Raw genomic sequence first — 57,671 nt, 5'->3', positions numbered from 1 at the left:
TTTACTAGGATTAATTTTTTACAAATACTTGTCCGATAAATTATTAGAAAAGGTAGTTGAAATAGCGGGTGAATCGTTAGAAGAATACAACACACAAGACAAACAAACTCAATTGTATATGGAATCATTGGCAGATGAAGAGATAAAAAATGACTTGATTGAAACGTTAGTCGATACATTGGGCTATGATATTGAACCAAAGTATTTATTCAGTGTATTAGCCAACCAAGCGAAACAAAATACGTTTCAGCTGAATGACTTGAATAAGGCGTTTATCGATTTGTCTACGAAATATGACCAATTCAACGGGTTGTTTGATGATGTAGATTTGACATCAAAAAAATTGGGATCAGATGATCAACAGCGAAACATTACGATTACAGAAGTACTGAAGAAACTAAATGATGTCAATGTAATCGGTCATGATGGAGACGTGATTGGGGATGCCTATGAGTACTTAATTGGTCAATTTGCCTCAGAGGCTGGTAAGAAAGCTGGGGAATTTTACACCCCTCATCAAGTATCTGACATGATGGCTCGAATTGCCGCGATTGGTCAAGAAGACAAAAAATTGTTTAGCGTATTTGACCCTACCATGGGATCAGGTTCCTTGATGTTGAATATTCGAAACTACCTAAATTATCCAGACGGTGTAAAATATCATGGGCAAGAACTAAACACAACTACTTTTAATCTAGCGAAGATGAACCTAATCTTGCATGGCGTTACTAAAGAAGATATGCGGTTACGTAATGGGGATACATTGAACAAAGATTGGCCGACAGATGAGCCTTATACTTTTGATGCCGTCCTTATGAATCCACCATACTCTGCAAAATGGTCTGCAGATTCTACATTCTTAGATGATTCTCGTTTCAATCGTTACGGAAAGTTAGCGCCGAAATCAAAAGCAGACTTTGCTTTTCTTTTACATGGGTTCTATCATTTGAAAGACTCAGGAACAATGGCCATCGTTTTACCGCATGGTGTACTTTTCCGTGGAGCTGCAGAAGGTGTGATTCGGAAGAAATTATTAGAGGATGGCAGTATTGATGCCGTGATTGGCATGCCAGCAAACTTATTCTTTGGCACATCGATTCCAACAACAGTCATCATCTTGAAGAAAAACCGCAGCACTCGTGATGTGTTATTTATTGATGCAAGTAAAGAGTTTATAAAAGGAAAGAACCAAAATAAACTTTCCAAAGAAAACATTGATAAGATTGTCGAAACGTATAAGAAGCGAGACGACGTTGAGAAATATGCCCACGTTGCAACATTCGATGAAATCAAAGAGAATGATTTCAATTTGAATATTCCTCGATACGTAGATACCTTTGAAGAAGAAGAACCTGTGGATATGGCTGCAATTGGCTCAAAAATCAAAGACATTCGAAAAGAAAAAGCAGAACTAGAGTCTAGCCTTTATGACATGATTTCTTCACTACAATATGATGAAGAAAATGCTGAATGGATCAAGGGTGCGTTAGAGGTGTTTAATCGTGGAAAATAAATATACACCCGCAATTCGATTTTCAGGGTTTAATGAAGATTGGGAAGAACGTAGGTTAGGGGATGTCTTAAAAGAACACAACGAATTAATCAAAGGGGATATATATCCAATTGCTACGTCATCTAGAAAAGGATTGTTTTTACAAAAGGAATATTTTGAGGGGGGAAGAAGTGGAATAGATGAAACACTAACTTTCCATCTTGTTCCAGAAAGCTATATTACTTACCGCCACATGTCTGATGATTCAACTTTCCATTTTAATAAAAACACTATGGGAACTCCTGTTCTTGTAAGTAAAGAGTACCCTGTATTTACAACTAATGAAAAAGCAAATGATGAGTTTATTTTAAGGAATCTAAACTATTCAGCTGGCTTTTCTAATTTTTCTCATATGCAAAAAAAAGGTGGTACCAGAGTTCGTTTGTATTATAACGTTCTACAAACTTATAAGCTATTTCTTCCGACAATCGAAGAACAAACGAAAATTGGAGATTTCTTCAAACAACTAGACGACACGATTGCTCTTCATCAGCAAGAACTAACCACCCTCAAACAAACAAAACAGGGATTCTTGCAAAAAATGTTTCCAAAAGAAGGGGAGTCTGTACCAGAAATTCGTTTTGAAGGTTTTACTGGTGAGTGGGAAGAAAAAAAGATTGGAGACATATTTAGAGTAACTAGGGGGCAGGTTTTATCTTCAGGGGAGGTTTCTAAATGTAAAACTGATGATTATCAATATCCAGTATATTCATCTCAAACTAAGGACAATGGACTATTAGGATATTATAATAAATATCTTTTTGACACTGCAATTACTTGGACTACAGATGGTGCTAATGCAGGTACAGTTAATTTTAGAAAAGGGAAATTTTATAGCACAAATGTTAATGGTGTTTTACTCTCGAATGAGGGATATGCAAACAAAACGGTAGCAGAAATATTGAATAGAATTGCTTGGAAGTATGTATCGAAAGTAGGAAATCCAAAACTGATGAATAATGTAATGGCAGATATTCAGATCTGGGTTCCATCTATTCAAGAACAAAATAAAATAGGGGAATTTCTTAATCGAATAGACGATACAATTGATCTTCATCAACGTGAACTAGATGCCTTAAAAGAAACAAAAAAAGCATTCCTACAAAAGATGTTTGTCTAAGCCGAATAGAGGAGAGAGAATCATGACAAAGATACCGCACAAAGATGAAGCTCAAGTAGAACGTCGCCTGATTGAAGTGTTAGGTGAAGGGCATAATCAGTGGAATTATCGTCCTGATTTAAAATCGGAAGAAGACCTATGGAAGAACTTGCGTCAAAAGATTACGCAAAATAACTTAGCAGAAATTGGGGAACATCCAATTACTGATAAGGAATTTGACACAATAAAGACAGAGTTATTATCGAAAACACAGACCCCCTTTGATGCCGCTAAATGGCTCAAAGGGGAAAATGGAATTGCTCGGATTACGATTGAACGTGAAGATGTCTCTTTAGGTTCGATGTCTTTAGTGCTGTATTCTAACCAAGACATAGGTGGCGGAATCTCTACATACGAAGTTGTTCATCAGATTGCGAAACAAAAGGCAAACCTTGACGGTCGTGATCGCCGATTTGACGTAACACTCTTAATTAATGGATTGCCAATTGTTCAAATTGAATTGAAAAAGGTCAGTGCCAAAGACGGCGTATTTCAAGCCTTTAATCAAATCAAGAAATACTCAGAAGAAGGGATGTTTAGAAATAATATCTTTTCTACTCTTCAATTATTTGTTATCTCTAACGAACAAACGACTCGCTATTTTGCCAATGCGATGCCAAAAGACATGCACAAGAAATTTGTCTTTAGCTGGCGAACAAAGGATAATCGAAAAGTAGAAAATCTCTATGAATTTGTAAAACAAGTCTTAAATATTCCAGATGCCCATCGATTGATTGCCGATTATACAATTGTAAGTGAGGATCAAGACAACAAAGCTGTAATAGTATTAAAGCCGTATCAAATTCATGCGATCCAAGCCTTGTTTACATCTGCCATGAAACATCAATCCGGCTATGTTTGGCATGCGACTGGTTCAGGAAAAACGTTGACAAGTTTTGTTTCTACGAAGTTATTAGCTCGCAAAGCAGGTGTAGATCGTACCATTATGCTGATTGATCGAAAAGACTTAGATAATCAAACGACGACCGAATTCACCAAGTTTGCTTCCGAGTTTAATACCGGTATTTCTTCTGGTGATGCAATATCGAATAGCTTGATTGTCGGAACTGGAAGTGCGAAGGAGTTAAGTGATACTCTACTGTCTGATGCCAATTCCAATACAGTGATTATTACCACTCGTCAAAAATTAGAAGCTGCCTTGCGCTATGCCCAAAGGCAAGAGGAGCAAAAAGGTACTCAGCGCTTTAAGAAACTACTAGGGCAACATATTGTCTTTGTCGTGGATGAGTGCCATCGTGCGTTAAGTGCAGAAGGGATGCAAGTCATTAAGGAGTTCTTTCCAAATTCAACTTGGTTTGGATTTACAGGCACACCAATATTTAACGAAAATAAAAAACAGGCTAAAGGTCAATTAGCTCGTACCACTCGTGATCAATATGGAGAAGTTTTGCACACCTATACCATTAAAAATGCATTAGATGATGGTGCTGTTTTAGGGTTTCAAGTAGAGCACGAAGATACAATTGACCCAACATCATTAAATAATTATATTTTTAATCAACTGCGTCAAAATGAAAAATACGCCAATTTGACTGCAGATGAAATTAATCGCATCATTGATCAAATGGAGGGAATAGAAAAGGAAGCATATCTTGAACCATCTTCGTTTGAAAGTGATGATCATATTCAAAAAGTTATTCATAAGATTTTCAGGCCGGATAATGCCTATACTAAATTTGATTTCCAAAATGGCCGCCCGCAAAAGTCTGCCATTTTAACAACCAGTTCCATTGATATGGCGAAACGCTACTATTCCGCAATTAAGGAAATGACGAAAGATCCAGAATGGTTGACGAAAGAATTTGCTGGACATCCAATTCGAACCGGACGTACGATTGAAGATCCGGATTTTCCACGAATAGCGATCACCTATTCGATTCAAGAAAACGAAGACAATTCGAAACAAATTCAAGATGAAATGAAAGAGATTATTAAGGAATATAACGATTATTATCACACTGCTTGGTCGATAGAAGATATTGAACGATATAATGGTGATATTAACAATCGTTTAGCTCGTAAGAAAGCAGAGTTCAAAGAATTTGGTAAACAAATTGACCTTGTCATTGTTGTCGATCGGTTATTGACTGGTTTCGATGCACCAACGATTCAAACGTTATTTGTCGATCGAAATTTAAGTTATGCCAATTTGATTCAAGCATTCTCTAGAACCAATCGTACTTATCCAGGAAAGAAAAAAGGATTAATTGTGACATACCGGAAACCTTCAACAATGGAGCAAAATGTAAAGAATGCGACGAAGTTATATTCACAAGCACAAGAGGAATCTAGTCTTGTTTATCCGACTTATGATGAATCGAAGAAACGCTTTAAAAAGGCTCACAAAGCGCTAACTACGTTAGTTCCAAATCCAACCGATATTGATGAGAACACATCTCTTGAAATCCGAATCGAGTTCGTGAAAGCATTTCAAGAGCTAAACAATTCATACGAAGCTTTAGTTACATATAATGACTACAACGATGATATGGAGAAATCAACTGCACTTCAAGAACAGGTGAAAACCTTGGAAGAATATATTGGTATATATAACACGGTTAAGGGTTCACTCGAAGATGAAGGGAACCAAGATGGACCGGGACCAGATTTCTCAGACATTGAATTCTATGGAGAAAATGCAGTTAAGATCTATGATATAGACTCAACTTATATTGACCGACTATTAGAAACATACTCGGCCAATAATCAGAACATCCGCGACGAGATCGAAAATGCCCTTCAAAAACTGAAGAAATCAGAAATTGTTAAAGACGTGTACCGCAAGATGTTAAATGCTATTGATACCAATGAAATAGATGCAGAGGAAGATATTCTTGCAGTGAAACGAAGCTTCTTCACTAGAGCACGTGACAAAGCGATTCATGAATTTGCGAATACTTGGTTTGTGGAAGAAGATGAGCTACATTTGTCCGCGATACAATATGTAATAGGAACAGATTCGATTCCGAATATTGGTCGAATCATCAACAGTAAACAATTTGAGAAGTATAAAGCCGTACATCCAGATGCAAAACCATTGAAATATGGACCAGAAATGAAGCGGCAGTGGATAAAGACATTAGATGAAGTCATTGTACCTTTGGATGATGAGTTGAGATAAAACCATTTGGATTAAAATTACTTTTTCAGGACTTAAACGATTAATGAAATAAGTAATATTTAGATTTGAATTAAAAGCTTTGGTCAAACACTACCAAGGCTTTTTGTTGTTTAACCAGTTTACTCTAACATAGAGCAACTACACTAATTGACAAAAGGACATTACAAAAATTTACACATATGATACGATCATGTTAAAGATAAACAACAATCTTAAATGAAATGAGGGGGCTTGATATGAGCAAGGTCGCTTCTGAGGTTGTAGCGGGTGTCTTGAACGAATTCCATTTGGCGATTAAAAAGCACGATATTGAACAGGCAAAAATGCTTTTTGAAAAGGCTAAGTCGATGTTTACAGAAATGGAAGAAAACCAAAATGTCCTGGTCTACTTCTCGCTTCTTGAAGAACGGTATCGGATGATGCTTTATGATGCAAGGGGAGAACGTTTGCCGCGCCAATCTTATTTTAATGCCTCGCAAATCAAGAGTATCGAACAGACGGATGATATGATTGATTACTATTTCTACTTTTTTGAGGCGATGCATGAAGCATACAACAAGAATGTTGAACGGGCGATCAGCCTTTATAAGGTTGCCGAGAAAAAATTAGCGAAGATTCCCGATGATATTGAAGCGGCTGAGTTTTACTTTAAAGTGTCCTGGCTGTACATGTCTCTCCGGCAAAATGCGGTTTCTCTCAATTATGCAAAAGATGCGATGAATATTTACAAGATGTATGACGGGTATAAAAAGAAGCTGGCGATTTCTCAGGTTGTCATGGGGACAAATTATATGCAGATGCAGCGCTTTAAAGACGCAGAGAAATACTTCGCGGAATCGATTGAAATTTCAAAAGAGATTGGCGATCCATTTTTAGAGGCGATGCTTCACCACAATATCAGCATTCTCTATTCTTATTCAGACCGATCCCAGGATTGTATCCTGGCAGTACAGCACGCGTTGAGCAATCCAGAGTGGCGTGAATCGAGTTATTATATCAACTCTCTTTACATGCTGGTCAGGGAGTTTTTCAAAATCGGCGAAACAGAAGCGGCTCTGTACTATTATCAAAAGGGACAAGAGGAACTAGAGAAAAACGGGAATAAGCATTATGAAAAGAAAATAAATATTATTTATGAACTGTATTGTCGTGAAAACGTAGAGAGCATCAAAGATGGCCTCCATTCCTTGGACGAGATGAACGATTTGGACGGCGTTTACGACCTTTCTTTGCTCATATCAAGCTATTTTGAAGACAAAGGAGATTACAAGAAAGCACTAGAATTTGCTAAAATAGCCATGAAAGCCGAAAACAAAATGAGATCATTAGGGAGTGAGGGATTGTAATGAAAAAAATCATTCTTTGCTTGTCGTTAACAGTTGTGATCTTTGGCGGTGCTGCTTTATCCCAGAGCCATAATACGGCGTCAGGAAGTGTTCAAGTAGCGGAATTGCCTGTCGGGGGTTAATAAAGTCCTTTTTAGGGCTTCTTTTTTTGCAATCATGAAATGGGGTGTAATTTAAGAAGAAACCGAAAGAACACGAAACATAACATCCTTTCACATTTGCAAGAAGCCCTCCAACGCATGAAGGCGTATGAAATCTTTTAACGAATTGGAGGGATGAAAAATGAATGATCACAAATTTTTTTCGTTATTAAAACATGCAGATGAACCTTTTGTCGGCTGGGATTTTTCATTTATTACTGACACAGGAAGAATGACAAGCGGGCTGTTCTCATGGTCATATGGAAGCATGGCTCTTTCTCTTATTCAAGATGCCACATCAATGTTGGATATGGGAACAGGCGGCGGGGAGTTTTTATCCAAATTGGGCCCTTTTCCACCGTCAGCATATGCTACAGAAAGTTATTTGCCTAATGTGCCTGTCGCAAAGGAACGATTGACGCCTTTAGGGGTTCAGGTTGTTCAAGTTGATAATAATGAGGCTCTTCCTTTCATTGAAGACGATATTTACCGCGAGCTGTGGATCGACCAGGCTCCGCCCCCTCCGATCAAGTCGATGGATCAAAACGGGCATGTTTTGTACATCGGAAGCTTTTCCAAAACGCTGAGCCCGGGACTCAGGATCGGCTGGATCGTCGGGCCTGAGCCTGTCGTCGAACGTTTATCCGATATTAAAATGCAGACAGACTACGGTTCAAGCTCGCTGTCTCAAAGAGTGGCCGCCGAATGGCTGACAACCGGACATTATCAGAAGCACCTCGAAAACGTCAGGGAACAGCTTAAAAAGAGAAGGGATTTTGTCTTGGAGGTTTTGGAAGAACACTTGAAAGGATTGGCGTCATGGAACATGCCAAAGGGCGGTTTTTTTATTTGGCTGAACATACTGCCGCCCCTGTCGATGAAATCTCTTTATGCAAAAGCATTGGCAGAAGGCATTCTTCTGAATTCCGGGAGCATCTATGCGCAGGAAAACGGGAATTTTATCAGGCTATCCTATGCTTTTGCCTCCCCCGGCGATCTTAAAAAGGGAATCTATCAATTAAGCCTGATCATCAAGACGTTAGCGACAGAAAGCGGAAAAAAATAAAAAATGCTCCGGAAATTTGATACAATTTCCCTAAATACATAAAGACAGGAGAAAATCGATGCAGCATCAACTGAAGGCTTACACCTCAATGGCGCTTGCGATGGCGATCGTCGGCAGCTCTGTCGTCGTCGGCAAGCTGATGGTCGAAACGATTCCGGTGTTTCTTTCGTCAGGAATTCGCTTTTTGATCGCGGCGGCCGTTTTAATCGCCTTGCTTATTGTTTTTGAAAAAGGGTTTCCGGCGCTTACGAAAAAAGACGTGTTTGTGCTAGTGATGCAGTCGTTTACCGGCGTTTTTCTGTTCAGCGTCTGCATGCTTTACGGCGTCAAGCTGACGACGGGGATGGAGAGCGGGATGATTACGAGCACGACGCCGATGGCTGCCGGGATTTTGGCTTTTTTTCTATTGAAAGAACGAATCGAAAAGCGGATGGCGATTGGAATCGTGCTCGCTGTCATGGGCGTGATGACGATCAATCTGTTTGGAGCTGACGCGGCAGGAAGCCCGCACGCTTTGATCGGGAATCTATTAATCGCAGCTGCTGTGGTTGGCGAGGCGATGTTTACGCTTTTGGCAAAACTGTTGTCCCCGCATATTTCGGCTTTGGCGATTGCAACGTTTGTGTCGCTGTTCGGGTTTTTGTTTTTTCTTCCTTTTGCCGTCATCGAAGCGCTGTCTTTCAATTTCACAGCACCGGGTCTTCTTGATTGGTCATACGTGCTTTATTATGCGCTGATCGTCACGGTGCTTGCCTTTTACTTGTGGTACAGCGGTGTGGCGAAGGTTTCCGCCGGCATTTCCGGGATTTTCACGTCGGTATTGCCCGTTTCCGCCGTCGTCTTATCCGGCATCGTTCTGAAGGAGCAATTTACCATGATCCACCTGATCGGAATCACGCTTGTGATCGCCGGGATATTTGTCACCGTGGTTGTGAAAGGGGACGGCCAAAATCTCGCATCCTAGCAGATTTCCAAAAAAATGTCGCAAATTTAATGCATCAATTTGATGAAATCGCCAAGCCCTGCGGTATAATAGATTTTGTGAATGAAATGGAAAGAGAGTGGTTACATTATGGGCCGTAAATGGAACAATATAAAAGAAAAGAAAGCGTCTAAGGATGCGAATACGAGCCGGATATACGCCAAATTCGGACGTGAAATATATGTGGCGGCAAAGCAGGGCGAACCGGATCCCGAATTAAACCAGGCGCTGAAGTTCGTGCTTGAGCGCGCCAAAACATACAATGTCCCGAAAGCGATTATTGAGCGGGCGATCGAAAAGGCGAAGGGCGGTTCTGAAGAGAACTATGACGAGCTTCGCTACGAAGGCTTCGGACCGAACGGCGCGATGGTCATCGTGGATGCGCTGACGAACAATGTCAACCGGACGGCGGCTGATGTCCGTTCTACATTCGGAAAAAACGGCGGAAACATGGGTGTGAGCGGCTCTGTCGCATACATGTTTGACCCGACGGCTGTCATCGGCTTTGAAGGCAAAACGGCGGATGAAACGCTTGAATTGTTGATGGAAGCCGACATCGATGTCCGCGACATCATCGAAGAAGACGACGCCGTGATCGTCTACGCCGAGCCTGATCAATTCCACGCCGTGCAGGAAGCGCTGCAAAACGCCGGAATCTCCGAGTTCACGGTCGCAGAGCTGACAATGCTCGCGCAAAACGAAGTAACGCTTCCCGAGGATGCTCAGGCTCAGTTCGAAAAGCTGATCGATGCGCTTGAAGATTTGGAGGACGTTCAGCAGGTTTATCATAATGTTGATTTAGGCGAGTAATCCTCATCACCACCCGTGATTGAAATCATGGGTGGTTTTTTGCAAAAAAGCCCCATTGTACATAACTGCTGAATGGGGAATATACTATTCTACGTCTTTTAATAATGCTTCAATTTTATCAAGACGCTGCTTGATCTCCTTTATTTCCTCGCTTTCAAGTTTGAATTTCTCTTCAGCCAGTTTACCGTTCCTTAAATACCTTTTGACAACCTTGGTTAAGGCAACGATACCCACGATGACAAGCGCAGCCATTACAGCATAATATATAGGTATTAAAATTGTGATGATATCAACGGCTCCCATCTTTATTCTCCTTACATTCTGTAGATTTTTGTTTTGCTAATTTCTCAATCAAATCATTATCAATCGTAAAGGAAAATTCCTTTAGATAATAATACTTTAGAGCTTTACCATCTGATGAAACTTTCATTTCACTAAATATGACTCCTGCCTCCTCAAGTTTGGTTAAATGTAAATAAAGTAATGTCCTATTGATTCCTAACTTGCGTGCAAGCTCGCTAACATAGCAACCTCCTTTTAATAAGATGGTTAAAATCTGTAAACGAAATGGATTTCCAAGGGCCTTTGCAATTAAGATTAATTGGTTTGGTTCATTTATTTTATTCATATGTAACAATAATTTAACACATGTGCATCTAAAAAAAAAGGTGTTTTTTCAAAAAAATGATTTGTTTGTTAAATTGTGTGAATTGCGAGAGAGTACAATGTTTAAGATGCTTTTCAATTAAAAAATTTTATAAAGCGAAATATTCAAGAAGGTAAGATTGATTCATATCAAGATTAAAAAATGGTATTAAAGTTTATTTTTTCCTTTATAGACATTGTTTCTAATGATTATATATGATAATATTAACATTAGTTGAATAGACTTCCAGTTAAATACACCCAATAAATTTACTTTATTTGGAGAGTGATTGGAATGAAGAGATCTTTAGCCTTATTATTTTCCTTTTTGTTAGTATTCCCTACTGCCTTAGGGACTGCTAGTGCAAAGGAAAAAACACAAGATTTAAGTTTTGAAGAAAAAATTTTTGAAATTGATGAAAGCGATTTATCAACTCAAGTTAAAAAACAAGAGTTTATCCAAGCTTTAGAGGATGCAACTCATGCGGAGAAGACTGAATATCTTGAAAAAGTAGGGAAACGAGTACAAAATACTTTAAATGAAGTTGATGTTGAATTAGGTGAAAATCAAGAAATAGATTTAGGCATGGGAACGACTATTGAATTAGAATCTTCTGATGTTGTTGAGGCACCTGAAGATGAATTCGTAAAGACTTCTGGATACGATTTTTCAAAGGGAAACATACTCCAAAAAAAATACGGTGCTAGAAGATTTACATGCAGGGTTAGTGTGAAATCACTTGGTATCACATTAGGATCTCTCGTGCTGCGAAATCACTATACGGTAGGGAGTTTTGGGTTGAAAATGAGGTATGCATCCGATAATGGTACATCTGGAACAGATCCTTTAATGATTATCACTAGTTCTTCTACATCGGTTCCTGATGGTAAAGCTGTAAAAGTAGGGCATGATATGAATGCAAGAGGTTCGTATAAATGGAAACTGGGGATTTCAGGTATATATAAATCTTTCACATCAGAAATATACAGTACAATCAAGTTAAGTAAGCTAAATAAGAAAAAGAAATTTGCTGTCGTTTATCAAAATTACAAATTTACTGAGTGATAGCCCTGTAAAAAAATATAATTTGTTCGTTAGATTAAATTTCGACAGCTTAAACGCTGTCATTTTTCGTTTGAAGTAAAAAGAGTCATTTCCTATTTTTTCCTTGCCTGCTACATCTCAGCCTTTGTTGTTTTTCGAAGATGTTAGTTAGTTATATTTTATTCATTAAGATTGCTTACGGCACTCTGTATTTATTTTTAGAGTGCCCCGACAATTTTAAGCCATTAGATTATACCCCTGTTTAAATGAATGATCGCACTTGGATTTGAACCTTAGGAGGTGTGAATCAGCTATGTGTAGCTTCGAGAAATAACTTGTCTTTGTACAAAAAGCTAGGACAGGGGGGGATTCTGCAAAAAGCAGACCGCACAAAAAATCGGTCTGCTTTAATCTTTATACAAACTGCAACAACTGCATCAAAATCGGCACAACAAACATAAACAAAATCGTACTTGTCGCAACGGTGTTTGTCGCAAAATCAACGTCTCCGCCTGCTTCTGCGGCGAGCATCGGGGTGACGGTCGGCGTCGCTGTAGCCGATTGGACGATTAATGTTTGCTTCAGCAGTGAAGAAAGCGGGATCGGCAGGAGCAGCAAAAACAGCACGAGCGGCGAAATGACGAAGCGTCCAAGCAACACGCCGATTGTATCTTTGTCAAAGCGGATGCTTTTCAGCCCGGATTTGTTAAGGACGATCCCGATAAAAATCAATGACAGCGGCGTGACCAGGTTGCCGACGTATGTCAGCGCAGAATTCGCGAACTCAGGCACCGGAATTTGGAACCATAGAAACACAATTGAAATCAGAAAGCCCAGGAGCGGAGGCGGCAAAAGCTTCGAAATCAGCTTTTTGAACGTTATTTTTTGCGTGCTGTGCGCTTCGTCTTTGCTGTCTTTGGCGATTAAAAAGGCGCCCAGCGACCAGAGCGAAATCGTATTAATAATATAGTAGACAAGGAAATAAGGAAGGCTTTTTTCGCCGAACAACGCGATGTTCAGCGGCAAACCGATGAAAATCGCATTCGCGTTGACAAAAGAAGCTCTGAACGTTCCGATTCTGCCTTTTCTCGTCCGCAATGCTTTTGATAGTAAAAAGGCAATGATATAGGAAATGATGACCCCGCACAGAGGCCAGATTAAGCTGGAGGATAAATCGATCAGTTTTTCTTTCGTGAAAAACTTTAAGACGGATACAAAGATAGAGCAGGGCAGCGCTATTTTTGTAATCAGGTTTGAAATGCTTTTGTTGAATCCTTCCACAAACCAGCCCTTCTCATTCAAAATATACCCTAATGCAATTAATAACAAAATGATAATGACGCTTGAAATCGATGTCCAAATGTTCATGTGCATTCCTTCTTTTCTTTATTTATGGAAATGAAATATTCCCTGCGTAAAATAATAGTTCAGCCGGGAGAACACTCACAAATACGGTTTATTTATAGGCCGATAAGAAAGATTTATCAGAACGCCGTATAGCCTGACGGGGCGGGCCGTATTAGTTTTATTTATAATCGTATAAAAATTATATAGGGGTTTTTGGCCGGGCGCCGGGTCTACAATAGCAGCGTACCGAAAATGGAATAAGGAGTTGATGGTTGTGGCTGAGGAAAGCGGTCCTGAAAGAAAAGCCCGGCAGCCGGCGTTTAAGCCGATTCCGTTTCTCATTTCTATCATTGTTGGAACGGTGCTTTGGTTTTTACACTATCCGCAAGGCATTTCTCTTCAGGGCGGCCATGTGCTGGCATTGTTCCTCGCAACAATTCTTGGCTGCATATTGAATGCGGCTCCGCTCGGACTTTATGCATTTATTGATTTGATCATTTTAACAGTAACGCATACGGTGAGCGGTGAAGTTGCTTTTTCAGGCTACAGTGACAGCACGATTTGGTTAATAGTGGCGGCATATTGTGCGGCCGTCGGATTTACGAAAACAGGACTCGGATTAAGGATTGCCTATCTGTTCGTCAAACTGTTCGGCAAACGGACATTGACGTTAGGATATGCCCTTGTGTTATGCGAATTGGTGATATCGCCCGCCATTCCTAGTAATACGGCGCGGGGGGCGGGAATCATTTTTCCGATTATCCAGCAGCTGGCGAAATCGTACGGTTCTGATCCGAAGCTCGGCACATCGCGAAAGATTGGCTCTTTCCTTGTGATTTTAGGATTCCACGCTAATCTGCTGACATCGGCTATATTTCTGACGGCGATTTCGACGAGCCCGATCGCGGTGTCATTGGCGGACAAACTCGGTGTCCACATTTCGTGGGGGCAATGGGCGTTGGCCGGGTTGTTGCCGGCGGTTGTCTCATTAGTCGTGATCCCGCTGTTCATCTATCTGGTCTATAAACCGGAAATTACGAAAATGCCCGAAGCACCGGCGATGGCGCAAAAGGAACTGGAGAAAATGGGTCCGGTCAAACGCTCGGAAATCTACATGCTGATTTCTTTTCTCGTCATGATTTTATTGTGGATTTTCGGAAATGCGCTCGGCGTCTCCACAACGATTGCGGCCTTTATCGGGGTCACGATGCTCGTCTTCTTTGGCGTTATTAAATGGTCTGATATTCCGGAACAGAAGAGCGCCTGGAAACTGCTCGTCTGGCTCGGACCGCTGTTGATGATGGGAGCTCAGCTCAATCGCTTCGGCGTTATCAAATGGTTCAGCAACGCTGTAGGCGCGGAGGTCCATGGTTTGTCATGGGGCGTCGCTTTCGTTGTGTTAGGTTTGATCTACTATTACAGTCATTATTTCTTTACGAGCCTGATCATTCACGTCAATGCGTTCTATACGCCGTTTTTGGCGATTTTGATCGGCATGGGCGCTCCGCCTGTCGCATCCGCATTGTATTTGGCTTTCCTGACGGCGCTGTGCGCGCAGCCGACCAATTACGGAACGCTGGCAGGACCGCTTTATTTCAGTTCTGAGTATGTTTCCTCAAAAGCGTGGTTCAGCCTCGGCTTCGCCGTATCCGCTTTGACGTTTGCGATTTGGACAGGCCTTGGCATGCTTTGGTGGCACATGATCGGAATCATGTAAATATAAAAAAGAGAGAAGGAAATAGTATGTCAAATATTGGTATTTTAACGAACCCATTATTGAATAAAGGAACCGGATTTAAACAAGAAGAACGGGATGCATTAGGGCTGAACGGTTTGATTCCGCCCGTCGTTCAAACGATTGACGAACAGGAGCGGCAAGTTTACAGCCAATATCAAAAAAAGGGAACTCGTCTTGAGCAAAGAATCTTTTTAATGGATATTTACAAAACAAACCGGACGCTTTTTTACTATACGATGGAAAAGCACCTTGTCGAATTTATGCCGGTCGTCTATGATCCTGTCGTAGCTGAGGCGATTGAGGAATACAGCGATCGTTTTGTTTCCCCGGATGCCGTCTATTTGTCAATCCATGATCAGGACAATATGAAAGCGGCGCTTGAAAGCTTTGCCGGCGGACGGGATATTCGGTTAATCGTTGTGACAGACAGCGAAGGGATTTTAGGGATGGGCGACTGCGGCATCAACGGAGTTGAAATCGCAACCGGGAAATTAGCCGTCTACACGGCGGCTGCGGGCATTAATCCGAACCAGGTTCTCCCCGTAGTCCTTGATGTCGGGACGAATAACAAAGAGCTGTTGGACAATCCTCATTACCTGGGAAATAAACACGAACGGGTGAGAGGCGAGGCTTATGACCAATTTATCGACAAATTTGTGAAAGAAGTCACAAATTCATTCCCGAAAGCATTGCTTCACTGGGAAGATTTCGGCCGTGCGAACGCAGCCAAGATTCTCGAAACATATCAATCAGACATCTGCACGATCAACGACGATATTCAGGGAACGGGGATCGTCATTTTAGCGGCTCTCTTAGGTTCGATGAAAGTGTCAAACATCCCGTTAAATAAACAAAAGGTGCTGATTTTCGGGGCAGGGACGGCTGGTGTCGGAATCGCCAATCAAATTCTGGAAGAGATGCTGCGGACGGAGGACATCACTGTAGAAGAAGCGAAAAAACGGTTTTATTTAGTCGATAAACAAGGATTATTGACGGATGACATGCCGGATCTCACGAACGGCCAACAAAAATTCGCACGTCCTCATGGCGAAATGAACGGCAAGCAGTATAAAGATTTACAAGACATTATCGCCTTCGTGAAACCGACTGTTTTGGTCGGGACATCAACTACGCCGGGGGCATTTACTGAAGGTGCGATCAAAGAAATGGCGAAACACGTCGAGCGTCCGGCGATCTTCCCGATCTCAAATCCGACGAAGCTGATCGAGGCACAAGCAGCCGACGTTATCAAATGGACGGACGGCAAAGCCCTGGTATGTACTGGAATTCCGTCTGATGATGTCGAATACAATGGCGTCACCTATCAGATCGGGCAAGGCAACAATGCGCTGATGTATCCTGGACTTGGCCTCGGAATCATCGCCGCCGAAGCGAAAATCGTCACGCAAAACATGCTGTCAGCCGCGGCGCGGGCCGTCGGCGATTTGGTCAATCCGCAAGTTGAAGGAGCGGCCATTTTGCCTCCGGTCGCCGAGATGAGAAAAGTCTCAAAAATCGTCGCTGAAGCCGTTGTGAATCAGGCGGTTGAAGACGGAGTCAATCAAAAAGAAATCACACATGCCGAAGAAGAAGTCAGCCGTTTAATATGGGAGCCGGGATATTAACAAAACTGTCACTTGTAAGCATTCCGGAAGAGAGGCTATCATTTACAAATGATAGCCTTTTAACAAAGGAGACACCTGTGATATGAACTTAAAAGATTTAGAGTATTTTCAGACGCTTTGCTATACGAGAAGTTTTACAAAGACCGCAGAAGCCCTCTATGTGTCACAGCCATCCGTGACCTTTGCGATTCACCGCCTCGAAGATGAGCTCGGCGTGAAGCTGTTCGAGATCAATAAGTCGCACCGCTCCGTCGAATTGACGATTGCCGGCCAATATTTGCAGAAAAAAGCCGGGCATATTTTAACAGAAGTCGAAAACACCGTCAGGGAAATCAGAGAGTTTAACCACCCGACGATACGCCTCGGGCTGCCGCCGATCATCGGAGGCTACTACGCCGCTGATATCATGAAGCAGATCGATGATAAAGGGCTTTTGCCTTTCATTAATTTGGTAGAAGACGGGTCAGAGTTGCTTTTGAAAAAAATCGAGGAAAACAAGATCGATTTGGCCATCATCGGATCAGCCTCTCCCATCCATAGCAGCAAGATCGTCAGCATCCCCATCACGCGCTCGGAACTCGTGATATGCACCTCCAGGCAGCATAGATTCAGCGGCCGCAGCAACATTAACTTTCAGGAAGTAGAGCATGAAAAGATGCTCTTGCTCGGCCAATCGTTCGTACACCGCACGGCCTTTCAGTACTTTTCAAAAAAATACCGGATCAAGCCGAAAGTCGTTTATCAAACGGATAAAATCCAGACGCTGAAAGCTTTGATCGCCGTCGACTGCGGGATCAGCCTGTTAAGCAGAATGGTCGTTTCAGACGCGGAAGACATCGCGATGGTTCCTCTTGATGAAGAGGTCATCCCTTATTTTTACGTATCGATTTGCTTTAATAAAAACCATGCGCTGAGCGAAGAAGAAAAATCAATTATCGAACTGTTTCAAGCCCACGAAAAAGAGGCGTGCGAAGCGCACAAGGATTTTACCGAAATCGCCCGGTAAAATCTTTTTTATGTCAAAAAAACGGCGGGTACCTGAATTTTCTTGAAAGTCAGCCGATACATATGATGTAGTCTAACTTTTCCCAAAACTGTTTGATAGGAGATGGCCTAACAATGTTTCAAATTACCGATCTCAACCGCCAATACATCGGAGGGGAGTGGAGAGACGGCCAAAGCGAGAGCGTCTTGGCAGATCTGAACCCCTATACACAAAAAACGATCGCCTCTTTTCACAAAGCGACGCCGGATGACATCGATCAGGCCTATAAGGCGGCAGTGAAAGCGAAAAAAGAATGGGACCGCGTCGGCCCATATGAGAAACGGGCGATTTTGGAAAAAGCGGCCGCCTATATTGAGGAACATAAAGAAGCGATTGTGTTTCTCATTATGGAAGAGCTGGGCGGGACAAGGCTGAAAGCGGCTTTTGAAATCGATCTTGTCATCAATATGATCAAAGAAGCGGCCGGTTTTCCGCTCAAGATGGAAGGAAGAATTCTGCCTTCCCCTGTCGATGGAAAAGAAAATCGCCTGTACCGGATTCCGGCTGGCGTCGTCGGGGTGATCAGCCCTTTCAATTTTCCGTTCTTTTTATCTGTCAAATCGGTTGCTCCGGCGCTAGGCGCGGGAAACGGCGTAGTGCTGAAGCCGCATGAAGAAACGCCGATCTGCGGCGGAACCTTGATTGCAAAAATATTTGAAGAAGCAGGGCTTCCGAAGGGGCTTTTAAACGTTGTTGTTACGGACATCGAAGAGATCGGAGACAGCTTTGTTGAACACCCGATCCCAAGGATCATCTCGTTTACGGGTTCGACAAAGGTGGGAAGCTACATCGGCCAGCTTGCGGTCAAGCACTTTAAAAAACCGCTGCTTGAGCTTGGCGGCAACAGCGCGCTGATCGTTCTGGAGGATGCCGATTTGGAATATGCGGTCAATGCCGCGGCATTCAGCCGCTTCACCCATCAGGGGCAAATCTGCATGTCGGCCAACCGGATTCTCGTTCAAAAAGAGGTGTATCCGGCCTTTTTGAAATTATTTTATCAAAAGGTGTCAGCTCTTAAGACGGGAGATCCGATGGACCCGGATACGATTATCGGCCCTGTCATTAATGAACGCCAGGCGGAAAGTCTGCGCAAGGCCGTAGAAAAAGGAATCGAAGAAGGCGCGGTTGCGCTGATCAAAGGCGAAATTAAAGGCAATCTCGTCGAACCGACGATTTTAACAGATGTAAAGCCGGGCATGGCGATCGCGCGGGAAGAGCTGTTCGGGCCGGTCGTCTGTGTCATGCCGTTTCAAACGGAAGAGGAAGCCATCAGAATTGCGAATGACACACCGTTCGGGTTAAGCGGAGCCGTTCATACGGGGAATGTGGAACGCGGCGTGGAGCTCGCCAAACAGATCGAAACGGGAATGATCCATGTCAATGACACCACGATCAACGACGAGCCGCACATCGCTTTCGGCGGAGAAAAACAGTCAGGCCTCGGAAGGCTGAACGGAGAATGGAGCCTTGATGAGTTTACGACATTGAAGTGGATCTCTGTCCAGCATCAAAAAAGGGTTTTTCCATATTAAAAGGAGGTTTACAACATGAACGAAGCAGTACAGACAGAAATCCATCCTCTTTTGGACGCATTTGTAAAGGTCGCCCCTTTCCTGAATGCGCTCATTCAGGATGATGTGACAATCGGGATTTATGATACGGAAAAACTGATCATCAACATTCCCGGGAAAACTTTTTCCCTGAATGTGAAGCCCGGTGATCCCTTGCAGGAAGGGGACATTATTACAGACGCGATCCGTCAGAATCAAATGAAATCGAGCCTTGTGCCGAAGGAGCTGTTCGGTTTTCCGCTTATGGCAAGGGCGATTCCGCTCCATGACAAAAGAGGCCGGGTCATCGGCGGCGTCGGACTCGGCACGAGCCTTGAAAAATCGGATCAGCTTCACCGCGTTGCCGAAAACCTGTCGGTCATCGTTGAGCAGACCGCTACAGCCATTCAGGACATCGCCGAATCTGTCAGCGGATTTTCCGAGCAAATGTCCGACATCTCCAAGCAGGCAAAGCAAGTCAGCGAAAGCGCCGGAGAAATCGAGAAAATTTCCGTCACCGTAAAAGGCATATCAGACCAAAGCAATCTCCTCGGGCTGAACGCGGCGATCGAGGCTGCAAGAGCGGGCGAATCGGGCAAAGGATTCTCGGTTGTGGCCGACGAAATCAGAAAGCTTGCAACGCATTCGAAAGAAAACGTCGGACAGATCGACGAAATCACGAAAAAGATTCATGCATTATTGAAAGGGCTCGAACAGTCGATCGAAGTCATCAACGAGCATACAAGCGGACAGGCTGCCGGTGTTGAACAAATTTCGGCAACCATGCAGGAAATCAGCAGCAACGCGCAAAACCTCGCAAAGATGGCGGAATATCATGTGGGAGACTAAAAAATAGATTGAACAGCGGAAGCTGCCGGATGAGCCGGCGGCTTTTTTAGCGGGTGGCTGGAGGATGCATGATGTTACTTCTATGAAGCACAATGTGACGTGTTTTGGTACCTGCTGAGCAAACTTGTATGCCCGTCAGGACAGTTTCTCTCAACAAGCGAATAGGAAGCGATGACATAAACCTCAAATGATAGCTTTATACTATAATTTGAAAATAATGCCTATAAGAGAATAGATAATGACAGTTGAAAAAAGAATTGTCATATGAAACAAAGAGTAAATAAACATATATGTTGCCCATTTTTCCGGATCCATTCTTTTGTAACCGTATACACTAAGACCAAACCATATCAAACTTAAAAGAAGGGCAACGAGCATAAGTCCAAGGCTTAAAGAATAAAAAAGGACACTTGTTCCAATGAGGATGATTAAATAAATATTGGTTTGTATATATGTTCTTTTAACTCCTTTGACAACTGGGAGCATTGGAACTTTCGCAGCCTTATACTCATCATTCTTTCGAATAGCTATAGCATAAAAATGAGGCATTTGCCATATAACAGAGATAACAAAAAGACCGAGAATAGCAGGATGCGTAACATCCGGATAAATAGCTGCCCATCCAATGAGAGGCGGCATAGCTCCAGCGATGCTTCCAACCTCTGTATTGTAAACTGTTCTTCTTTTACTCCACATGGTATACGGGACAATATAAAAAAACAATCCTAGAAATCCTAGGAGTGCTGCCAGAGAAGTTGTCAACGCAAGAATGGCGATTCCGAAAAGCGCCATAAAGGTACCAAGCCATAAAACTGTTTTAGGCTTAATTTCTCCTGTTACAGTCGGTCTGTTTTTGGTTCTCTCCATGATGGAATCTATATCTCGGTCAAATAAGTTATTAAAAGCTCCTGCCGCCCCCATTACCAAAATTGAACCAACCAAAGCGAAAATTATTTCTGGCAATTTTTCAAAAAGGCTGATTTTATAAGTATATAAAGCTAATGTTAATCCGGCAAACATCGGAATAAGGTTAGATTTAATAATTCCTGTTTTAATGGTTTGTGCCAATTTTGTTGAGGCAGTCTCTTTATCCGTTATTATTTTGTTTTCAATTTGCATTTGTTCTTCTCCTTTATTTGATTATCTTAAAATCCGGCTAGAGAAGTGTTGTGATGAATGGGATAAATTTAGATACCAATTAGTATTTAGATACTAATTGGTATGTTAATTCTTTATGGTATGATTGTCAAGAGAAGGAGGAAGAAGAATGCTTAGGAGAAGGTTAAACCAAAAAGAGCGGAAAGAGGAAACGAGGCAAATGCTTTTACATTCGGCTGTTGAGATCTTTTCAGAGCTTGGCTTTCATGGAGCTTCCGTTGAAAAAATTGCTGAACATGCCGGATTTAGTAAGGGTGCAGTTTATTCTAATTTTAAATCCAAGGAAGAACTCTTTCTTGCATTATTGGAACAGCAAATGAATTTACATGTGAATAACATCGATAAAATAATAGACCAGCAGGATTCACTTGCACATTTTATTGAAGCAATGAATGAGCATTTTATTTCAGTGACGAATGAAAATCAAAAGTGGATTATTTTAAATACGGAGTTTCTTCTTCATGCAATGCGTAATGAGCCGGTTCGCTCTAAATGGTCTTGCATGATTATGGAGTCCGTGGATCAGATCTCTAAGTCTGTTGCAAAATTAATGTCGAAAGAGAATCATAATAGTGCTCTATCTCCGGAAGAAATCGCATGGACCATTTTTTCATTAGAAAATGGTCTTGCTATATTTAATTTTATTAATGAAGAAAAGGTCCCGGCTAATTTATATGGAAAAGCACTAAAAGATATGCTCCTAACCCCTGAAAATCCTACTGACGGCCATAGAAATGATTCAGTTTAAATTTAATGCAAAAGGCCGAGGCTGTTTAAAGGAAGGAGCCCGCCCACAAGATCGGCGGCTTATTTATTTTCTGGAGCACAATCATTAAAATTTTATTTTAAATTCTCAAAAGGAATTTCCCTTCCAAAATCGAAAGTGGTATAGGAAATCGCTTTCACAAGGGGGAAGGGTATGAAGGTATACACGAAAACAAAGCTGACCGGATTATGGTTGGGGCCGATCGGTTTTTTGCTGATTTTCGGCCTGATTCCCGAGGCGGAGCTGGCCCATGCGCCGCGGGTGGTCCTGGCTGTGACGGCTTGGACGGCCGTCTGGTGGATCACGGAGGCCGTGCCGATTCCGGCGGCGTCTTTATTGCCTGTCATTCTGCTGCCGACGTTAGGCGGTTTAGATATTGACACGGCGGCTAAAGCATACGGCGATCCGATCGTTTTCATGTATATGGGCGGATTTATCATTGCGATCGCCATTGAGAAGTGGAATCTTCATCAGCGGATGGCTTTGCATATTTTGAAGCGGATCGGTGCGGAAAGCTACCGGATTGTGCTGGGCGTGATGGTGGCGACGGCGTTTTTGTCGATGTGGATTTCAAATGCCGCGACCGCTTTGATGATGCTTCCTGTTGCGCTGGCCGTCATTAAAGAAGTGCGGGAAAAAGGGATTTTAAAAGGGGATTCGCTTCAGAAGTTCAGCAAGAGCATTCTGTTGTCCGTAGCGTATGCCGCATCAATCGGCGGTCTTGCCACATTGATCGGATCTGTCCCGAATGCGGTGTTTGCGGCAATGTCCAAACAGATGCTGAATCGGGAGATTATGTTTTTTGAATGGTTCTTATTCGGTTTTCCGGTTACCGTTCTTTTTTTAGTTATTTTATATTTTTATTTGACGAAGGTGCAGTTTAAAGTCGGCCGCTTTGAAGGGGAAAAGCCTGATTTCATCGATCATGACCTGCATGCGCTCGGACCGATGACGCGGGAGGAGAAGACGGTGTTCGCCGTGTTTTTGATGACGGCTCTGTTATGGATGTTTACATTCGTGCTTCCGTTTGACATATCCGATACATCGATTGCGATCCTCGGGGCGCTTCTGCTTTTTTTAATCCCGAGCACAAAGGACGAACGGATTTTGGAATGGAAGGATATGCAGTCGCTGCCTTGGGGGATGCTCCTTTTGTTCGGAGGCGGGTTGTCGCTGGCTGCCGGTTTTTCCGAGACGGATGTAACGGGATGGATCGCCGGAAAGCTGAAGCTTTTGGAAGGGCATCCTTATTTATTCGTTTTAATCGTGTTAACGGGAGCGATTTTATTCATGACGGAGATTATGTCGAATACGGCTGTCGCCAATATGGTGATTCCGATGACGGTGGGACTCGGCGCTGCGATTCATGTTGAGCCGTACGGGCTGATGGCGGCGGCCGCGCTCGCATCCTCGTGCGCATTTATGCTGCCGATTTCGACTCCGCCGAATGCTGCCGTTTTCAGCGCAAATGTGCTGAGTATGAAGGATATGATCAAAGCGGGGTTTTGGCTGAATGTCGCGGGCATTTTGATCATCGTTACAGGCGTATATTTTCTGCTCCCCGCCGTTTTGCAGTAAAATGCCCATAAACCTCTCACTAGTTTTCTTTCATTAACTGATTTAAAATATAGCTATGACATTAGGTGAGGATTGGTAGACACATGAGCATTTTAAAAGCGGAAGGTTTATATAAAACGTACGGAGATAAAACACTGTTTGACCATATATCGTTTCATATCGAAGAAAACGAGCGGATCGGCTTGATCGGACCGAACGGAACAGGGAAAAGCACACTGCTCAAGGTGATTGCCGGCGATGAATCGACGGAAAAAGGAGAGATTACGAGAGCCGGCAGCCTCCATACCGAGTATTTGCATCAAGATCCGGACTTGGACGGCAGCCATACGGTGCTTGAACATATTTATTCGGGCGATTCCGTGATGATGCGGACGATGAGGGCGTATGAAAAAGCGCTGCAGGAGCTGAACGCCTCTCCCGAAGACCCGAAGAAACAGGAAAACCTGCTGGCCGCTCAAGGGAAAATGGATGAGCACGGCGCCTGGGACGCGAACACGGCGGCGAAAACGATCCTGACGAAGCTCGGCGTTACGGACGTGACGAAAGAAGTCAGAGCCCTTTCCGGAGGCCAAAAAAAGCGGGTGGCGATCGCCAAAACGTTGATACAGCCTGCAGATCTTCTCATTTTGGATGAGCCGACAAACCATCTCGACAATGAAACGATCGAATGGCTTGAAGGTTATTTGAGCGGCTATCCAGGCTCGGTCGTCCTCGTAACCCATGACCGCTACTTCCTTAACCGGGTGACGAACCGGATCTACGAACTTGATCGAGGCAGCCTTTATACGTATAAAGGAAACTACGAAGTGTTTTTAGAGAAGCGGGCTGAACGGGAGGCGCTCGCCGAACAAAACGAGACGAAGCGGCAAAACCTGCTCAGAAGGGAGCTCGCCTGGCTGAGGAGGGGGGCAAAGGCCCGTTCGACAAAGCAGAAAGCGAGAATTCAGCGCGTCGAGGAACTGAAGGAGCAGGAAGCGCCTGAAGCCGCTTCATCCCTTGATTTTGCGATCGGCTCCCACCGTCTCGGGAAACAGGTGATCGAAGCTGAAGGAGTGGAGATCAGCCGCGGCGGAAGAAAGCTTGTCACCGCATTTCAAGAGCTCATCGCCCCCGGCGACCGCGTCGGCATCATCGGGCCGAACGGCATCGGCAAGACGACGCTGTTAAACGCCCTGGCCGGACGCCTCGAGCCTGAAGCGGGCTCCATCACGATCGGCCAAACCGTCAGAATCGGCTATTATACGCAGGATCACAGCGAGATGGACGATTCGCTGCAAGTGATCGAATATATTAAAGAGACGGCCGAGGTCGTCAAAACGGCCGACGGTGAGGTGATCACCGCCGAACAGATGCTGGAAAGGTTCCTCTTTCCGCGACGTGTGCAGCGCACCTACATCCGCAAGCTGTCAGGCGGCGAGAAGCGGCGCCTCTATCTGCTGAAAGTGCTGATGGAGGAGCCGAATGTCCTGTTTCTCGATGAGCCGACAAATGATCTGGATACTGAGACGCTCGGCGTGCTCGAAGACTATTTGGATCAGTTCCCGGGCGTCGTCATTACGGTATCCCATGACCGCTATTTCCTTGACCGGGTCGTCGACCGTCTGCTCGTGTTTGAAGGAAACGGCATCATTTCGCGCTTTCAGGGATCGTACAGCGATTATATGGACAAGCAGAAGGAACAAAGCCGCCAGAAACCGGCTGCTGAAGAAAGCGCGCCTGCAAAACCTGAGAAAAAGAAAAGGAAAAAGCTATCTTATAAAGATCAGCTCGAATGGGAAGGCATTGAAGATAAAATCGCGCTTTTGGAAGAAAAGCATAAACAATTGGACGAGGAAATCGCCGCAGCGGGCAGCGATTTTGCAAAAATCCAGACCTTGATGGAAGACCAAAAGAAAACGGCTGAAGAGCTTGAGGCGGCAATGGAGCGCTGGACCGAGCTTTCGCTGATGATCGAGGAGCTTGAACAATCATAACTGCCGGGAGAACCCCGGCAGTTTTTTCATGCTACAACGGTTCAGATGCGTTCAAAACGGCTTGAAGCAACCCGGGGAAGCGGCTGTTTAAGTCTTCTTCGCGAATCGAAATAAAACGCTGTGTCCCGTCTATTCTTGTATGAATCACTCCCGATTCCCTGAGCACTTTAAAATGGTGGGAAAGGGTTGATTTAGGGATGGGAATATTGACTGCGCTGCACGACTGTTCTCCGGCTTCAGCGAGATTTTTAATGATTTGCAGCCTGTATTGATCACTTAGTGCGTAAAGGACAGCGGATAATGTGATGTCATCCCGGTTTGGGTGGTAAAGCGTCCTCAATGTGATTCACCTGCCTTACATATACTTATGATTTGAATTGTAGCATAAGTGGTGCTATTATTCTATTGTTCGAATATATTCGAACAATAGAATAAACCGAAAGGGTGACAATATTTGAAAAAGGTGCTTCCGCTTTTCTTTTGGATCATGTTTATGATTGGGACAGATACGTTTTTAGCGTCTCCCTTATTGCCGACTTTAAGGGAGCTGTACAACGTCCCTGTAGAAATGTCCGGCTGGATCGTGAGTGCATATGCGCTCGGCTACGCTTTATTCGCTTTAATCGCCGGTCCGGTGTCTGACGGGCTGAATCGAAAAACGGTGATGACCTGGGGGATGGCCGCCTTCGGTGCGAGCACCTTGTTATGCGGTTTTGCCCCGAATTTCTGGACGATGATTTTGCTGCGGTTTGCAGCCGGATTGAGCGCTGCGTTTGTGACGCCGCAAGTGTGGGCTTCGATTCCAACGCTTGTTCCGAAAGAGCGGATGGTAAAAAGCATGGGGATCGCTGCTGCCGGTTTATCTTTTTCGCAGATGCTCGGCTTGCCGCTCGGCGGTTATTTGGCATCCATTCATTGGTCTGCTCCGTTTTTGATCCTTGTAGCATGCTCGTTTATCTTCGCAGGGCTCATTCATTTCGTTTTGCCCGATTTAAAGCCGCATCAGCAGGCAGCAGAAAAGGTTCCGCTTGCGGCCCGCTACAGGACGCTGTTGTCTGAAGCGAAGGTGTTGAAAACATTTTTCGCTTATTTTATCTTTCAAATGGGAAATTTTGCCGCTTTTTCTTTTCTGGGCACATGGCTGGCGGATGATTTTCGGTTCAATGTCGGTCAAGTGGGAACGGCAATGCTCATTTTAGGATTGGGGAACGTATTTGGAAGCACATTGGGCGTTCATTTGGTCGCAAAGCTGGGCAGGGCTTTTTCTTTGTATGCCGGGATTGCGATTTTGACCGTACTGTATGTCGTTCTTGCGCAAACGAAGCAGTTTTCATTTGCCGAGATTAACTTTTTTATTATGTTCTTTATTACGGGGATCGTATTTACATTGATGATGAGCCTTTTACAAAGCTTGTCGCCTCATTCGAGAGGGACGATCGCTTCATTGGCGAATTCCTGTATGTACATAGGGCAAACGGCGGGAGCATCGGCTGCCGGACTGTTATATTCCCGATTCGGCGGATTTTTTGCGGTTGCCATGTTCACAGCGGTATTATACATTCTCTCAATCTTATTGTTTAAAAACAGCAAAATACTGAAACAGACTTTGTAATCATCCGAGAGGCTGCCGTTTGTGACGGCAGCCTCTCAATTTATATTTTCGAGTACGACAGCCGCGCGGCGGCATCGTGCAGGTGAATCGATTCCTCATTGCGGCTTTCGATTTCAAAAGCGGAGATCCAGTCCATTTCGTATAAGTCAGCAGCTGTTAAGCGGATGACGTCTTCTACAAATCTCGGATTCTCGTAAGCCTGTTCTGTTACTTTCTTTTCGTCGGGTCTTTTTAAGACGGGGTAAAGCTTCGCGCTTGCATTGGTTTCGGCTGCGGCGAGAAGCTCCGTTTTGAAATCTTCCGGCATGGCGGCCCTGTCATTGATGTGCGCTGTGATCTTGATGACGCCGCGCTGATTGTGGGCGCCGTACTCGCTGATTTCTTTTGAGCAGGGGCAAAGTGTCGCAGCTTTGGCCGTGATGCCAACTGTCCCAGTCCAGCCCTCTTTTTCATGATACGAAACATTCATATGTATATCGGCGTGCATCAGCCCGGGAACTTTGAGTTCTGGGCTGAGCCGCTCAAAATACCATGGAAATGAGAGAGACACTGCTGCCCCTTGCTGCTCCATGTTGACCGCCAGTTCCTTCGTAAAGTCTTTCAGTGAATCAAGCCCGACGATCCAGTTTTCTGCATGGTATCGCTGTAATTGTTCAGTCAGCCGGCTCATGTTGATGCCTTTCCTGCTGCGCGCAAGATGAGTCGTTAACGAAAATGAACCGATCGTCGTCTGGGAAAACGGCTTGACTGCCGATGTGATGCGGATCGGGTGGGAAATGTTTGTAACGCCGACCTGATCAATGTCAAATAAATAATCGTTCGGCGTATTTTGTATATCTTTCATTTGTTCTTTAACGGTTGGCTTCGTTCCTTTTACCGCCTCGACAGATCCGAAGAGGCGGTGACGTTCCGGTTTTGCCGGTAATTGAAGGGGATGTTCCATTGAAAAAGCTCCTTTCATTGAAATAAATCGTAATAATTCCTATTTATTTTGAAGGAACGCTGTGATAAAATCAAGTAGTCTGATTAATAAAACGTAATAATTACGATTTGAAAAGGAGAATCAGCATGAACAATAAAATTCCTGTAACGGTTTTAAGCGGATACCTCGGGGCGGGCAAAACGACTTTGCTGAATTACATACTGCAAAACCGCCGGGGCCTGAAGGTTGCCGTCATCGTCAATGACATGAGTGAAGTGAACATCGACGCCGGACTGGTCAAGCAGGGCGGAGGCCTTTCAAGGACGGATGAAAAGCTGGTCGAAATGTCGAACGGCTGCATCTGCTGCACGCTGAGAGAAGATTTGTTGGTGGAGGTCGAAAAGCTCGCTAAACAGGGGAATATCGATTATATCGTGATCGAGTCGACCGGAATCAGCGAGCCGATTCCGGTCGCGCAAACCTTTTCCTACATCGATGAAGAACTGGGCATCGATTTAACCCGGTTTTGCCGGTTGGATACGATGGTCACGGTTGTCGACGCCAATCGTTTTTGGCACGACTTTCAGTCAGGGGACAGCCTGCTGGACAGGAAAGAAGCCGTCGGCGAAGAGGATGAGCGTGATATTGCCGATCTCCTCATTGACCAGATCGAATTTTGCGATGTACTGATTTTGAATAAATGCGATCTTGTTTCTCAAGAAGAGCTGGCAAAGCTGGAGAAAGTGCTGAGAACGTTGCAGCCTGGTGCGAAAATCATCCGGGCGGTCAAGGGGGAAGTGGATCCGGGAGAGATTTTGAATACACGATTGTTTGATTTTGAGAAGGCAAGCAGTTCGGCGGGGTGGTTAAGGGAATTAAATCAGGGGCATGAGCAGCATACGCCTGAGACTGAGGAATACGGGATTTCTTCCTTCGTGTATGAAGCGCGCCGTCCTTTTCACACAGAGCGGTTTTATAACTGGATCCAAACGCTTTCGGAAAACGTTGTCAGAGCGAAAGGAATTGCCTGGTGCGCGACGAGGAACGACCTTGCCCTATTAATGTCTCAGGCCGGTCCGTCCGCCAGTCTTGAGCCGGTCTCGTACTGGGTGGCAGCATTGCCGAAGCAGGAGCGGGAACGAATCTTAAAGGAAGAGCCAGAGGTTTTACAAGATTGGGATGCCGAATTCGGCGACCGCCACACAAAGCTCGTCTTTATCGGAATCGACCTTTCGCCTGAAGAGATTTCAGCCGAAGCGGACCGATGCCTGCTGACAGATTCCGAGATGGCGGATGATTGGTCATTACTGCCTGATCCGTTTGATTGGGTGATTCAAAAAGCATAAACAAAGAAGCCAAAAGGCAAAAGAGGAACATCCCGTCCTCTTTTGCCTTTTTTTCTGCTTGCATTGACATATGAGGAAAGGAATACTAATATTCTATCTATAATGTTAACTTAAATTCGAATAAAGTTAACATATAAGGGGTGAAAGAATGCAAGGGGAAACGTATTACAGCGTGAGAATGAGGGCTTCCCAAAACGGCTCCCATGAAGTAGGGGGCAAGCACATATCAGGAGGAGAGAGGCTCTCGACTTTCAGCGGTTTGAAGGATGCGGTCAATGCTTTATTGGATAAAGGCTTGTCTCATTCAAGAGGAAAACCGGACTTTATGCAAATTCAGTTTGAATGTGTTAACGAACCGATAAGAGCGATTCATCCTTTGAAAATTGAAACAAACGAAGCGAATTCAGCAGAAAACGGAAAAGCGCTTGCCGCGGAGCTTCTGCAGCAAGCAGGCATTCCGGTAAATGTCATTGAAAAAGCGTTTCAGCGCATCGACGAATTCTCAGAAGTAAGAGGCGCTGTATTGCTTGACGTCCGCTCCGGAAAGCGGGTTGACGAAAGAAAGGAAAAAGGCGTACGTGTTTCGCGGATGGATTGGCCTGACGCCGATTTTAGAGAATGGGCGGCCTGTTGCAGAGTCCCGCTGAATTCACGAATAAAAGAAGCGCTCGCACTGGCGACAAAGGTATGCGGGCACCCGGCCGTCATCGCCGAATTGTGCTGGTCGGATGACCCTGATTACATAGCCGGCTACGTCGCCGGCGAAAAGCTCGGCTACCAGCGGATTACAAAGATGAAAGAGTATGGAGACGAAAGCGGCTGCCGCGTTTTTTTCGTCGATGGATCGGCCGATTTGAACGATTGCATCAGCTATTTGGAAAAAAAGCCTTTGTTTATTCAAGCAGGAGGGGAAGCATGGAACTGTCATTAATCGAAAAAAGCAAAATGTATCTTTGGCTGCCTTTTACACAGATGAAAGACTATGATGAAAACCCGCTCATCATCGAAAGCGGAAACGGCATCATGCTAAAAGATATAAACGGCAAGGAATACTATGACGGATTTTCTTCAGTCTGGCTCAATGTACACGGACACCGCAAAAAGGAATTGGATGAGGCGGTTAAAAAACAGCTCGACAAAATCGCCCATTCTACATTGCTTGGGATGACGAATGTTCCGGCGACAGAGCTTGCCGAAACTTTAATCAAGATAAGCCCTGAAAAGCTTACTCGCGTTTTTTATTCCGACAGCGGCGCTGAAGCGATGGAAATCGCCTTGAAAATGGCGTTTCAATATTGGAAAAATATAGGAAAACCCGAAAAGCAAAAGTTCATCTCGATGCGAAACGGGTATCACGGAGATACGATCGGCGCCGTCAGCGTCGGTTCGATCGAGCTTTTTCATCATGTCTACGGACCGCTCATGTTTGAAAGCTTCAAGGCGCGGGTTCCTTATGTATACCGTTCCGAAAGCCCAGGCCCTGACGAGTGCCGCGATGAATGCCTGAACGAACTCAAAGAGCTGCTGAAAGAGCATCACGAGGAGATAGCGGCACTGTCGATCGAATCGATGGTTCAAGGAGCGTCCGGCATGATCGTGATGCCTGAAGGGTTTTTGGCCGGCGTTCGCGAGCTCTGCACGGCGTATGACGTGTTAATGATTGTCGATGAAGTGGCAACGGGGTTTGGCCGCACCGGAAAAATGTTTGCCTGTGAGCATGAAGGCGTTCAGCCTGACCTCATGGCAGCAGGGAAAGGGATTACCGGAGGCTACTTGCCGATAGCCGTTACATTCGCAACAGAAGAAATTTATAGAGCATTCTACGACGACTATGAAACGCTAAAAACGTTTTTCCACGGCCACTCCTATACGGGGAATCAGCTTGGCTGCGCGGTTGCGATCGAAAATTTGCGCTTGTTTGAATCTGAACAAATCGTTGAACAAGTCGCCGAAAAATCGGAAGCCCTTCGCGGATTCCTCCGTACCTTGGAGGCGCTCCCCCATGTCGGCGATATCCGGCAGCTCGGCTTTATGTGCGGGATAGAGCTTGTCCAGTCAAAGGAAACAAAGCGGCCTTACCCTCCCGAAAAGCGGGTCGGGTATCAGGTTTCGTTGAAAATGAGGGAGCTTGGCATGCTGACACGGCCGCTCGGGGATGTTGTCGCATTTCTGCCGCCGCTTGCGAGCACAACCGAGCAGCTTGAAGCGATGGTGTCCATCATGAAAGAAGCGATCGATGAGGTTACAAGCGGTGAACTTTGATGAGTGGTTAACCCGGCGGCTGGACAAAACAAAATCAGCAGGGCTTTACCGCACGCTGCGGCCGGAGGGTTGCGGCGAGAAGAATTGGGCATCCAATGATTACTTAGGTCTGGCCAATGACAGCCGGCTGATATCGGCCGCAAAGACGGCGCTTCATCAGGGAACAGGCAGCGGCGGATCGCGGTTAACGGCAGGCAACACGACTTGGCACGAAAAACTGGAGCGGAAAATTGCCGGCTTTAAACAGACGGAAGCGGCCCTCTTGTTTTCAAGCGGATATTTGGCGAACATCGGCGTGCTTTCTTCATTGCCTGAAAAAGGGGACGTCATATTGAGCGACCGGCACAACCATGCGAGCATCATCGACGGGTGCCGCCTCTCAAAAGCCGACACGGTCGTTTATCAGCACATCGATATAAGCGATCTTGAAAAAAAGCTGGCAGCGGCGCAGAGGTACAACAGGCGTTTTATCGTAACAGACGGCGTATTCAGCATGGACGGAACGATCGCGCCTCTCGACCGGATCATCCCGCTCGCAAAGCGCTATCAGGCTTTCGTTATTGTCGATGATGCACACGCAACGGGCGTGCTTGGGGAAAACGGAAGGGGAACGTGCGAATATTTCGGCGCGAGCCCTGATGTCGAGATCGGCACGCTAAGTAAAGCCGCCGGTGCAGAAGGCGGGTTTGCCGCTGGTTCGAACGTACTTGTTGATTTTTTGCTCAATCATGCCAGGACGTTTATCTTTCAGACAGCCGTCCCGCCGTCGAGCTGTGCAGCTGCGTATACGGCGTTGGAGCTCATCGAAGACAGCCGCGATAAACGGCGGAGGTTAAGGTCGTCTGCAAAAACAATAAGAACGGGTCTGGAGAATATGGGGTTTACGGTAAAAGGAGCGGATACGCCGATTATCCCCGTCATCATCGGAGATGCCCAAAAAGCCGTTTTATTTGCGAAACTCCTTGAGGAAAAGGGGATTTTTGCGCCGGCGATCCGCCCGCCGACGGTTCCGGAAGGCGAAAGCCGGATCAGGCTGACGGTCACTGCAAACCGCAGCCAAAGCGAAATAGCCGATTTGCTGAAATGGTTTTATTTTATCGGAAAAGGGATGAAAATCGTAAAATGAAGGGTTTTTTTGTAACGGGAACTGACACGGGTGTAGGGAAAACGATCATATCTTGCGGAATTGCCGCCGCATTAAAAAAGCAAAAGTTCGATGTCGGGGTGTTTAAGCCGTTTTTGAGCGGGATATCGCGCACCCATCCGGAAAGCGATACAGCCATGTTGAAGCGGGCGTCGCAAACATCTCTCACATACGAAGACATCACGCCTTTTGAATATAAAGAGCCGCTTGCTCCGTACGCCGCCGCAAAGCTGGAAGGAAAGACCGCCGGCATCGAAGAGCTCATCAATCATTGGAAAGCGATAAAAGATCATCACGACTATTTCATCGTCGAAGGAGCAGGCGGCATCGCGGTGCCGCTCGGAAAGGATTTTTTGGTCAGCGATGCGATCAAAGCGCTGAATCTGCCGGTTGTCATTGTGGCAAGGCCTGATCTTGGGACGATAAACCATACGTTCTTAACCGTTCAATATGCGAAAAGCACGGGGCTTCACGTAATCGGCATCGTCATCAACGGAATCAGCAGCCGACCGGGTCTTGATGAACAAACCAATCCGGAGATGATCGAAGCATTATGCGGCGTGCCGATTTTAGGCGTAACACCAAGGCTTGCAGATGCAGCGGCAGAGAACATTGAAAAAATGGCAGAGGGCCATATTGATATTCCTTTTATGATGAATCAAATACAAACGGGGGCGAAAAGATGAATCAGTGGATGGATCTTGCTGAAAGAGTGTTGGACGGAGAGGAATTGACAGACAATGAGGCACTTCAGATCTTGGAATGTCCTGATGAAGACATTCTGTTATTGATGCATGCCGCTTTTCACATTCGAAAACGTTATTACGGAAAAAAAGTGAAGCTCAATATGATCATGAATGCAAAATCCGGCCTTTGTCCGGAAAACTGCGGCTACTGTTCACAGTCTGCGATCTCAAAAGCGTCGATCGAGTCTTACCGGATGGTCGACAAAAGCACATTGCTTGAAGGCGCAAAGCGGGCTCACGATTTAAATATAGGAACGTACTGTATCGTCGCCAGCGGCAGAGGCCCGTCAAACCGGGAAATCGATCAAGTCGCTGCAGCCGTCAAAGACATTAAAGAAACATACGGTTTAAAAGTGTGCGCATGTCTTGGCATCTTAAAGCCGGAGCAGGCACAGCGCCTCAAAGAAGCCGGCGTTGACAGGTACAACCACAATATCAACACGTCGAAACGCAATCATTCAAACATCACGACCTCGCATACATACGATGATCGGGTCAGTACGGTAGAGACGGCCAAACAGTCGGGCATGTCTCCGTGTTCGGGTGTCATTGTCGGCATGAAGGAGACGAAGCAGGATGTGGTCGACATGGCGAAAAGCTTAAAAGCGCTCGATGCCGATTCGATCCCGGTCAATTTTTTGCACGCCATTGACGGTACCCCGCTGGAAGGTGTGAACGAACTTCATCCGCTTTATTGTTTGAAAGTTTTGGCATTGTTCCGTTTCATCAATCCGACAAAGGAAATCCGCATTTCCGGAGGCAGGGAAGTCAACCTCCGTTCGCTTCAGCCATTGGGGCTGTATGCCGCCAATTCGATTTTCGTCGGCGATTATTTAACGACGGCGGGTCAGGAGGAAACAGAAGATCAAAAGATGCTGAGGGATGCAGGATTTGAAATCGAATCGGTGGAAGAAATGAAAGCCGGTTTGCAGACGGCGTCAGGCAAGGAGGCATGACATGACAACAGAGCTGGATTCCGTCTTAGGTATTGATCGGGATTTTTGGAGAGAGCCCTATCCTTTTTACGATAAGCTGCGGTCCATTGATCCCGTTTATAAAGGAACGGTATTGAAGCAGCCGGGCTGGTATGTTACAGGACACAATGAAGCGATGACGATTTTTAAAGACGCCAGATTTAAAAACCGCATCCCCCTTCCGGAAACGTCAACAAAATACGAAGCTCTAAAAAATGTACAGCAAAATATGCTCCTATTCAAAAACGACTCAGACCATAAGCGGATGCGAACGCTTGTCGGCAAAGAGTTTACGCCGAAGGCGGCAGATGTTTTGCGCCCTTTTATAAAAGAAGCCGCTGATGAGCTGCTTGATCAGCTGCAAACCGGGACAACCGCGGATATCGTCTCACAATTCGCGTTTCCGTTGGCAAGCCTCGTCATCGCCCGCATCCTCGGAGTGCCGAAAGAGGAGAGGCATCAATTTAGACAATGGACGGCGAATTTAATTGAGACCATTGATTTTACACGCTCCCGACAGACGCTTGTCAAAGGAAGCGATACCGCATCCAGGCTGACGGCATATGTCAGGGACTTGATCAGCAAACGAAAAGCCGTTCCGCAGGATGACTTGATCACAACATTCATCAGCGCCGGGAAGCTGACTGAGGAGGAAGTGCTTGCGACGTGTGTATTGCTCGTCATCGCCGGACACGAGACAACGGTAAACCTCATCAGCAATGGACTGCTTTCATTAATGAAGCATCCCGCACAGCTCGGTGCACTGAAGGAAAATCCGGAGCTGATCACATCTGCAGTCGAGGAGTTTTTGCGCTATGAAAGCCCGACCCAGCTGACGGCCCGAACCGCTTCAGAAGACTGCGGCATCAATGGACACGTCATCAGAAAAGGAGAGCAGGTCTATATTCTATTAGGCGCGGCAAACCGCGACCCGAACGTCTTCGATCATCCCCATGTACTCGATATTGAAAGACATCCGAATCCGCATCTTGCCTTTGGGTACGGAGCTCATGTTTGTCCGGGCTCTTCATTGGCGCGGCTTGAAGCGCAAATTGCGATTCAAGCGCTTTTAGAGCGGGCACCCGGGCTTCGGCTAGCAGGCTCCGCCGTTCAATACCGCAGGCTATTGGGATTTAGAGCGCTCGCCAGTTTGCCGGTTATCCTGAATTAGAAGGGGCATAGCCCCCTTTTTTTACATATAAAACTTAACGTTTACGTAAAAGTCTGAAAGGTGTATAATAAGAAAGGAAAAGAGGCAACGGGGGGATATTGACGTGAATTGGATGAAAATCGACCAAATGGCAAAGCGCAGCGGTTTGACGAAAAGAACGATCCGTTTTTACGAAGAAATCGGCCTTCTCTCTTCGCCGAAGCGGACGGAAGGCGGTGTCCGCCTTTATTCCGAAGACGACCTGGAAGAGCTCGAACGGGTAATCAGCGCCAAGGAAGTATTGGGATTTTCCCTGCAAGAGCTGCAGCAGTTCATGGAAACGAGCAAGCACCTGGAAATGCATAAAGAAGGCTATCTTTTGTCATTGGATAAGAAGGAAAGGAAAGAAAAGCTCGAAGACATCCAGCATATGCTGGACGAACAAATGCGAATGATTGACGAAAAGATCGAAAAATTTCAATCGTTCAAGGAGCGCTTGGAGGGCATGCGAAAAAAAGCCCGTCATGCGCTGGAACACATTGATTAAACCAAACGGAAAACGCTATATACATAGCGTTTGTTTTTATGGAAAGAAAGGTATGATTCATTGATGGAGAAACAACAGAATTCAGGTTTTTTTAAACAGCCGAAAGCGGTTTGGGCCGTAGCGTTTGCCTGCGTTATTTCGTTTATGGGCATCGGGCTGGTCGATCCGATTCTTCCGGCGATTGCAGCGCAGCTGCACGCGTCTCCCAGCCAGGTTTCGCTTTTATTTACAAGCTATCTGCTTGTGACAGGCTTTGCGATGATTTTGTCCGGAGCGATTTCGAGCCGGATCGGTGCAAAGCAGACATTGATATCAGGTCTCATTTTGATTATTATTTTTGCCGCGTTGGGCGGATTTTCCCATTCGATTGCTCAGCTTGTCGGCTTCCGGGGCGGATGGGGCCTCGGCAACGCCTTGTTCATTTCAACCGCTCTTGCCGTTATCGTCAGTGTGGCGACAGGGGGAAGCGCAAAAGCGATCATCCTGTATGAAGCGGCTCTCGGCTTGGGGATTTCTGTAGGTCCCCTTGCCGGCGGAGAGCTTGGAACGATTTCATGGAGGGCGCCGTTTTTCGGAGTATCCATTTTAATGACAGTCGCATTGCTTGCGATTCTTATTCTACTGCCGGCCATCCCGAAGCCGCAAAAGAAAATTTCCATCGGCGCTCCGATACGGGCGCTGCGTTACAAGGGGCTATTTACGCTTTCGAGCGCCGCCTTTTTATATAACTTCGGCTTTTTTACGCTGCTTGCGTATTCTCCGTTTGTTCTTGATTTAAATGAGAGGGGCCTCGGATACGTCTTTTTCGGCTGGGGACTGTTTCTCGCGATCACGTCCGTGTTTACCGCACCGGCGGTAGAGCGTGCTTTGGGAACCGTCCGCTCCCTCATCCTGCTGTTCGTCTTGTTTGCGGCAGATCTGCTGGCGCTTGCCATCTGGACGGATTACATGGCTCTAGTCATCGCGTTCATCGTGATCGGCGGCGGTATTTTAGGAATGGTCAATACGATCCTGACGACCGCTGTGATGGGAGCAGCGCCTGTCGAACGGTCAGTCGCTTCATCTGCGTACAGTTCAATCCGTTTTATCGGCGGGGCGATCGCGCCGTGGCTTGCAGGTGTGCTGGCCGACCATTATAATGCACATGCGCCTTATGTTGCCGGCTGTATCGCGGTGCTGATCGGCATGGCGGTCTTAATCGGCGGCCGCCGCCATTTGGCAAACATCAAAGCCGGACATTAAGGAAAAAGCTTGTTTCCTTTAAAAGGAGACAAGCTTTTTTTGCTTTACAGCACTTTCGTCGTCCATGATTCACAGTTCCACGTATCTGTCGCAATCTCCGTATAAAATTCGGGTTCGTGGGAGATAAGAAGGATCGAGCCTTTGTATTCCTTGAGAGCTCTTTTTAATTCTTCCTTCGCTTCAACATCCAGGTGATTCGTCGGTTCGTCGAGAACGAGAAGGTTTGTTTCCGCATTGATGAGTTTGCACAGTCTGACCTTCGCTTTTTCTCCTCCGCTTAAAACGGAGACCCGGCTTTCGATATGCTTTGTCGTCAAGCCGCATTTTGCCAGAGCAGCCCTGACTTCGTATTGCGTAAAGGAAGGGAATTCGTTCCACACCTCATCGATGCAGGTGTTGTGGCCTTCATCTTTTACTTCCTGTTCAAAATAGCCGATATGAAGGTATTCGCCCCGTTCGACTTCTCCTGACAAAGGGCGGATTTCGCCGAGCAGGCTTTTCAGCAAAGTCGTTTTTCCGATGCCGTTCGCACCGTACAGGGCGATTTTTTGGCCGCGCTCCATTTTCAGATTGAGCGGGCGGGACAGCGGCTCATCATAGCCGATGACGAGGTCTTTCGTTTCAAAGATCAACTTGCCGGACGTTCTAGCCTGTTTAAAGCGGAACTCAGGCTTCGGTTTTTCCGACGGCAGTTCGATCATGTCCATCTTATCGAGTTTTTTCTGCCGTGACATCGCCATATTGCGCGTGCTGACCCGCGCTTTGTTGCGGGCGACGAAATCTTTAAGCTCTGAAATTTCCTGCTGCTGCTTTTTATAGGCCGCTTCAAGCTGCTGTTTTTTCGCTTCATACACTTCGCGGAATTGGTTGTAGTCGCCGACATAGCGGGTCAGCTGCTGGTTTTCGACATGATAGATAAGATTGATGACGCTGTTGAGAAACGGAATATCGTGCGAAATCAAAATAAACGCGTTTTCGTAATCCTGCAAATAGCGTTTCAGCCACTCGATATGCTGTTCATCCAGGTAGTTCGTCGGCTCGTCCAATAGGAGAATGTCGGGTTTTTCAAGCAGCAGCTTGGCAAGCAGCACTTTCGTCCGCTGGCCTCCGCTTAAATCGGTGACATCCCGGTCAAGCCCAAGGTCATGGAGCCCGAGGCCGCGGGCAATCTCTTCGACCTTTGCATCAATTGCGTAAAAATCGTTGTTCGTCAGGGCGTCCTGGATCGTCCCGACTTCTTCAAGCAGCTTCTCAAGCTCGTCGGGATCAGCCTCTCCCATTTTGCCGTAAATGGCGTTCATTTCTTCTTCCATTGCAAATAAATAATGAAAAGCGTTTCTCAGCACATCGCGGATCGTCTGTCCGCGCTCGAGAACGGTATGCTGGTCAAGGTAGCCGACGCGGACTTTTTTTGACCATTCCACTTTACCTTCATCAGGTTCGAGCTTGCCCGTGATGATGTTCATAAACGTCGATTTGCCCTCGCCGTTAGCGCCGATGAGGCCGACGTGTTCGCCTTTCAGCAGGCGAAAGGATATATCTTGAAAGATCGCCCGGTCGCCAAAACCGTGGCTTAGCTTTGTTACCGATAATAAACTCATGTTTTGCACCTCGGAATATATGATAAAACCGTTCTTTACGATTATACCGGACTGCCGGGGGCAAGGTAAAAGAAAAATTGCGAAGCCGCTTCCGTTTTGAGATACTAGGAACAGGATCAACCTGAGAATAAAGGAGAAAAACATGACAGAAAAATGGCCATTTTTAAATAAAGCAAAACCGTTTATTAAGGAAAATTGGGAGGCGTCGGGCTTCCGTGAACCGACCGATGTTCAAAAAAGCACGGCCGGGCTTATTTTGGACGGGCGCGACGTGATCGCCGAATCGCCGACCGGAACGGGAAAAACGCTCGCTTACATACTGCCTGTATTGGAAAAACTGGACGCCGGTCAAAAAAACGTCCAGGCTGTAATCCTTGCCCCTTCCCGCGAGCTCGTCATGCAGATTTTTGACGTCATCGTTGAGTGGAAAAAGGGGTCTGACATCAGAGCCGCTTCATTCATCGGCGGAGCCAATATAAAGAAGCAGCAGGAAAAGCTGAAAAAACATCCGCACATCATTGCCGGCACGCCGGGGCGGGTGCTCGAGCTGATCAAGATGAAAAAGCTGAAGATGCATGAAGTAAAAACGATCGTCCTTGATGAGACGGACCATCTTCTTACACCTGAGCACCGCGGCACGATTCAAAGCATCATCAAATCGACGTTGCGCGACAGGCAGCTTGTCTGCTTTTCAGCGACGTTAAAAGAGGATGCCGAACGCGAGCTCCGCGGGATGACGAAAGACGCTGAACTGATCAGGGTGAAAAGAAAGAGTGAAGAAGCGGCAAAAATCAAGCACCAATTTCTCGTCTGCGACCAGCGCGATAAAATCAAAATTCTGCAAAAGTTTTCAAGGCTCAAGGGAATGCAGGCTCTCGTGTTCGTGAAAGACATCGGCAATTTAAGCGTGTACGCCGAAAAATTGGCTTATCACCATGTCGATGTCGGAGTCCTGCACAGTGAAGCGAAAAAGCTCGAACGGGCGAACATTCTCAAGGCGTTTGAAGCAGGCGAGTTTAACCTGCTTTTGGCAACCGACATCGCGGCGCGCGGCATCGACATTCAGCAGCTGCCATATGTCATTCATGCCGATTTGCCGAATGAAGAAGGCTATATCCACCGCTCGGGAAGAACGGGTAGAGCCGGAAGCGAAGGAACGGTCATCAGCCTTGTGACCCGCGGCGAAGCAGAGCGGCTGAAAAATCTAGCGAAAAAGCTCGGAATCCGCCTTCAGAAAATTGTATATGAGAGAGGACAAATCATCGAAAAATAGGGGGCCTAAAAAGCCCCTCTTTTTTATGTTTTCAGGCATGGCCGCTTTTTACGGATTCAGCGTCTGATGGAGGACCGATTCAGGGAGGAAAAGGTGATATATGTCTGCATCCCTTGTATTTAAGAGGTATTGATTGGCGTTTGCCTTGGAGCCGTTAAGCATGTCCTTTGTGACAAAAGGAAGCAGGGTGAACAGATATGAAGCCAGGATGTCTTCCGTGCTGCCGGCCGTTCGCTCTTCGGGATCGCCGATGTTCATGATGATCGAAAAGATAAAATCAACATTGATGCCGAACCGTTGGGCCGCAAAGGTTTCAAAAAGGTGGGTATCCGAGTCTTCATGACCTTCCAATAGGAAAATTTGTTTGAGCAAATCGCTGATGATCCATGCGTTGTATTGCTGTTCCGGCGAAAAATAATTCAAGCGGAATCACCCCATTTTCGATTGATCTTCTTTTACTGTACCTAAACGAATCCGATAACAAACATATTTTCTGAAAATCTATAACAAATGTAATATTGATACAAGAATGTCACGCAGCGCATTTCGTTGTTTAACCGGGTGCCGATGGGGTAAGTCATAACTACAACATGCAACAAAGGAGGAGATTTTAGATGAAACCAGTTGTAAGGGAATATACAAATGATGAAAAGCTGATGAAGGATATCAACGAACTCAAGGAGATCGGCGTCGCCAGAGAGGACATATACGTTCTTTCACATGATGACGACAGGACGGAAAGAATTGCGGAAAACGCGGACGCCAATACGATCGGTGCAGAGGAGACAGGCATCAAACATGCGGTGGGGAATTTCTTCAATAAAAAGGGAGATGAACTTCGCAATAAAATTCATGAAATCGGCTTTTCAAAACAGGAAGCGGAACAGTTCGAAAAGCACCTTGATGAAGGAAAAGTGCTCCTGTTTGTAACCGATCATGATAAAGTGAAATCCTGGGTTTAAGACAGGCTGCCGACTGTGTCGGCAGCTTATTTTTTTTCATGAACCGGTGAGAAAAGGGCAAAGTAAAAAGAAATACAGATCTATAGGAGGAAATATGTCGTGACAAAAGAAAAAGATCCGGAAAAGAAACCGGAAGTTCGCTTCATTCCGTTGATCATCACGATTGCAGCCGGAATCATCATCTGGTTCATACCGGTGCCCGCCGGACTGCACCCGAAAGCGTGGCATTTATTCGCGATATTTGTGGCGACGATTATCGGCTTCATATCCAAGCCTTTGCCGATGGGATCGATCGCTATATTCGCCCTGGCGGTCACGGCTCTCACCGGAACGCTGTCAATTGAAGAGACGCTGAGCGGATTTGGAAATAAAACGATTTGGCTGATCGTCATTGCGTTTTTCATTTCCCGCGGTTTTATTAAAACAGGCCTTGGAGCGAGAATCGCCTATATGTTTGTCAGGGTGTTCGGCAAAAAAACACTCGGGCTCTCGTATTCGCTGCTTTTCAGCGATTTGATTCTCGCACCCGCCATCCCCAGCAATACTGCTAGAGCGGGAGGCATCATTTTTCCGATTATCCATTCTTTGTCGGAAACGTTCGGTTCAACGCCGGACAACGGCACAGAGCGGAAAATTGGGGCCTTTTTGCTGAAAGTCGGCTTTCAAGGAAATCTGATTACGTCTGCGATGTTCTTGACGGCGATGGCGGCGAATCCATTAATCGCAAAACTCGCACATGATGTGGCGGGAGTGAATATGACCTGGACAAGCTGGGCGCTTGCTTCGATCGTTCCCGGAATCGTGAGCCTGATCGTTACGCCGCTTGTCATTTATAAATTGTACCCGCCCGAAATTAAAGAAACACCGGACGCTGCGGGCATTGCGACAAACAAGCTGAAGGAAATGGGACCTTTTAAACGATCAGAATTGTTCATGGTCATCGTCTTCTTCCTCGTCCTTTTTCTGTGGATATTCGGAAGCCGCGCCAATATAGACGCCACGACGACGGCTTTGATCGGTTTGTCAGTCTTATTTTTGACACAGGTGCTGACATGGGACGATATTAAAAAGGAGCAGGGTGCATGGGATACGCTTATATGGTTTGCGACTCTCCTCATGCTTGCGTCCTTTTTGAATACGCTCGGAATGGTCGGCTGGTTCAGCGATATGATGAAGTCTTTTGTTTCAGGTTTCCCATGGATGACAGCCTTCCTCGTGTTAATTCTCGTCTACTTTTATTCGCACTATTTCTTTGCCAGCGCAACCGCCCATATCAGCGCGATGTATTCGGCGTTTTTCGCCGTTACCGTAGCCGCCGGCGCGCCGCCGCTTTTATCGGCCTTCGCCCTCGCGTTTTTCAGCAACCTGTTCGGCTGTACGACGCACTATGGCGCAGGAGCGGCACCCGTCTTTTTCGGCGCCGGCTATATCCCGGAAGGAAAATGGTGGTTTATCGGTTTCATCCTGTCGCTAGTTCATCTTGTGGTATGGCTCGTTGTCGGCGGCCTGTGGTGGAAGGTGCTGGGGATGTGGTGAAAAGAAGGGCAGGAGCTTGTCCTTCTTTTTATGTTCATATTGACACAGTTGATTTGAAATACACAATTTATGGTCTAGAGACGCATTTAAATTAAAAGCTTTGGAATTAGGGCCTCTATCATAAAACCCGTTTTTTATGAGTTTTTCTTTGAAACAAATGAAGGATAATAAAAATCCAATTTTTGTATTGACTTATATTGATTTACATATTAACCTAATATATGACAGATCTGTTTTTTTTTAAGTTGGCCAATAAAAGAAGAAAATTAAAAAATGGGAAGAGGGGATTATTATGAAAAAATTTTTAAGGAGAAAGAAAATATTAGTCACTTTCTCTATTATTGCTTTGGTCTTTATTTTCGGCTTTAGTACGGCGAGTTTAGCTTATAATGAACCGTATTCTTTCAATATCCGAACTGCAGTAACTGGAGCCTATAAGCATAAGCTAAGCAATAAATCTACCACCATAACTGCTAATGCAAAAACTATCAAGGCTGAGACTGGTGAAACTCTACCACAAACCCATAAATATACTGTAACAATTAGCAAGGGGATATTTACTAGTTACAATACCGGCAGATTAACCACAGGAAAAAGTTATAGCAAAAATGTAGGGAAAGTAGCTTCGGGAACGTACAGAGTTAATGTTACGAAGCATACATATTCAGATTATGGAATTAATATAAAAGGTGGAGGAAGGATTAAACAATAGAAAGATTATGAGACAAGATAATAGAATTATAATATCGACAAATCAAGTAACAAAATCATATGGGGAGGGTGCTTCATTATTTTATGCGTTGCACCCTACTACTCTTTCTATAAGCAAGGGTTCAATCAATGTAATATTGGGAAAAAGCGGATCAGGGAAAACAACTTTGCTGAGTCTCCTTGGTGGCATGGAGGATCCTACCAACGGCCATGTATGGTTTAAACAGCAAAATTTTTATAAATTAAATGATGCTGAACAAGCTAATATTAGAGGCAATAATTTTGGTTTCATTTTTCAAAATTATCATTTAATACCTGAGATTTCAGTGTTTGATAATATTATTCTCCCTCTAATGATTAATAAAAAGAAAAAAGACATTTCGGATATTAAAAAACTGACAAATATTTTGGGAATTGGAAACAAGTTAAAATCCTTTCCTTTCCAACTATCAGGTGGTCAGCAACAAAGAGTCGCTATTGCAAGAGCAATGGCCAATGATCCAGAAATCATTTTTGCGGACGAGCCTACTGGTAATTTAGATCGAAAAAATGCGAAAAAAGTTATTGAACTTTTAGTTTCTCTATGTGAACAATTTGATAAAACATTAGTGATTGTTACACACGAAGAAAACTTGATAGAAAGGCCAGATCAGCTTTTTTTTATTGAAGATGGACGAGTTAAAACTTTATAAAGGTGTTGAAATATGTTTTGGGTTAAATTAGCTTTCAAGTCATTGTTCCATAGAAAAAAAATATCTTATTTAATGGTTTTTGTTATCTTTATATCTATGGTCTTTCTTATTATGGTGAACAGTGCGACAGAAGAAATTCTGAAATACACAAAAGAAAAGGCCTATGAAAAATATGGTGAACATCATGCTATAATTAACAATCTTAATGAAAAGGAGTTCAAAGAATTAAAAGGAATACATAGTATAAAAAAAGGAGGAGGAATTTTTTTAGTTGGTTATACGGAAGATTTTAATGATTCTGCAATCGGAGCATCTATTGGATGGTTTGACAAAAATGCTTTAGAATTAGGGCATATCCATATTTTACATGGGAGGATGCCTGTACACAAAAATGAGATTGCTATTGAATCATTTTTAACTGAATCTTTTAAAACAGATGACGTTATTGGAGAGAATGTTAAACTAAAAATAGGTGCTATTGAGGAAGATTACCAAGTAGTAGGTGTTGTGAATAACTATTCATCTAATTGGTCTACTCCAATAAATATAGAAAAAGGAAAGAATACATATCCGAATATCTTTGTAAGTCCGACAATACTTAATGCAAAAAAGCACATTGATATACAAAATAGTCTTATTTTTTCTCTTCAAAATGAAGATGTAGATAGGATCGAACAAGAAATAAATGAAAATTTCGAAAAGCATTTGTCAAGTGTTGAACAATTATATGAAAACGAGAATCTTTTTAATGAAGGATATAAAAACTATAATACCATTTTTCACATCTGTTTGTTTTTTTCAATTATTCTAATATTCGGTTCGTTATGCTGCTGTTTTCGAATATTTGAGGTTTTCTATAAGAATTACCGAAAAAAAATTGCGATACTGAGATCTTATGGAGCAAAAAAACATCATATAAGGCTTCTTGTTTTTTTTCAGATTACCAACATTGTTTTAGTGAGTTTCTTAATATCTTTTCCAGTTGGGACATACTTGAAAAAGATATTAAATCATCAAACATATGTTACTGATAGCTATAGTTCTTCACCTCTGCTGGAATCTACTCTGTTCGTCACGATTTGGCTCATCGTATTATTTTTTTCATTATGCATAACAGCATTAATTTTAACGGAAAAAATAAGCAAAGAAACAATTCAAACGAATTTAAAAGGGAATCCTCTTATAGTAAAGGGATACCGTGTTTATCAATTTATCGAAAAATTTCCTTTTAAATTGAAGTCTTTAGTGATTCAACTTGCGTTTCGATGGAAATCTTCCATATTATTTATTGTGATACTGTCTTTCTCGATCATGATTTTTTTCTTTACCCAGTTAATTTCCGAAGAAATAATTGATAAACCCGAAGAAACAACACCGGATTTTATACTTTCATCTAAGCAATTGACTGCTGAAGAACATGTAAATGGCTATGCAATAGAAACCAATCAATCTGTTTCTTTTGATTATAAAAGTGTGGAAGATCTTCAACGCATGCCAGGAATTATTTATATTGATAAAGTTCCAAACTCACTAGGGAGTACCTTACTTTTAACTAAACAACAGCTTTCACCATACATTAAATATTGGATGAGTAACTATAAACTGGAAAATATAAATGTTGAGATATCTGAGGATACAATTGATAATTTAATACCAAATAATCTTATACCAATTCCTAATGTGGATATTGTATTAGTGAATGACAGTGAACTTAAACAACTTAAATACATGTATAATTTCGAAGAAAGTTCCATTGGGAAATTAAAAAAATCCAGGTCAGCCTTTATTTTCTTTCCTGAAATAAATCAAAAAGGAATGAATAATAAAATTATAAATGGAGACGAAGTGAAAATTGGTAGGATTGCTTTTACCTCTAATGAAAAAAAACTAGCTTTTGAAAATTGGGATTTTAAGATAGAACAAATCATCTTGTCTCCTTACATGATGCAAAAAAATCAAATTTCTCAAGAGCGTGAAGGAATTACAGTTTTAATTTATGAAGAAGTAGCTAAAAAATTTTGGGTTTTTGATGGCTATAAAGAATTGAAAATATATACTGATCATTCTATTTCTAATCAAAAAAAGAAGGGGATTATTAATAAAACGAAACAAATGGTGGCCTCAATTCCTGGAAGTCTTTATTATTCGGAAACAGAAGATAATAAGAGGATTGAATCAATTTCAAATTATCTTTCAATATTAGGAACTATATTATTTACGGTTACTGCATTTTATTCTGTTTTAACATTAGCTGCAACAATCTATTCTAGAATCATTCAAAGACAAGCTGAAATTGCAATTAATCGAGCCTTTGGAAAAAGTGTCACAGCAGTTTTTAAAGAACTAATAATTGAAATGACTACCTATTTAATTTTAGCGTTTCTTTTAAGCGGAACAATAATTCTTTTTCTTACATTTTCAATGCCTGAAAACCATAATATTTATAATTATCTTAAATATTATTTTTACTCAGTTGCTTTTACAGGCACTTTATCCTTGATTTCACTATCTATTTTATTTTTCGTATTGAAAAAAATAAGTATTTCTGACGCTTTAAAAGCTAAAGAAGAATAGTTTGGTAAGTAGTGTTTATGAGCTATGGTGAAAATCAACAAAACTTGATAGTATAGTGACAAAAAATAAGGGTGTGGATTTTAATGTTCTGGTCAGTTGATTTAATGCTGCTCGGTTTCATGTTTGCAATCGTCTACTTTTTGTATGACATTGTCAAAAACCGAAAAAAGACAAGTTTTTTTAGGAAAATGGCGTTTGCCAGTTTTATTGTTTATTTGAGCTTTGTTTATCACTATACGTTAGGCGGGATCAACATTCCGCCGCAGCCGGCATACGCTCAAATGAACATTCAGCTCATTCCATTTTATTTTGTCGCTGAATGGATGCAAATGTATCAGCAGAGCGGATTTGACTGGTTTTTTTGGAATTCCGTCAAGCTTACATTTTTTAATATTTTATTGCTCATTCCTTTAGGTGTGTATCTTTCCGTTCTATGGAGAAAAACTTCGCTTAAAAAAGCGGCAGTGTTTGTTTTTTTGACAAGCTTTTTGATTGAGAGTCTCCAACTTGTGCTATCTGTGACAGGATTAATAATGGCGAGAACTTTTAATGTCGACGATTTAATTCTAAATACGGCCGGCGGCGTAATTGGTTTTTGTCTGACATCTTTAATGTTTGGAGCAAAAGGATCAGGTTCCCGCAGGAAAGGTCTGCATTTTTGAATAAAGCGCGAAAGATGATTCTCGCAAGGCAATCATCTTTGTTACTTAAAACCGAAAACTCAGGTTTTTAAATCGATGAATGCCGGTGCCATGCTTGACCAGCCCGTGTTTCTTCAAGTGCCATGCCGCATACCAGGCTTCCTGTAAAATGACGGGATCAAGCCCCAGCTGATGGTGCCCGCCGAAAACCTTCCCCACACGCCTGATGGCCGAAATTTTTTCAAGCAACTCAACCAAGCTGGCCGGATCTGTCGTCGGGTAAAAAGCGTAGATGGGAGCTCCGGTATACAGAAGGTCTCCGGTGAACAGATAACCGTTTGCGGCGTCAAAGATGCAGATATGGCCCGGGGAATGTCCTGGTGTATGGTAAATGACGAGCGGCCTTGAACCGATCTCGATGATGTCGCCGTCTGCCAGAACACCCGTCGGTTCACCTGTGTACGGCGTATAGCTTTCAGGATCGAACGTGTCAGGGACGGGTTTTGTAATATCGCGTGACACGTCTTTTCGTATTTGTTCGATTGGAAGACCTTTTATTCCGCCGGCGAGCCAATCTTTCTCAGCTTCGTGTACATAAATGCGCTCATATTTCCCGTGGCATCCGATATGATCCCAATGCACATGGGTGGTAATGACGGTAACCGGCATGCTCGTCAGCTTGTCGGTTATTCTTTTGATATTGTCAATCCCGAGTCCTGTGTCAATCAAAGCGGCTTCTTTTGTTCCGAGTAGCAAATAGGAGTGAACATTTTCCCAATGTCCGTATTCACTGATCGCAAATGTCTTCTCATCAAGCTTTGTCACGGTAAACCAGCGATCCTCCATCACTTTCCCGCCTCCCAGCTCTTTTAAAAAAACTGTACCATGCCACCCGCCGGCCGGGAAGCCGCCCCTTCGATGCAAAAATACTCATAAACACACCGGAGTAAGCACACACTAACGCTGAAAAATTTTGTAAAGCGACGGTGATACAAGTGAGCGATTCTTATATGCCCCTGACCTCCGTGAATAGCGGGGTCTGCAAGGAATATGCAAAAGGAGTTTACGGATTAACGGTTCAGATTGTCAATGTGTTTTTTATCCTCGCGCCTTCAGGTGATGCGGTGCTGATCGACTGCGGAATGCCGAAATCGGCATCTTTCATTATCAAAGAGGCGGAGAAGCTGCTTGAAAACGATCGTCAGCTGAAGGCGATCATTTTGACGCATGGGCATTTCGATCATGTCGGGGCGCTGGAGGAGCTGTTGGATAGATAGCAAGTTCCCGTTTATGTCCATCCGGAAGAAATGCCGTATGTAACGGGAAAGGCCGATTACCCGCCGGCAAAGCCTGAGGCGAAAAGCGGGCTGGTCGCAAAGCTGTCCCCTCTCTTTCCGCGGCATTCGATCGATGTTTCGTCAAGGGCAAATCCGCTTAAGGAAGACGGCTCAGTTCCGTTTTTAGAAGACTGGAGATGGATTGCTACCCCGGGCCATATCTCGCTTTTTCGCGAATCGGACAAAACGCTGGTTGCGGGTGACGCCGTCACGACGGTTGAACAGGAATCCCTTTTTGAAGTTGCGATTCAAAAACAAGAGCTGAACGGGCCGCCGGCGTATTTCACGATGGACTGGTTAAAAGCGGGGGAGTCGATTCGAAAGCTGGCTGAGCTGAAGCCCGCCTCATTATTGACCGGACACGGCGTGCCGATGAAGGGAACGGACTTTTCGCAAGAGCTTTCGAGCCTGGCGGACAGCCTTCCCGCTTCACAGGGATGGTAAGAAAAAATTACCATAACAACACGTGTTTTTATGCATCAAATGATTCATTTTCTGACTTTTTTGACAAAAGGAGCGGTTGTTTCATTTATAATGCAGATATGCTGTGAAAGGAGCTGAGGAAAGATGAACATTCAAAAAAGGGTACAGGCTTTGTTTGGAATTTCTCTTTTGTTGGGCGGACTGATGCTGTCCGGTGTGGTCCATGCTGCTGACACCCCTTATTATGGAAAGTTATATACTCAGCCAGAACAACTGTCTTCATTATATCCGGAGCCTCGGGCAGCGTTTCAAACTCCGGCATTCGTAAAGGATGATGAGGCATTCACGACACAGGAAGAAATGATGAGGTTTATCACAAGACTGACAAAAAAGAGTCCGAATGTCAAAATGAAAAATATCGGTTTTTCAATTGAGAAAAGAGCGATTCCGGTTCTGTACTTTACAAAAGACGACCGCATCCTCTCCGTATCCAATAAACCGACGATATGGCTGGAGGCGCAGATTCACGGCAATGAACCGGCCTCAGGCGAATCGGCTCTGGCCATCGCTGAAAAGCTGGCCGGACCTTACGGCGACAAGGTGCTTCAAAAAGTCAATGTGATCATCGTTCCGAGAATCAATCCTGACGGATCGTATCAGTTCACTAGAAAGCTTGCGAGCGGCATTGACGCAAACCGGGATCATGTGAAGCTTGAGTCGCCCGAGCTGCGTGCGCTTCATAGAGAATTCAATAAATATTCTCCGGAGGTCGTCATCGACGCACACGAATACGGCGTCGGCCAAAATGAATTTCAGAATATCGGAGAAAAAGGCGCTTTAAAATACCACGATCTTTTAATTTTATCAGGGAAAAATTTAAATATACCGGAAGGAATCAGAAGCGCATCTGACAGCCTTTTTGTAAACGGCGTCAGAGAAAAGCTCAGTGAAAAAGGGTTTTCAAACGATTTCTACTATACGACAGGGAAAACGGAAGACGGAAAAATAGAGATCTATGAAGGAGGACCGGAAGCGAGAATCGGACGCAACGCCTTTGCTCTTCAGCCGGCTCTTTCATTTCTTGTCGAGAGCAGGGGAATCGACATCGGCCGCGAAAACTTTAAACGTAGGGTGGCCGCCCAAGTGACGACGCATAAAACGATCATAGATACGACAGTCAAGCATGCGGCGGAAATCAAACATCTTGTCGCCTCTGAAAAATGGAAGCTGATCCAAAAAGGAGCGAAAGCCGATGACAAGGACCAGGTGGTCATCAAAAGCGATTTTGCCGGACCGTTTAAAGACACGCTGAAAATGGCTGACATCGCTTCAGGGCAGGCGATTGACGTCCCTGTTCAATATTACAACTCAAGCCAAGCTGTTCCCGTCCTTTCGCGAACGCGGCCGGTCGCCTATCTCGTCCTCCCCGGACACGAGGACATCGATAGAAAACTGAAAGACCAAGGTTTAAAAAGCGCGGCATTGCGGTTTAAGCAGAAACTTTCAGCAGAAGCCTATCAGGTCACCTCAAAAGAAACGGCCGGAGAATCAGAAGGCCGTCCTGTGGTTCAAGTTGAAACGGCGCTCAAACACGTGAAAAAAGAATTTCCGAAAGGCACAAAAGTGTATGTTACGGCACAGCCGCAAACGAATCTGCTGTCGATCGCGCTTGAGCCTGAATCGGTTGACAGCTTTGTAAGCACAGGCTACATCTCCTCTGAAAAAGGAAAAGAGCTGCCTGTCTATCGCTTTATGCTTGATCAAAAAGCGCTTCATTTACAAAAATAAACGAAAAGCATCCGTCTTGACGGCGGATGCTTTTTAACATTTATTTCAGAAAGAAAGGTTTTAAACCTCAACGGAAACCGATAAAATAAGAATCAATTGGGAGCAGGAAGGGGAGGAGTCATTTGGAAAATCGTGAAGCGCTTTGGATGGAAGCAAAGAACTTCATTGAACAATGCTATAAAGAATTGTCTAAATCAGCCGAAGAAATGAAGGAACGTTTACATACAATCCGGGAGGACATCATCAGAACGGGGAGCTATTCGCATCAGGCAGAAGAGCTGGAACACGGAGCAAGGATGGCCTGGAGAAACAGCAGCCGCTGCATCGGAAGGCTGTTCTGGAACTCTCTTTCCGTCATTGACAGGCGCGATGCGGAAACGGAAGAGGAGGTTCGGGACGCGCTTTATCATCATATCAAATCGGCGACGAACGACGGGAAAATCAAACCGTTCATCACGATTTTTCCTCCTGAGGAAAACGGCAAAAAAAAGGTGACGATTTGGAATCACCAGCTGATCAGGTATGCGGGATATGAGACGGAAAACGGCATCATCGGGGATCCGGCTTCAATCGATTTGACTAGGGCATGCGAGGAGCTTGGCTGGAGAGGCGAAAGAACGCATTTTGACGTGCTTCCGCTTATTTTTCAAATCGATGGCAAGCCTCCCGTCTGGTATGAGCTGCCCCGGTCGATCGTCAAAGAGGTGCCGCTTACACACCCTGACATTGAAGCGTTTAAAGACCTGGGACTGAAATGGTATGCTGTGCCGATCATTGCGGATATGAAGCTTGAAATCGGGGGAATTCATTATAACGCGGCTCCGTTTAACGGCTGGTACATGGGCACGGAGATCGGCGCGCGCAATTTAGCCGATGAAGACCGCTACAATATGCTCGGGAAAGTGGCGAACATCATGGGCCTTGATACTGAGCGAAATGCTTCATTGTGGAAAGACCGGGCGCTCGTTGAATTGAACACGGCCGTGCTTCATTCATACAAACAGGCAGGCGTCAGCATCGTCGATCACCACACGGCGGCAAGCCAGTTTAAACGCTTTGAGGAGCAGGAGGCAGAAGAGGGGCGCGAGCTGACGGCAAGCTGGACGTGGCTGATCCCGCCGCTGTCGCCGGCATCGACCCATATTTTCCACAGCCATTATGAGAATAAAACCGTAAAACCGAATTATTTTTATCAGGATAAGCCTTATATCGAACAGTAAAAGGAGACTGCAGCAATGAAAAAACACCTTTGGCTTGGCGCCGCTCTGGCTGTTATGTTGTCCGTTTTGACTTATACGGGAGCGGAAGCAAAAGGGGCAAAAATCGTACTTGGTTATACGACGGGGGAGACGGCATCATACCGTTCGCTGACGAGTTATCACAGCTATCTGAACGCGATAGCGCCTGATACGTATGCGTTTGACCAAAAAGGAAACATCATCGGAGAGACGCCGAAAAACCAGCTGTCGTATGCAAAAAAGAAAAAAATAAAAACGTGGGCGGTCATCTCCAATATAATGAATCGATTCAAGACTTTGACGGGAACCTGGCGTCGCGCGTCATGACAAACAAAACTGTGCGCAAACATTTTGCCGCCCGGCTCGTCAAGCTTGCCAAAAAAGAATCGTTTACCGGAATCAACATCGACTTTGAAGCGGTAAAACCGGGCGACAGGGCCAAGTATTCGAGCCTCATTCAATACGTGGCAGGCGTACTGAAAAAGAACAAGATCAAAACGATGGTATCGGTTCCTGCCAAAAGCGCGGATAATCGAAATGATGACTGGAGCTGGCCGTACGACTACGCAAAAATCGGCAAATATGCCGACTATATGCAAGTCATGACATACGACGAACACGGCGTTTGGGGCAGTCTGGGATCAGTCGCCGGAACGAACTGGATCAAGGGAACGTTACAATATGCGGTAAAGACGATCAAAGCGAATAAAGTGATCATGGGCATTCCGTCTTACGGGAACGACTGGGATCTGAAGGATCATTCGAACAGCAAATTAAAACAGTGGAATGAGCTTGCGGCGCTCAAAAAAAAGCTGAAGGCAAAGCCTGTTTACAACAAAAAATCGGGCTCCATGATGTTTTCTTATAAGGACGCAAACAAACATAAGCATGTCGTCTGGTATGAAGACGAAAAAACGATTGCAGCGAAGAGCCGCCTGGCCAGGCAGTATAAAATCGCAGGTGTATCCGTTTATTCTTTAGGACACGAATCAGCGTCGTTCTGGAAGGCGGTTCAAAAAGGAATGAAATAAACGTTGAAAACGGCTGTCCGAAAAAAACGGGCAGCCTGATTTATGCCCGAAGGAGCTGTTTTATGAAACACGATATTGACTTATTTATGGAACGGAATTTTATGGGAATGCACTTAAAACCGCCGTTATTCTACAGATGGCCGTACGGGATTCGTTTTGAAATCGCAAAGCCTTGGGCAGATCATGAAGAACCGGACAACCTTCGGCAGATGAAAGAAAGAAGCCTTGCGATATTCAACCGGGTGTTTTCAGCCGCCGATAACATGCTGATTGCCGCGGATATCACCTTTGGGCAAAAAAAGCGGATGAACCTTTTTAAAAAATGCGTGAAGCAAAAAACGATTTTAAAGAGGCTGCAGCATCGGGGGGACAGCCGTTTTTATCTTCGCTGCACGAAGGGCGATATCCGCTTCGGCAACTGCTGTCCGTCATATGCGCCAAAGATTTTTCGAATCCGGGATACGATTTTGACATCTATTTTTTGAATGCCTCGCGGAAGATGGTTTTCCATTTGTATGATGACCGGGGTTGCGATGTGATCGCCGCTCGGAAAGAAGACCTTGAGCCGCTGTACAGCCGGTTGAACGAATGGATTTTAGACGTTGACAGGGACCGGATTGATCGATTATTTGCAAATAAATAAGACCGGTTAAAACCGGCCTTATCTGTTCATGCCGTTTTCTTTTCGGAATAGCATGTACGAGTAGATATACGGCGCAAAAACGGTAATCAAAATAATCGGCAGAATCACACCTGGACCGATGGCAAACAAGCCGTCAGCTATGATGAAGATGCCTGCGACGGTAAACACCTTCGCCCCGAATCTGTGGGTTTTTTTCCAAATCTCATCACTGCTCAATGTCCAAGGGTTTTTAATGCCCATAAAGAAATTGGGACGGACCCGCGGAAGGTAATTGCCGATTACGATCAGAAGAGCCCCAACAAGGACCGGGGCGATGCTCCGGGTCGGCAGATCGTATCCGAGTCCGGACAGCACCATCAATAGATTGATCAAAGAAAAGATCACCATCATCGCATTGACGAGAATATCATACGTTTTTGAAAACAGGCGGTAGTTTTTCTTGCGGGGGTCGATTTTTGGCGTGACGGCCATCAAGCCGTACACAACGACAAGCAGTCCCATCGCAGTCAGCATCGCTTCCATTTTTGGGGCATAGCGGTCGACTTCGCCTGAGGACGACCAATGGATCGGGACCTGGTCGGCCATGTGCGGGTACGCGAATACCCAAACCAACAGATTGATGATCATTATAGATAGCGGAAATATGTGCTTCTTCATTTTGCATCTCCTTCGTCTTTTCCATTTTGTTCAGTAAAGCTGAAAGCCCAGCTGATAATATCTTGAAACATCGTCGTATTCAGCGAGTAAATGATGAATTGCCCTTTTTTTTCATCCTGAATTAATTCGGCCTGTTTTAAGATTTTTAGATGCTGGGAGATACTCGGCTTTGACATTTGAAAATGGCCGGCGATTTCACCGGCAGTCATGTCCCGTTCTTTCAGCAGATTCAATATTTTTCTCCTAGTCGGATCGGCCAATGCTTTAAAGGTTTGATTCATGTTTAACATCCTTGATATTTAGGTATTTAGTTATTTAACTAAATGCTAAAGTATTTCCCTGAAGAAGTCAAGAGACACGAAAAAATAATATGAGATGTTAAACTTCTGGTATCCGTCAAGCTGTTTCGTTTCCTCGACTGTGACGTCTGTGACGCGTGAAAACGGGCTTCCTTTTTGGACGGCTTTCAGAAACTGTTTCAGGCTTTCTTCAGGCCCTTCGGCACGGATCTCCACAGTGCCGTTATCGCGGTTTTTGACCCAACCGGTCAGTTTCTGTTTATCCGCCTCCATTTGTACGAAGTAGCGGAAGCCGACGCCTTGGACGCGTCCGTCAACAATGATCCGATATTGAAGCACCCTAGAACACCCCTTTTCTTCTATGCTATCATATTTCCCGTTTTTCGATCACGGGATGGACATGAAGAATGCGAATCGCTACAATATGAAAATATAGGAAGGGCGTGATGATTTGGATCAAAAAGAGTATGAGATTTCGTCAATTTATGTAGGATCGCCGGAGGTATGCGAATTTGAAGGGAAGAAAGTGGAGACGGCGATTTTTAAACGTCCCGCCGGCTCTCCCGTATTTTTGAGCAGGACGAATTTTGACGGCGACAAGCAGGCCGATCTCGTCCATCACGGGGGCGCGGATAAGGCCGTGTGCGTCTATCCGGCTGACCATTATCCGTATTGGGAGAACGCGCTTGGCGAAAAGCTTCCTCAGGCTGCATTCGGCGAAAATCTGTCTGTCAAAGGATTAACCGAACAAGATGTATGCATTGGTGACATTTTCAAGCTCGGTGAAGCGCTGGTGCAGGTGAGCCAGCCGCGGCAGCCTTGTTTTAAGCTCGCCAAAAAGCTGAATGTCAAAGATATGGTGCTGAAAGTAAGGGACACCGGCTACAGCGGCTTTTATTTCAGGGTGCTGGAAGAAGGGATCGTTGTACCTGATTCGCGGCTGCGCTTCGTCTCCCGTGACGCGCACGAAATCACTGTCGCATATGCAAACCGTTTGATGTACCATGACCGGAATAATCAGCCAGCCATTCGGAAGATCCTTGAGGTCGAGGCTTTGTCAGAAAGCTGGAGGGCGGCATTTATAAAGCAGCTGGGCGCATAAAAAAAGCCGCACCGGAAAAACGGTGCGGCGTCATGATTATTTTTTTACAGTGTCAAGCAGATTCGCTAAAAAGTGCGTTTTGTAGCTTTGAAGCTTTCTTCCTTCATACGTCGTCATCCCCAGTTTTTTCAATTCTTGAACATACCAGCCTTTGCTTCCGTAATGCATGTCAGAAAACTCCTTTCCATCATGGATTAATTGGCATTCTAACATCCATCCAAAAGCGTTGAAAAGGGGCATAACGAAATTTTCAAAAACTGATTCTTTCGAATCAGTCTAAAGGTATGAATCGAAAGGTTAACGATAGATCAGACTGGTGATGACCATCGCAAGAATCAACATGCTGAGAACGATTCCGATGTATTTCAAAAAACCGTTCTTTTTTTTATGGGCATATACGGTTAATATCACGCTTTCGATGAAAAAAATCAGTCCGATGATGGCAAACAACATAAATAAAAGAGCTCCTTTCAGCCATGCTGTTTTTTATTGTAACATAAAAAACCCGGACTTTGACGGCAGTCCGGGTTTGCGCTTATCGATTAATCCAGCTTCGTTAAAATGACCGGTTCGCCTTTCGTGATCACGATCGTATGCTCGATCTGCGCCACCAGGCTTCCGTCAGGCGTTTTGAACGTCCAGCCGTCTCCTGTTTCTACAACATGTTCGGCTTTGGTCGAAACAAACGGCTCCAGTGCGATGACGGTTCCGTTTTTGAAGAGCGCGCTGTCAAACGGATCATAGTAGTTTAGAATGTGATTCGGCGCTTCGTGAAGCTTTTTTCCGATCCCGTGGCCGGTCAGGTTTTTAATGACGGTAAATCCGTTTGCCTTCGCTTCGTTGTATACGGCTCTGCCGATTTGGTTTTGTTTTTTTCCGGCCCGCGCCTGCTCGAGCCCTTTTTGAAAAGCGCTTTCTGCGCATTGGCACAGCTTGTGCAGCGTTTCATCGCCATTGCCCAATACGAATGAAATTCCGGTGTCTGAATAGTAGCCGCCGAATTCAGCCGAAATGTCGATATTGATCAAATCTCCTTCTTTTAAAATCGTAGAAGTGCTCGGAATGCCGTGGGCCACTTCATCATTGACGCTGATGCACGTCGTTCCCGGGAAATCGTATTCTTTCTCCGGAGCTGATGCGGCTCCGTGGGCTTCAAGCACCTGCTTTCCGATCAGATCGAGCTCTTTTGTACTCATGCCGGGCTCGGCTTTTGCCTTCATTTCTTCCCTCGCCAAAGCGACGATTCTGCCGATTTTTTTGAGCCCTTCAAGCTCTTGGTCATTCGTTACAATCACAGTTCATTCCCGCTTTCTTTTTTTATATTCTACATCAAGCTTACCATATCTGTTCCCGAAAAAGGAACAGCGCGGCCTGGCGGCGAAAAAACACCTGCCTTCCGTCTAAGAAAGCAGGTGTTTTTGATCATTGTCCGGACTCCGATGTCGTTGCTTTAGATGCGTCGGATTCGGAGCTTTTCGGATTATGATTGGTGTAGTCGTAGTCGTTCGGATCGATTGCCTTGAATCCTTTCGGTTTATAGAACCGCAGCAAATCTCCGTCGACGATTTTATCCGACATTTCAAGCTCTTTTTTCACCGATTCATCGATGTTCGGATCGACGTCTTTTTCGCTGAGGAGCTTGCCTGTCTTCGTATCGTAGTAGTTTCCGTTCGTTTTCGTGTACTTCGGCGAAATGAAGTCG

At 44.8% G+C, this 57,671-nt stretch carries 54 protein-coding genes and 3 pseudogenes (2 of these 57 only partly in view); 41 read left to right on the top strand and 16 right to left on the bottom strand.

Going from position 1 to position 57,671, the window contains the following annotated elements:
* The 8 genes and pseudogenes from MHB78_RS19845 to MHB78_RS19810 all read left to right on the top strand — a co-directional run.
* A protein-coding gene (locus MHB78_RS19845; RefSeq protein ID WP_046130415.1) for a type I restriction-modification system subunit M crosses the window boundary here: on the top strand, nt 1-1,513 show its 3' portion. The gene continues 80 nt to the left of window position 1, outside the view; 1,513 of the gene's 1,593 nt are visible here — the last part of the coding sequence; the start codon falls outside the window, past its left edge; it ends in the stop codon at nt 1,511-1,513.
* On the top strand, nt 1,503-2,672 hold the full coding sequence (locus MHB78_RS19840; RefSeq protein WP_197672607.1) for a restriction endonuclease subunit S: 1,170 nt from the start codon (nt 1,503-1,505) through the stop codon (nt 2,670-2,672). Before MHB78_RS19845 ends, MHB78_RS19840 begins: the two co-directional genes overlap by 11 nt.
* 22 nt (nt 2,673-2,694) lie before the next feature.
* A complete protein-coding gene (locus MHB78_RS19835) occupies nt 2,695-5,853 on the top strand; it encodes an HsdR family type I site-specific deoxyribonuclease (RefSeq protein ID WP_046130413.1) in 3,159 nt (1,052 codons plus the stop codon).
* 236 nt (nt 5,854-6,089) lie between these two features.
* Entirely contained in the window at nt 6,090-7,199 is a 1,110-nt protein-coding gene (locus MHB78_RS19830) for a Rap family tetratricopeptide repeat protein (RefSeq protein WP_046130412.1), read from the top strand.
* On the top strand, nt 7,199-7,321 hold the full coding sequence (locus tag MHB78_RS19825; protein WP_082094083.1) for a PhrK family phosphatase-inhibitory pheromone: 123 nt from the start codon (nt 7,199-7,201) through the stop codon (nt 7,319-7,321). The genes MHB78_RS19830 and MHB78_RS19825 overlap by 1 nt, the downstream gene beginning before the upstream one ends.
* Before the next feature lie 481 nt (nt 7,322-7,802).
* A pseudogene (locus MHB78_RS19820) lies at nt 7,803-8,405 on the top strand (PLP-dependent aminotransferase family protein); the annotation flags it as partial.
* A 58-nt stretch (nt 8,406-8,463) separates the two neighbouring features.
* Complete coding sequence (locus MHB78_RS19815; protein WP_082094081.1) at nt 8,464-9,369, top strand: DMT family transporter; 906 nt, start codon at nt 8,464-8,466, stop codon at nt 9,367-9,369.
* 108 nt (nt 9,370-9,477) lie between these two features.
* Entirely contained in the window at nt 9,478-10,197 is a 720-nt protein-coding gene (locus MHB78_RS19810; RefSeq protein ID WP_046130410.1) for a YebC/PmpR family DNA-binding transcriptional regulator, read from the top strand.
* 84 nt (nt 10,198-10,281) lie between these two features.
* On the opposite strand, the gene MHB78_RS19805 is transcribed toward MHB78_RS19810, so the two are convergent.
* Nucleotides 10,282-10,500, bottom strand: coding sequence for a hypothetical protein (locus MHB78_RS19805; RefSeq protein WP_046130409.1), 219 nt, complete (start codon nt 10,498-10,500; stop codon nt 10,282-10,284).
* Nucleotides 10,487-10,825 (bottom strand): winged helix-turn-helix domain-containing protein, encoded by a 339-nt coding sequence (locus MHB78_RS19800; RefSeq protein ID WP_046130486.1) that lies wholly within the window; start codon nt 10,823-10,825, stop codon nt 10,487-10,489. Before MHB78_RS19800 ends, MHB78_RS19805 begins: the two co-directional genes overlap by 14 nt.
* Before the next feature lie 312 nt (nt 10,826-11,137).
* Here MHB78_RS19800 and MHB78_RS19795 point away from each other — a divergent pair, with 312 nt between their 5' ends.
* Nucleotides 11,138-11,908, top strand: a complete 771-nt coding sequence (locus tag MHB78_RS19795; RefSeq protein ID WP_340033081.1) for a hypothetical protein — start codon at nt 11,138-11,140, stop codon at nt 11,906-11,908.
* A gap of 393 nt (nt 11,909-12,301) precedes the next feature.
* On the opposite strand, the gene MHB78_RS19790 is transcribed toward MHB78_RS19795, so the two are convergent.
* On the bottom strand, nt 12,302-13,255 hold the full coding sequence (locus MHB78_RS19790) for an AEC family transporter (protein ID WP_046130407.1): 954 nt from the start codon (nt 13,253-13,255) through the stop codon (nt 12,302-12,304).
* A 253-nt stretch (nt 13,256-13,508) separates the two neighbouring features.
* Here MHB78_RS19790 and MHB78_RS19785 point away from each other — a divergent pair, with 253 nt between their 5' ends.
* The 5 genes from MHB78_RS19785 (at nt 13,509) to MHB78_RS19765 (ending at nt 20,041) form a co-directional block, all read left to right on the top strand.
* Nucleotides 13,509-14,951, top strand: coding sequence for a DASS family sodium-coupled anion symporter (locus MHB78_RS19785; protein ID WP_052948511.1), 1,443 nt, complete (start codon nt 13,509-13,511; stop codon nt 14,949-14,951).
* Nucleotides 14,952-14,977: 26 nt separating this feature from the next.
* Nucleotides 14,978-16,597 (top strand): NAD-dependent malic enzyme, encoded by a 1,620-nt coding sequence (locus tag MHB78_RS19780; RefSeq protein WP_046130405.1) that lies wholly within the window; start codon nt 14,978-14,980, stop codon nt 16,595-16,597.
* 82 nt (nt 16,598-16,679) lie between these two features.
* Nucleotides 16,680-17,603 carry a LysR family transcriptional regulator gene (locus tag MHB78_RS19775; protein WP_052948510.1) on the top strand — a complete coding sequence of 308 codons (924 nt, stop codon included), beginning with the start codon at nt 16,680-16,682 and terminating at the stop codon, nt 17,601-17,603.
* Between the two features lie 113 nt (nt 17,604-17,716).
* Nucleotides 17,717-19,174, top strand: a complete 1,458-nt coding sequence (locus MHB78_RS19770) for an aldehyde dehydrogenase family protein (RefSeq protein ID WP_046130404.1) — start codon at nt 17,717-17,719, stop codon at nt 19,172-19,174.
* Between the two features lie 15 nt (nt 19,175-19,189).
* On the top strand, nt 19,190-20,041 hold the full coding sequence (locus MHB78_RS19765; RefSeq protein ID WP_046130403.1) for a methyl-accepting chemotaxis protein: 852 nt from the start codon (nt 19,190-19,192) through the stop codon (nt 20,039-20,041).
* A gap of 201 nt (nt 20,042-20,242) precedes the next feature.
* On the opposite strand, the gene cyoE is transcribed toward MHB78_RS19765, so the two are convergent.
* Nucleotides 20,243-21,160, bottom strand: a complete 918-nt coding sequence (gene cyoE, locus MHB78_RS19760) for a heme o synthase (RefSeq protein ID WP_046130402.1) — start codon at nt 21,158-21,160, stop codon at nt 20,243-20,245.
* Nucleotides 21,161-21,308: 148 nt separating this feature from the next.
* Here cyoE and MHB78_RS19755 point away from each other — a divergent pair, with 148 nt between their 5' ends.
* The 3 genes from MHB78_RS19755 (at nt 21,309) to MHB78_RS19745 (ending at nt 25,516) form a co-directional block, all read left to right on the top strand.
* Nucleotides 21,309-21,947, top strand: a complete 639-nt coding sequence (locus MHB78_RS19755) for a TetR/AcrR family transcriptional regulator (protein ID WP_046130401.1) — start codon at nt 21,309-21,311, stop codon at nt 21,945-21,947.
* Nucleotides 21,948-22,118: 171 nt separating this feature from the next.
* Nucleotides 22,119-23,543: a DASS family sodium-coupled anion symporter gene (locus MHB78_RS19750; RefSeq protein WP_046130400.1), complete on the top strand. Its 1,425-nt coding sequence runs from the start codon at nt 22,119-22,121 to the stop codon at nt 23,541-23,543.
* Nucleotides 23,544-23,626: 83 nt separating this feature from the next.
* Entirely contained in the window at nt 23,627-25,516 is a 1,890-nt protein-coding gene (locus MHB78_RS19745; protein ID WP_046130399.1) for an ABC-F family ATP-binding cassette domain-containing protein, read from the top strand.
* A 31-nt stretch (nt 25,517-25,547) separates the two neighbouring features.
* Here the strand turns inward: MHB78_RS19745 and MHB78_RS19740 are convergent, their stop codons facing one another.
* Entirely contained in the window at nt 25,548-25,856 is a 309-nt protein-coding gene (locus tag MHB78_RS19740) for a helix-turn-helix transcriptional regulator (RefSeq protein WP_046130398.1), read from the bottom strand.
* A gap of 114 nt (nt 25,857-25,970) precedes the next feature.
* Between MHB78_RS19740 and MHB78_RS19735 the strand changes: the two genes are divergently transcribed.
* Nucleotides 25,971-27,128: an MFS transporter gene (locus MHB78_RS19735; RefSeq protein WP_046130397.1), complete on the top strand. Its 1,158-nt coding sequence runs from the start codon at nt 25,971-25,973 to the stop codon at nt 27,126-27,128.
* A gap of 40 nt (nt 27,129-27,168) precedes the next feature.
* Here the strand turns inward: MHB78_RS19735 and folE2 are convergent, their stop codons facing one another.
* Nucleotides 27,169-28,071: a GTP cyclohydrolase FolE2 gene (folE2, locus tag MHB78_RS19730; RefSeq protein WP_046130396.1), complete on the bottom strand. Its 903-nt coding sequence runs from the start codon at nt 28,069-28,071 to the stop codon at nt 27,169-27,171.
* Nucleotides 28,072-28,196: 125 nt separating this feature from the next.
* Here folE2 and MHB78_RS19725 point away from each other — a divergent pair, with 125 nt between their 5' ends.
* The 9 genes from MHB78_RS19725 to MHB78_RS19685 all read left to right on the top strand — a co-directional run bounded on the left by MHB78_RS19725 (nt 28,197) and on the right by MHB78_RS19685 (nt 37,461).
* The gene (locus MHB78_RS19725; protein ID WP_065894192.1) at nt 28,197-29,396 is read left to right on the top strand and encodes a GTP-binding protein; all 1,200 of its coding nucleotides are present in this window, start codon (nt 28,197-28,199) and stop codon (nt 29,394-29,396) included.
* 148 nt (nt 29,397-29,544) lie between these two features.
* Nucleotides 29,545-30,327: a 6-carboxyhexanoate--CoA ligase gene (gene bioW / locus MHB78_RS19720; protein WP_046130394.1), complete on the top strand. Its 783-nt coding sequence runs from the start codon at nt 29,545-29,547 to the stop codon at nt 30,325-30,327.
* A complete protein-coding gene (gene bioA, locus MHB78_RS19715; protein ID WP_046130393.1) occupies nt 30,312-31,658 on the top strand; it encodes an adenosylmethionine--8-amino-7-oxononanoate transaminase in 1,347 nt (448 codons plus the stop codon). Before bioW ends, bioA begins: the two co-directional genes overlap by 16 nt.
* The gene (bioF, locus tag MHB78_RS19710) at nt 31,648-32,784 is read left to right on the top strand and encodes an 8-amino-7-oxononanoate synthase (protein WP_099047021.1); all 1,137 of its coding nucleotides are present in this window, start codon (nt 31,648-31,650) and stop codon (nt 32,782-32,784) included. Before bioA ends, bioF begins: the two co-directional genes overlap by 11 nt.
* A complete protein-coding gene (gene bioD / locus MHB78_RS19705) occupies nt 32,781-33,488 on the top strand; it encodes a dethiobiotin synthase (protein ID WP_046130391.1) in 708 nt (235 codons plus the stop codon). Before bioF ends, bioD begins: the two co-directional genes overlap by 4 nt.
* Nucleotides 33,485-34,504: a biotin synthase BioB gene (gene bioB / locus MHB78_RS19700; protein ID WP_046130390.1), complete on the top strand. Its 1,020-nt coding sequence runs from the start codon at nt 33,485-33,487 to the stop codon at nt 34,502-34,504. Before bioD ends, bioB begins: the two co-directional genes overlap by 4 nt.
* Before the next feature lies 1 nt (nt 34,505).
* The gene (locus tag MHB78_RS19695) at nt 34,506-35,693 is read left to right on the top strand and encodes a cytochrome P450 (protein ID WP_046130389.1); all 1,188 of its coding nucleotides are present in this window, start codon (nt 34,506-34,508) and stop codon (nt 35,691-35,693) included.
* A gap of 103 nt (nt 35,694-35,796) precedes the next feature.
* A complete protein-coding gene (locus MHB78_RS19690) occupies nt 35,797-36,219 on the top strand; it encodes a MerR family transcriptional regulator (protein WP_046130388.1) in 423 nt (140 codons plus the stop codon).
* 63 nt (nt 36,220-36,282) lie between these two features.
* Nucleotides 36,283-37,461 (top strand): MFS transporter, encoded by a 1,179-nt coding sequence (locus tag MHB78_RS19685; RefSeq protein ID WP_046130387.1) that lies wholly within the window; start codon nt 36,283-36,285, stop codon nt 37,459-37,461.
* 44 nt (nt 37,462-37,505) lie between these two features.
* Here MHB78_RS19685 and MHB78_RS19680 read toward each other — a convergent pair whose 3' ends face one another.
* Nucleotides 37,506-39,062 carry an ABC-F family ATP-binding cassette domain-containing protein gene (locus MHB78_RS19680; RefSeq protein WP_046130386.1) on the bottom strand — a complete coding sequence of 519 codons (1,557 nt, stop codon included), beginning with the start codon at nt 39,060-39,062 and terminating at the stop codon, nt 37,506-37,508.
* A 142-nt stretch (nt 39,063-39,204) separates the two neighbouring features.
* Between MHB78_RS19680 and MHB78_RS19675 the strand changes: the two genes are divergently transcribed.
* The gene (locus MHB78_RS19675; RefSeq protein WP_046130385.1) at nt 39,205-40,335 is read left to right on the top strand and encodes a DEAD/DEAH box helicase; all 1,131 of its coding nucleotides are present in this window, start codon (nt 39,205-39,207) and stop codon (nt 40,333-40,335) included.
* Nucleotides 40,336-40,383: 48 nt separating this feature from the next.
* Here the strand turns inward: MHB78_RS19675 and MHB78_RS19670 are convergent, their stop codons facing one another.
* Nucleotides 40,384-40,758, bottom strand: a complete 375-nt coding sequence (locus MHB78_RS19670) for a DUF3212 family protein (protein ID WP_046130384.1) — start codon at nt 40,756-40,758, stop codon at nt 40,384-40,386.
* A gap of 191 nt (nt 40,759-40,949) precedes the next feature.
* Between MHB78_RS19670 and MHB78_RS19665 the strand changes: the two genes are divergently transcribed.
* The 6 genes from MHB78_RS19665 to MHB78_RS19640 all read left to right on the top strand — a co-directional run bounded on the left by MHB78_RS19665 (nt 40,950) and on the right by MHB78_RS19640 (nt 47,472).
* On the top strand, nt 40,950-41,297 hold the full coding sequence (locus MHB78_RS19665; protein WP_046130383.1) for a general stress protein: 348 nt from the start codon (nt 40,950-40,952) through the stop codon (nt 41,295-41,297).
* A 99-nt stretch (nt 41,298-41,396) separates the two neighbouring features.
* Entirely contained in the window at nt 41,397-42,833 is a 1,437-nt protein-coding gene (locus MHB78_RS19660) for an anion permease (protein WP_046130382.1), read from the top strand.
* Nucleotides 42,834-43,125: 292 nt separating this feature from the next.
* The gene (locus tag MHB78_RS19655) at nt 43,126-43,545 is read left to right on the top strand and encodes a hypothetical protein (RefSeq protein WP_046130381.1); all 420 of its coding nucleotides are present in this window, start codon (nt 43,126-43,128) and stop codon (nt 43,543-43,545) included.
* Nucleotides 43,523-44,236, top strand: coding sequence for an ABC transporter ATP-binding protein (locus MHB78_RS19650; RefSeq protein WP_231947425.1), 714 nt, complete (start codon nt 43,523-43,525; stop codon nt 44,234-44,236). The genes MHB78_RS19655 and MHB78_RS19650 overlap by 23 nt, the downstream gene beginning before the upstream one ends.
* A gap of 12 nt (nt 44,237-44,248) precedes the next feature.
* Nucleotides 44,249-46,810 (top strand): ABC transporter permease, encoded by a 2,562-nt coding sequence (locus MHB78_RS19645; RefSeq protein ID WP_046130379.1) that lies wholly within the window; start codon nt 44,249-44,251, stop codon nt 46,808-46,810.
* Between the two features lie 83 nt (nt 46,811-46,893).
* Complete coding sequence (locus MHB78_RS19640; RefSeq protein ID WP_046130378.1) at nt 46,894-47,472, top strand: VanZ family protein; 579 nt, start codon at nt 46,894-46,896, stop codon at nt 47,470-47,472.
* A gap of 45 nt (nt 47,473-47,517) precedes the next feature.
* On the opposite strand, the gene MHB78_RS19635 is transcribed toward MHB78_RS19640, so the two are convergent.
* Nucleotides 47,518-48,300, bottom strand: coding sequence for an MBL fold metallo-hydrolase (locus MHB78_RS19635; RefSeq protein ID WP_046130377.1), 783 nt, complete (start codon nt 48,298-48,300; stop codon nt 47,518-47,520).
* A 146-nt stretch (nt 48,301-48,446) separates the two neighbouring features.
* On the opposite strand from MHB78_RS19635, the pseudogene MHB78_RS19630 reads away from it, so the two are divergent.
* The 6 genes and pseudogenes from MHB78_RS19630 (at nt 48,447) to MHB78_RS19605 (ending at nt 53,911) form a co-directional block, all read left to right on the top strand.
* A pseudogene (locus tag MHB78_RS19630) lies at nt 48,447-49,232 on the top strand (MBL fold metallo-hydrolase).
* A 123-nt stretch (nt 49,233-49,355) separates the two neighbouring features.
* Entirely contained in the window at nt 49,356-50,999 is a 1,644-nt protein-coding gene (locus MHB78_RS19625; RefSeq protein WP_046130376.1) for a M14 family metallocarboxypeptidase, read from the top strand.
* A gap of 122 nt (nt 51,000-51,121) precedes the next feature.
* Entirely contained in the window at nt 51,122-52,219 is a 1,098-nt protein-coding gene (locus MHB78_RS19620; RefSeq protein WP_046130375.1) for a nitric oxide synthase oxygenase, read from the top strand.
* Nucleotides 52,220-52,234: 15 nt separating this feature from the next.
* Nucleotides 52,235-53,268 (top strand): annotated as a pseudogene (locus MHB78_RS19615) (glycosyl hydrolase family 18 protein).
* Between the two features lie 62 nt (nt 53,269-53,330).
* Complete coding sequence (locus MHB78_RS19610) at nt 53,331-53,753, top strand: hypothetical protein (protein ID WP_046130374.1); 423 nt, start codon at nt 53,331-53,333, stop codon at nt 53,751-53,753.
* A gap of 26 nt (nt 53,754-53,779) precedes the next feature.
* On the top strand, nt 53,780-53,911 hold the full coding sequence (locus tag MHB78_RS19605) for a DUF3885 domain-containing protein (RefSeq protein WP_164918137.1): 132 nt from the start codon (nt 53,780-53,782) through the stop codon (nt 53,909-53,911).
* A gap of 18 nt (nt 53,912-53,929) precedes the next feature.
* On the opposite strand, the gene MHB78_RS19600 is transcribed toward MHB78_RS19605, so the two are convergent.
* The 3 genes from MHB78_RS19600 to MHB78_RS19590 are packed head-to-tail and all read right to left on the bottom strand — an operon-like array spanning nt 53,930 to nt 55,206.
* A complete protein-coding gene (locus tag MHB78_RS19600) occupies nt 53,930-54,568 on the bottom strand; it encodes an SdpI family protein (protein WP_046130373.1) in 639 nt (212 codons plus the stop codon).
* Nucleotides 54,565-54,849: an autorepressor SdpR family transcription factor gene (locus MHB78_RS19595; RefSeq protein ID WP_046130372.1), complete on the bottom strand. Its 285-nt coding sequence runs from the start codon at nt 54,847-54,849 to the stop codon at nt 54,565-54,567. The genes MHB78_RS19600 and MHB78_RS19595 overlap by 4 nt, the downstream gene beginning before the upstream one ends.
* A 45-nt stretch (nt 54,850-54,894) precedes the next feature.
* Entirely contained in the window at nt 54,895-55,206 is a 312-nt protein-coding gene (locus MHB78_RS19590) for an acylphosphatase (RefSeq protein ID WP_046130371.1), read from the bottom strand.
* A gap of 112 nt (nt 55,207-55,318) precedes the next feature.
* On the opposite strand from MHB78_RS19590, the gene MHB78_RS19585 reads away from it, so the two are divergent.
* Entirely contained in the window at nt 55,319-55,969 is a 651-nt protein-coding gene (locus tag MHB78_RS19585) for an MOSC domain-containing protein (protein WP_046130370.1), read from the top strand.
* A 36-nt stretch (nt 55,970-56,005) separates the two neighbouring features.
* On the opposite strand, the gene MHB78_RS19580 is transcribed toward MHB78_RS19585, so the two are convergent.
* The 4 genes from MHB78_RS19580 to MHB78_RS19565 form a co-directional block, all read right to left on the bottom strand.
* Nucleotides 56,006-56,137: a YflJ family protein gene (locus MHB78_RS19580; protein WP_065894194.1), complete on the bottom strand. Its 132-nt coding sequence runs from the start codon at nt 56,135-56,137 to the stop codon at nt 56,006-56,008.
* A gap of 129 nt (nt 56,138-56,266) precedes the next feature.
* Nucleotides 56,267-56,422, bottom strand: a complete 156-nt coding sequence (locus tag MHB78_RS19575; RefSeq protein ID WP_099047022.1) for a hypothetical protein — start codon at nt 56,420-56,422, stop codon at nt 56,267-56,269.
* An 89-nt stretch (nt 56,423-56,511) separates the two neighbouring features.
* Nucleotides 56,512-57,264 carry a type I methionyl aminopeptidase gene (gene map, locus MHB78_RS19570; RefSeq protein WP_046130369.1) on the bottom strand — a complete coding sequence of 251 codons (753 nt, stop codon included), beginning with the start codon at nt 57,262-57,264 and terminating at the stop codon, nt 56,512-56,514.
* A gap of 127 nt (nt 57,265-57,391) precedes the next feature.
* Nucleotides 57,392-57,671 carry the end of an LTA synthase family protein gene (locus tag MHB78_RS19565; RefSeq protein WP_046130368.1) on the bottom strand. Its footprint extends 1,682 nt past the window's final position, so only the last 280 of its 1,962 coding nucleotides appear in the window; its start codon lies beyond the right edge, outside the window; it ends in the stop codon at nt 57,392-57,394.

It is taken from the genome of Bacillus sp. FSL K6-0138 (assembly GCF_037982765.1).
In the GTDB taxonomy this organism is placed as follows: Bacteria; Bacillota; Bacilli; order Bacillales; family Bacillaceae; genus Bacillus; species Bacillus glycinifermentans.
The sequence above is the reverse complement of the archived record's forward strand: the minus strand, read 5'-3'. Positions and strand labels throughout refer to the sequence as shown.

Coding starts and splice junctions, on each gene's coding strand:
- MHB78_RS19835 (WP_046130413.1), top strand. CDS start 2,695: ATGACAAAGATACCGCACAAAGATGAAGCTCAAGTAGAACGTCGCCTG.
- MHB78_RS19830 (WP_046130412.1), top strand. CDS start 6,090: ATGAGCAAGGTCGCTTCTGAGGTTGTAGCGGGTGTCTTGAACGAATTC.
- MHB78_RS19825 (WP_082094083.1), top strand. CDS start 7,199: ATGAAAAAAATCATTCTTTGCTTGTCGTTAACAGTTGTGATCTTTGGC.
- MHB78_RS19815 (WP_082094081.1), top strand. CDS start 8,464: ATGCAGCATCAACTGAAGGCTTACACCTCAATGGCGCTTGCGATGGCG.
- MHB78_RS19810 (WP_046130410.1), top strand. CDS start 9,478: ATGGGCCGTAAATGGAACAATATAAAAGAAAAGAAAGCGTCTAAGGAT.
- MHB78_RS19805 (WP_046130409.1), bottom strand. CDS start 10,500: ATGGGAGCCGTTGATATCATCACAATTTTAATACCTATATATTATGCT.
- MHB78_RS19800 (WP_046130486.1), bottom strand. CDS start 10,825: ATGAATAAAATAAATGAACCAAACCAATTAATCTTAATTGCAAAGGCC.
- MHB78_RS19795 (WP_340033081.1), top strand. CDS start 11,138: ATGAAGAGATCTTTAGCCTTATTATTTTCCTTTTTGTTAGTATTCCCT.
- MHB78_RS19790 (WP_046130407.1), bottom strand. CDS start 13,255: ATGAACATTTGGACATCGATTTCAAGCGTCATTATCATTTTGTTATTA.
- MHB78_RS19780 (WP_046130405.1), top strand. CDS start 14,978: ATGTCAAATATTGGTATTTTAACGAACCCATTATTGAATAAAGGAACC.
- MHB78_RS19775 (WP_052948510.1), top strand. CDS start 16,680: ATGAACTTAAAAGATTTAGAGTATTTTCAGACGCTTTGCTATACGAGA.
- MHB78_RS19770 (WP_046130404.1), top strand. CDS start 17,717: ATGTTTCAAATTACCGATCTCAACCGCCAATACATCGGAGGGGAGTGG.
- MHB78_RS19765 (WP_046130403.1), top strand. CDS start 19,190: ATGAACGAAGCAGTACAGACAGAAATCCATCCTCTTTTGGACGCATTT.
- cyoE (WP_046130402.1), bottom strand. CDS start 21,160: ATGCAAATTGAAAACAAAATAATAACGGATAAAGAGACTGCCTCAACA.
- MHB78_RS19755 (WP_046130401.1), top strand. CDS start 21,309: ATGCTTAGGAGAAGGTTAAACCAAAAAGAGCGGAAAGAGGAAACGAGG.
- MHB78_RS19750 (WP_046130400.1), top strand. CDS start 22,119: ATGAAGGTATACACGAAAACAAAGCTGACCGGATTATGGTTGGGGCCG.
- MHB78_RS19745 (WP_046130399.1), top strand. CDS start 23,627: ATGAGCATTTTAAAAGCGGAAGGTTTATATAAAACGTACGGAGATAAA.
- folE2 (WP_046130396.1), bottom strand. CDS start 28,071: ATGGAACATCCCCTTCAATTACCGGCAAAACCGGAACGTCACCGCCTC.
- MHB78_RS19725 (WP_065894192.1), top strand. CDS start 28,197: ATGAACAATAAAATTCCTGTAACGGTTTTAAGCGGATACCTCGGGGCG.
- bioW (WP_046130394.1), top strand. CDS start 29,545: ATGCAAGGGGAAACGTATTACAGCGTGAGAATGAGGGCTTCCCAAAAC.
- bioA (WP_046130393.1), top strand. CDS start 30,312: ATGGAACTGTCATTAATCGAAAAAAGCAAAATGTATCTTTGGCTGCCT.
- bioD (WP_046130391.1), top strand. CDS start 32,781: ATGAAGGGTTTTTTTGTAACGGGAACTGACACGGGTGTAGGGAAAACG.
- bioB (WP_046130390.1), top strand. CDS start 33,485: ATGAATCAGTGGATGGATCTTGCTGAAAGAGTGTTGGACGGAGAGGAA.
- MHB78_RS19695 (WP_046130389.1), top strand. CDS start 34,506: ATGACAACAGAGCTGGATTCCGTCTTAGGTATTGATCGGGATTTTTGG.
- MHB78_RS19685 (WP_046130387.1), top strand. CDS start 36,283: ATGGAGAAACAACAGAATTCAGGTTTTTTTAAACAGCCGAAAGCGGTT.
- MHB78_RS19680 (WP_046130386.1), bottom strand. CDS start 39,062: ATGAGTTTATTATCGGTAACAAAGCTAAGCCACGGTTTTGGCGACCGG.
- MHB78_RS19675 (WP_046130385.1), top strand. CDS start 39,205: ATGACAGAAAAATGGCCATTTTTAAATAAAGCAAAACCGTTTATTAAG.
- MHB78_RS19665 (WP_046130383.1), top strand. CDS start 40,950: ATGAAACCAGTTGTAAGGGAATATACAAATGATGAAAAGCTGATGAAG.
- MHB78_RS19655 (WP_046130381.1), top strand. CDS start 43,126: ATGAAAAAATTTTTAAGGAGAAAGAAAATATTAGTCACTTTCTCTATT.
- MHB78_RS19645 (WP_046130379.1), top strand. CDS start 44,249: ATGTTTTGGGTTAAATTAGCTTTCAAGTCATTGTTCCATAGAAAAAAA.
- MHB78_RS19640 (WP_046130378.1), top strand. CDS start 46,894: ATGTTCTGGTCAGTTGATTTAATGCTGCTCGGTTTCATGTTTGCAATC.
- MHB78_RS19625 (WP_046130376.1), top strand. CDS start 49,356: ATGAACATTCAAAAAAGGGTACAGGCTTTGTTTGGAATTTCTCTTTTG.
- MHB78_RS19610 (WP_046130374.1), top strand. CDS start 53,331: ATGAAACACGATATTGACTTATTTATGGAACGGAATTTTATGGGAATG.
- MHB78_RS19600 (WP_046130373.1), bottom strand. CDS start 54,568: ATGAAGAAGCACATATTTCCGCTATCTATAATGATCATCAATCTGTTG.
- MHB78_RS19595 (WP_046130372.1), bottom strand. CDS start 54,849: ATGAATCAAACCTTTAAAGCATTGGCCGATCCGACTAGGAGAAAAATA.
- MHB78_RS19580 (WP_065894194.1), bottom strand. CDS start 56,137: ATGCATTACGGAAGCAAAGGCTGGTATGTTCAAGAATTGAAAAAACTG.
- MHB78_RS19575 (WP_099047022.1), bottom strand. CDS start 56,422: ATGTTGTTTGCCATCATCGGACTGATTTTTTTCATCGAAAGCGTGATA.